The organism is Mesorhizobium sp. WSM4815, from assembly GCF_055811575.1.
The window spans coordinates 1-56,153 of the sequence record NZ_JBVVQS010000071.1; the positions used below are offsets into that span (position 1 = coordinate 1).

Consider the following 56,153-nt stretch of genomic DNA (forward strand, 5'->3'; position numbering starts at 1 on the left):
GGCCGCCTGAGACGCGGCCGCCATGTCCGCCGCTCCGCTAAACACGGGGGCTGCGCGGCGGACACGCCAACGTCACCGCTGAATGCCACGCCATTTTTGCAGAACTTGACGCACACAACTTCGCCATTTCTGGACCTTCCGACGCGCTTCTCTCAACCTGTACTTCACGCTACGACGTAAGTGACGTGCATGGCGCGAACGGCTTCCCATCTGGACGTCGACAGAACCCGCTACGCTTGAAAGCATCGACCTGCAGCGGCTCGGACTATACAAAGTCCAACGAAGTTGCAGCTATAGTCACCTTTTCGACCGGCGCCAACCATCCGCGCGCGCCTCATCTTCTGAACAGAACATTCGCTCACCCTTGGCAGGGCTGATCACTGTCTCGTCATAGAAACGCTGGCCGGGGAGGTGGTAGATGCGAACGCCCTTGTTGCTGATGTTGCCCTTGATGTCGCATGAGCCGGAGAGCAGTCGAACTGGATTCGTGGTTTCAGGCTTAGGGGCCTGCTGTGCGGCACGCCATTCCCAAGGAGGCTGAAACTCGCCTTGCCAGATCCCGCGCCTGGCCAGCCGAGCTTCGTCCTGGTGCCCCGCGTAGGCGCCGCCCGAATGCTGCGGCCAGTCCATTGCGTGGCCGGCTGTGACCAGCCATCCTGCCACCGCCGTGCCGTCGGAACGATAGCAGTCGCCGACGAAGCGGCCGTAGCGATCCCAATCTATGAATGTGCAGGTTACGGGCCGGGATTTCGCCAGCCAGGCATCAAGCGCTTTCGCAGAAGACTGGCCGCAGCGGTAGTTCTTGCCCTTTGAATTCCGGCAGAGCTGAGCACTCTCAGGCGCATCGATGCTATTGAGACGCACGCGCGTGCCGGCAATGTCGATCGTGTCTCCGTCGATGATGGTCGCGCGGCCTGAGATTGTGTTGCTGTCAGAGGCCGGCTGTTCGCTTGAAACCAGCGGTGCTACCGGCGAAGAAGTTGCCGCTGGTTCAGTGCCAGGCTCCGCGAGATAATCGCCTAAAATCCAGCCCGAATAGTTCCCGTATGAAACGTGATGCCAAGAGCCTTCGCGCTTCGATGACAACACTGCAGATCCAACTGGGACGGTGAGTACAATCTGGGACTCAGCCGATGGGGATGTCCGTAGGCGAACATTTGCGGTGCTATAAAGTGTCTTTTGAACGGAAGGGGCGGGCCCGGCATAAGCGTCTGTACCCTGGGAGGCCCGGGGGTCCGGTTCTACTGTCGCGGGCTTTAGATTCGGCTGCACGAATCCGGTGGTTAATAACCGTTCTCCGGTAATCTTGGTTTCATTATACGGCGTGCTGCACCAAACCAGTCCAGCGCCAATGGCGAGTAGCACAAGGGCGAGCGGGCCCTTCGAAGACGGCTTAATTTGAGAAGCAACTAATTGCGACGGCGCGCGAGGCACGGGCTGTCGCTTCGACGAAACAACCTCTGAATAAGAAAGTCCGGTGCCCGGGATGCTCGTGCTGAGGCGCTTTTTGCCTGTTGTGCTAACTGTATATCCAAGCCCTTTCGGTCCAACCCGCACGCTGGCACTTTTCGCGTTGAGATTTATCCGGACTCCCGGCGCAATCCTTACAGATTTTCGAAATCGGAATACCATCCCCAAGCGCCCCCCGTGAACATGATGTGGCGAAAGCCACAGCGAGTCGAGTCGGTTGGACCCTCTGTGCCCTTTATCGCCGACGATCTAATTGAATCCTTCGATCACGTCCTATCCGAGGAGGTCTTCAAGCTGTTTGGGGAGATAGGATGTGCCGGTCGTGCGATATCGCCAAGGCAGTTATTCCCAGCGTGACGATCCATGAGCTCGGATAGTTGTGCTCGTTTTCCGTTGGTGCAAATGACCGCCTTGGGGATCAATCCACGGTCCAACGCCCATGTCATGGGCGGTCGCAACAGTAGATGTTCTCTATCTGTGCTGCGAAAGTCGCATAAGATTGCAGCCTGGAACTCAATCGTAGGACGGTGGCGCTCAGGCAGCACTAGCCTTTTAGCTCGGACTACCGGCCGATACAAAATAAGTCCGCTTCTTCCAGCGATGCCCAACCTCTTCACAGACGTCGTTGCCCTAATAAAGCCGAGCTCATCACGAGCGCCATTGTAACCTTCATAGTGTTTGTTCGGGGGCAACATGTACATTGCGCGCCTAAAAGGGTCGCTTGGGCACGGAATGAGGTCGCGGACCAGATTTTCGATACCCGACTACCCGTTCGAGGAACAAAGGGCACGCGATGAAACGCTGGACCATCGTCGTCGAAGGCCCTCTCGCCTTTCGAATGCGTAGAATCGCTGCCGCGCGCCACGGCGAAACCGGCGTTCAAATCCTTACTATGCCGCAGCTTGCCGCCCGCTTGGCCGGCGGCTTTACGCAACCTGCGCTCAGAGAAACGGCTTGATCGCAACCTCTCCCGTTTTCATAAGGATCCCTCCTTCAGGGTCCACGAAGAACTCGTTGGCCGATCTGGGCGGTTGCTTTCTCGGCATCGTTCCGGAGCTCGAGCCTAGGCACGACCACGCAAGCTATCTTGCGAACTGGCTCGAAATTCTCAGCAACGAGAACCGCTTCATCTTCGCCGCGGCAGCGCATGCCCAGCGGGCGGCTCAATCACCTGCATGAGCTTCAGCGGAGGGCGACACAGGTCGCGGAGTAAACGAGGGCGAGCCTGCGGCTTCGGAGGAGCAACATGATTTGGCGGCAAGTGATTGCGCCTTATATGGCTACGGGGACGGCGGTTTTTCTACTGCTCGGCAACAGAAACTCTTGAATTCGATCCAGCTTTCACCAACTTTTTTGCTGGGCGCGTCACCCGGCGGTACAGACGGCGGGACAGATACAGCCCTCCTTCGTGCACTTCGGAGGATCTGGCTTTGAGCGCGGGATTCTGTAACAGATAGATGTATTGTCAGGGACGCCTGAGATGCGCCGGGATTATCGCAACTGGGATACTGTGATGCTTTTGGTCGGGTATCGGGTTCATACTGATCCTATGGTCCACGCCGATTATCAAGGCGCTAGCCGAGTGATTCAGAAAGGGGGCTCCTAGGCCGCCCTCCTATGTCGAATTTGTATTTTCAGAAGCAGCCGCACTTCGACGATCCGCATCCCGCCCCGGATGGCACCGAAACTGCGAGCGCTTCCGCGCGTGACTCCACGTTCGCCGCGTAGACGGAATCGTCGATAAACTGCTCGCAATCTTTGCCTGCCATCTCGCATCCTCTTCCTTGCGCGTTAGCTTAACCAGGGCCGGGTGGTACTCGCCTTACTGTCGGTCTGTTGGCATCCGCATTCCGATCGGAGGGGCAATGGTGTGCCGAGCTTTATACTGTGTCCAAAGCTCGATCTGAAAACGAGCGCTGTGAAATCGCAGCAAAAGAGGTGAAGAGTGGGCCAGCGCCGAAAACAAACTCCCGGTCCTACAGTGTACCTGCTTGACAGCGAAGCCTTGAGGCAGCAGCGCGCGCTAAACAGGCTTCATTCGGTCATCATTCTCATCGGCCTTATGGCACTCGCCGCATGGACAGGGTACGTGATCAGCGGGTCCGACGGCATCGTTCTCGGCCTCATCCTGTCCGGTATCGCCCTCCTGGTCGGCTCCACCTCCGGCGGCGCCCTGTTCCGGCAGGCCTATGGGGCCATCGTCGTGGACCGGCACAGCGATCCTGGACTCGTCATACTGATCGCAGAGCTCGCGCGCCGCGCCGGCCTGCCTCGCGCGCCGACTCTCCACCTGCTGCCGTCGCCCGTCCTGCAGGCCATGGCTGCCGGCGATCGGCAAGATCCCGCCATCGCCGTCACCAGCGGTCTCCTTCAGACGCTGCCGCCGCGTGAACTCGCTGCTGTTCTGGCGCATGAGATCGCCCATATCCGCCACGGCGACATCTTCATCATGCGGCTCGCGGCGACGGCTGGAGCCATGACGCAGGTGATGTCAAGCGTCGGCTTATTCCTGCTTTTCGCGCTGCTGCCGGTGCTCTGGGCGACGGGCGAGTTTCTGTCGCCCTTCGGCATTCTGCTCCTGACCTTTTCGCCCACTGTTAGCGATCTTCTCCAGCTCTCGCTTTCAAGGCGGCGGGAGTTCCTGGCCGACGCAGGGGCCGTGGAGCTCACGGGCGATCCGCAGGCATTGGCCCTTGCTCTGCGACGGATCGAAGCCATACAGGGAGATGATTGGGAGCGTTTCGACTCGCGCGGGGCACGGTGGCTGCACTGGTTCCGGACGCATCCGAGCACAAGCGAGCGCATTGCGCGCCTGGCGGAACTCGTCTCGCCCGTTCGGCCTGATCTTCCGCTTGCGAACCGGACGGCCTATCTCGACTCGCTCGCCGGACGCGGCGATCGGTCCTGGCGGCAGAATCTCATGCGCCCGTTCGTGTAGGAGGGCAAAGCGTTGGCTCCCGCTAAACGACGCCTAGAGAGATCGAATCGCGAAGAGAAGACAGATCGTGCGTGGAACTTCGCTTAGGCGGGTGCTCGGCTCGGACGTGTTTGTATGCCGGACGACCAGCAGCGAGGGGGCCAGCATGGCCACCCCGCTACATCCCTTTTCATGGTCCGAAGAGTCCCATGCCGCGTCTTTGGCCGTGTCACTTAGCCTCATCCAGTTGCTGAGCGTGCTCGAAATGCCTCTGGACAATGGGAGCGGTCTTTTGCGCGTGTACCTTTAACGCCGCGGCGTCTCCGCTTTCGGCATAGGAGCTCATCAGCGCAAGCGCTTCCCGATGAGCAGCCACCTGAGCGTCAACATAAGCTTCATCGAAAGCTTCGTTGTCAGCGGTCTTTAGTGCCTCGACCTTGCTGGCGTGCTTCTTTGTCATTTCAGCCGGGACGGTGACGCCGTCTTTCTGCGCGGCAGCCATCAGGTCCTTGGACGCTTTCGTATGATCGTTGATCATCATCTGCGCGAACTCCTGGATGGCGGCTGTTTGCGACTTTTGCATCGCCAGCTCGCTTGAACGGATTTCCAACAAATCGGAGCTGGCCGCCATCGTCGCGAACTCCTGCGGCGATATCTTTGCCGTCTGAGCAAGTGCGATCGAGCCCATCAGTCCGACCGCAGCGGCCGCAATGGCCGTTCTCATGATGTTCATCTCGTCCTCCTTCATGTTTTCGCCAACGGGCCCTCCAACCCGCTCGATTGACGATTGTTCCTGCGAAATCTGATGACGTTCCTGCCATCCCTCGGTGACAACGTGGTCAGCATGCTCGCTGTCATCAACCGGTGCCTTTCTGGCATTCCTAGACCAACGCGCTGTCAGTCGCTCCCCATCTGCCCGCCATGAAGCGCCCTTGAGAGATGTCCATAGGCGTCAGCCGTACAACCTTCCCCGGGAGGCAAAGTAGTCATGACCGGCCCTCCCCAGGCGCGCCGGCGCAACGAAAGTCACTTGCCAGCGTTGCCGTTGATCGAAGCCGCAGGAGGACGAAATGGCCGATGACAAGACGAAGCGTGATTTCCGCGACCGTAACCGCGTAGCCGTCGACGAGGATTATGAGGTGGAACATTTCGCCCGCGAGAACGGCATCACGCCAGAGCAGGTCCGCGAGCTAATAAAAGCCACCGGGAATGACCGCGACGCTTTGACAGCCGCTGCAAAGCAATTGAAAACCGTTCTGCAAGGAGGTCCGCTGACCGGCTGATAGAGACATCACCGTGGTTGACGTGGCTGTGGGTGGCACAAGGCGTCTGCAAGGAGGCGGGTACGAAACGGTCTTGGGTCATCTGGGGAAATTGTCACTCACCACAGCCTCCCTACGGGACCTGACCTCACCGACGTTTATCTAGACCTGCTGCGCCGCTGGTTGATGTTGGTGTGGTAGGCCGCGCTGAATGCCCACCCCCGGGAAAACAGTCGACGGGGAAATTCGAGCCTGTGTGGGCACCATTCGGCACCTACGTGCGAGCATACAGGCTGCGGCAAGAATCGACAGGGCTCGCGTTGAGAGCGCTGGGGCAGGTCGTTTCGGATGCCTTCAATCTCAGACCCGGAGCTTGAGAACCGCTAGGGGCCATTGCAGGTTGTGCTTTGACCATTCGGTCTCGCGTTCAGCTCACGTGCCGAATGTGCCGAGCGAATGGAACCGATCACGCTTCGTAAAACCTCGAGTTTTGCGATGCCTGGTTTGTTTGACGGCCTACAGATCAAGCGGCCTTGTCGAAATTCGAACCCGTCCAGCCTTAAAATGTTCTGCCGGACCGAGGCGGAGGGCTTTGTGCGGAAGGTGATCGCAATCGCTTCGGGTCCTGTGTCGATCTGGCTCAGGCCTAACGCTGCCGCATCCATTCGCAATCGAGTTACCTCCAGCAGCGTAGCCACTTCGCTCGGCATGGCTCCAAAGCGGTCCTCCACTTCGTCGGCAAATGCGTTGATGTCCAAATGCGTGCTCATGCGGAACAACCGCGAATACAGGCTGAGGCGTATGGCTGGCTCCGGCACATAGCTTTCTGGGAATGACCCTCCGGCCTGCAAGTTGATGTCTGGGAGGTGCGTGTCAGCGCCGGGCCAGCCTCGAGCAACCAATGAGGCACGCTCGAGCAGTCGATGATAGAGCCCGACTCCGATCAACTTTACGTGGCCCGCCTGTTCTTCGCCGAAAAGATCGCCGGCGCCGCGCAGGTCGAGGTCCCTTTGGCTGATGGCCAGGCCAGAGCCAAGCCGGTCGAGAGCTACAAGAGCCGAAAGTCGGGACCTTGTGCCTTCAGCCAATTCCTTGCCGGGCTCGGTCAAGAGAAGTGCAATGCCTTGCGCCCTTCCTCTGCCTACACGACCCCGAAGCTGGTGGAGCTGTGCAAGTCCGAAATGGTCGGCCCGCCAAACGAGAATGGTGTTTGCCCGCGGTATATCAAGTCCGCTTTCGATGATGTCAGTGGCCAACAAAATGTCGCCTTCGCCTGCGGCGAACCGGACAACTATCTCGTCCAGCTTGCGCCCTTTCATTTCGCCATGCGCGATCTTCACCGATAGCTGCGGAACCAGCCTGCCCAGTTGTTCAACGACATTCTCGATGTCATCTATGCGTGGTACGACAAAGAAGCTTTGTCCTCCGCGGCGGTATTCGCGCAATAGAGCAGCTTTGGCCGAACCGGCATCGAAAGGAGCCAAGATGGTGCGAACCGGACGCCGCTTGGCAGGTGGTGTGTTCAGGACGCTGACTTCCTGCACGCCCGCCATCGCCAATTGAAGCGTGCGGGGTATCGGCGTGGCGCTCATGGTCAGAGTGTGGAGGCATGGCGCCAACCCTCGCAGTGATTGCTTCAGCTTGGCCCCGAACCGATGCTCTTCGTCGATTACGAGCAGCCCGAGATCGCTAAAGGCCACTCCTTTGGCCGCAACAGCATGGGTCCCGACGACGACTGCGATGTTACCGCTTCTCAGACCATCCTTCACTTTCCTTGTCTCTGTCGATCCGACCACCCTGGACAGGTGAGAAACTTGGATGTTGAACTCTGCGAAACGCCGGCAGAACGTTTCGTAATGCTGACGCGCGAGCACCGTGGTGGGCGCAACGATAGCAACCTGCTTGCCGCAGAATGCGGCCGCAGCACACGCCCGAAGCGCCACCTCCGTCTTTCCAAACCCGACGTCGCCGCAGACCAGCCGGTTCATCGTTTTACCCGACGACAGGTCATCCATCACGGCTCGGATTGCGGCGGCTTGGTCGGGGGTCGCGGTATAGGGGAATCGCGCCGCGAAGCGAGCAAGATCAGCACGCGGCGGCTTGATCATTTCGGCGGACTGGCAGGACCTGGCCTTCGCAATGGCGACAAGCCGCTTGGCTACCTTCTCGATATCGCGGACTACAGACTGGCGCCGCTTCTTCCAGCCTTCGCTTTCTAGTCGGTCCAAGGCTATCGCTTCTGGCTCGGATCCATAGCGCCATATACGGCCAAACTCCTCCACTGGGGCCAGCAAGAAAGCGCCGCCATGATATTCAAGCTTTACGACATCCTGTTGCAGGCCAGCCACTTCAATTTGTTCGATCGCGGCAAGCACGCCTATGCCATGGTCTTCGTGGACCACCAGATCACCGAGCTGCAGGTCGGGTTCGACAATGCCGCTGCCGGGCCTCGCGTTTCCATTCATTGAGGGGCCGAATATATCCGCTGCCGCAATGACCGCAATTCGGGATGGTTCGTCGACAAAGCCCTCTGTGAGATCAAATTCCGCCTTGAGAAGGGAGCCTCTTTCGACAGAGAGGATTTGCGGCCAATCGGCGACTGGGTCCATTTTGCGACCGAACTTACGGTCGCACAGCCGCTCTGCTCGGCGCAGTTCCGAAGCTTCGCCTGTGACCACCACACTAAACCCCGAGCTTGCGCGCGCCTGGGCGAACTCGGCGAATTCGTGCCCGGCTCGCGGCAGGTGGAAGAATTTGGGAATTCGGCCAACCGGGACCATAAGACGCAAGCAATGGCGACCCCGTAGCGAGTCGTCCCATTCCTCACGCGACAAATAAAACTGTTTCGCCGCGGACCGCCCCTTCGCGGATATTTGCCGCCTGCCGCGCCACGCCTCCTCTATGAGGTCCAAGACGCGTGCGAGCGAAATTTCTTCCAATCCATCCAGGAAGCAGATGTTAGCTGTTGATGCGACATCGAAGAGCGCCGGCAAGTCGGAGTAGTGCGAGACCAGGCGTTCCTCCATCGGGATGGTGCGCATCGCTGCAGGGTCGAACTCGTTGCCGGATTCCAACATAAGCTCAGACGCCGGGCCGACTACGACTCTGTGCAGCGATCGCTCGCTTCGTTGAGTGATTTGGTCGTATGCCTTAAGTTCGGAGATGGTGCCGCCAGGGCCCAGTACAACACGAATAGGGTGGTCACGGTCGGCAGGAAAAATGTCGATAAGATCGCCGCGGACGGCCATCTCGCCTGGTTCGTCGACCCGATCGTCGACAACATAGCCAGTTCTCTCAGCCAATACACGAAGTGCCCTCGGGTCCACCTCCTGTCCGATCTGCAGGGTCGCGAAACCCTGGCCGATTGCGGAGGGAGGCGGTACCCGCTGCAGGGCAGATTCGACCGAAGTAACCGTGATGCGGGGTCTTTTCGTAGCGGCCGCAACAGCATGAACAACGCTGACCCGCCGCCCCATAGTGGCGCGAGTGGGCCACACCCTGTCGTATGGCAGGCAATCCCACGGCGGCATGTACAGGATATCAGCTTTTGGGAGGAAGTGGCGCAATGCCTTTGTGATGTCAGCGGCACTGCGTTCGGAACTCGCGATATGGAGCATGTCCCCATTTCGAGTGGTTTCCAACGCGCTGACCAATGCCGCAGCTACTGCGGCAGCTGGCGGTGTGTCGCCTTCTCCTCCTGATGCAAGTTCGCACTGCTCAGCCTTTCCGGCATTGGTCTCTCTATCCACGTCTCACCTTCCGATCCTGGGACAAAACGGCCGCGAGGCGCCCGGTGTTCCGTTGGGCGGCACAGTTGCCGACGCTCGGCCTTCAGCAACGTCGCAAAGCGGCAACCGTTGCCTTGCCCAGCGTGTGATCGGATCGTGCGCCATGAGAATAGAGTGCCGCACTGTCTAGCAATGCGTGCATTGCGAGGTTTCCTGAGCAAGTCGCGAATCCGGGGGCGCTACGGCTTTGTGGATTCTTTCTGGGACGAAACGGCAGCGGCTGGTCGATAGCGGCTTAGGCATCTGTGGTCGGCATTCCAATTGCCCGTTGCTAGACTTGGCCAAATGACTCGCTATCAGATGGACCCAAGTTCTCAGGCTCAGCAATCATTCGACGGTTGCTGTCCAAAAGCTCATGCACACCGTCGGCGTGCTAGACTCCAAGCATCCCGTCACAAAATCGGCAATCAACAGGTTGGCGCTACCATTGGCGATATGCATCCGCATCGAGTCTTCGCACCGATCCGGACGTGCCTGGTAACCCTCGCCCGCCATAGACCCCCAAGGACTTGCCCAGGGCTTCACTCTATCGCTCGAACCCTGCGTCGGTCGGCAGCCACAGCGACAGCGGAAAGCCCCAGATCAGCACGAGCCGACCGATCAGCCGCGGCACGACGATCTGCTTGCGCTGGACCGAGATCCTCGAGCTCGCTGCCCGCCGCCGGACGCAGGCCGGAGCGAGGAACGAAGACTCGCCGATGGTGGCGTCGCCCGATACGTAGTCGAGATTGGGGCGGAAGCGGTCCCAGGCCTTGCCGACCGAGGTGGCCCAGTCGAAGCTGTGGTCCTTCGTCATGCGATGGCGGCCACCGTGGCCGAGATCGCCTTCGACACCGAGGAGACCTGGAAGATGGTGGTGCTGCTGACCTTAGAGGGCGTCATCCCGGTTGCTGCGAAGGCCATAGCCTTGGTCAAGGATCATCTGCCGCCATGCACCACCGCAACGGCGAAGCCGCGAAACGTAGATGCTTCCTTGACCTTCTTATGATGTCCGGCAGGGCGGCCACCGCCTTCTCGACGCTCCGACACGCCATCAGCCCCACCTTTCAAGAGCCTGCCTGAGTTTTTTAACGGAGGCGGGGAACATGGATGCTGCCTCGCGGTTGGACCTCGGAAAGCTAATTCGCAGCCTGAAGGAAAGCGGCCGAGCTCGCTCTCGCGACGCCGCGAACAGCTCCTATAGGAGATTACGCATGCGAGCGCTGGTTTGGCATGGAAAAGAAGACATACGTTGCGACGAGGTTACCGACCCCGAAATCGAAGACCCGCGCGACGTCATCGTCAAGGTGACGAGCTGCGCGATCTGCGGCTCGGATCTGCACCTCTATCACAACCTCATTCCGGCAATTCTGCCCGGCGACATTATGGGCCACGAAATGATGGGTGAGGTGGTGGAAGTTGGATCCGAGATAAACGGCGCGCTTAGGAAGGGAGACCGCATCGTCGTTCCCTTCACCATAATTTGCGGGGAATGTGACCAGTGCAAGCGCAAGAACTTTTCGGTCTGCGAACGTACCAACCGCAACAAGAACATCGCCGACAAGGCGTTCGGTCACACGACGGCTGGGCTGTTTGGGTATACCCATCTGACCGGCGGTTACCCGGGCGGACAAGCCGAGTATGTTCGCGTACCATTTGCCGATGCAACGCACATCAAGGTACCGGTCGGGCTCTCCGATGAGCAGGTCCTCTTCCTTGGCGACATATTGCCAACTGGCTGGCAGGCTGCTGTTCAGTGCGAGATCGAGCCCTCCGATACCGTCGCGATCTGGGGCTGTGGCCCGGTGGGGCAGATGGCAATCCGCAGCGCCATTCTTCTCGGTGCCAAGCAGGTCGTGGGCATAGATTGCCTGCCCGAACGCCTTTCCATGGCCGGAGCGGGCGGCGCGATCACCATCAACTTCCTGGAGGAGAGCGTTGTTGAAAGGCTGAACGAGCTTACAGGCGGCAAGGGGCCAGATAAATGCATCGACGCCATCGGGATGGAAAGTCACGTGTCTTTTCGTCAACCAGACACCGTTTATGACCGCGCGAAGCAGATGATGCTGATGGAGAGCGATCGGCCCCACGTGCTGCGTGAAATGATCTATGTCTGCAGGCCAGCCGGCGTCATCTCAATCGCGGGCGTGTATAGCGGGTTCGTCGACAAGATCCCGATTGGCCAAGCCATGAACAAGGGCCTGACCTTCAGGATGGGCCAGACGCATGTGAACCGCTGGACCGACGACCTACTGCGTCGCATCGAAGAAGGTCAGGTCGACCCGTCGTTTGTCATCACCCACACTGCCGGGCTCGAACAAGGACCCGAGATGTACCAGATCTTTCGCGACAAGCAGGACAGTTGCGTCAAAGTCGTACTGAAGCCATAGGACCAGTGTCATGAACATGCTTAGCAAATTCGGCAATCTCAGCAGATGGCCAAGCGACCCAAGGGTCGTAAAATCTGGCCCAAAGGCGCTTGCGCCCTCCGATATGGTAGCGCGCAAACTTGGATGGTTTAGCATCGCGCTTGGCATGGCCGAACTTATAAGCTCCGAGCGCATCGCCCGCGCACTCGGCATGCCTGGTAAGGAAGGCTTGATCCGTGCCTACGGAGCGCGGGAAATCAGCAGCGGCATTCTGTCCTTGTCGGCAGACAAAAAGCCGGGGCTTTGGAGCCGTGTGGCCGGTGATGGGCTCGACATCGCAACGCTCCTATGGGCGCTCCGGCACGACAACCCAAAGCGTGACAACGTCGGACTTGCATTGGTGCTCGTTGCCGGTGTGACACTCATCGATTTATTGACCGTGCAAAACGTAAGCGCCCGGCACGCTCGCGGCCGCCGCCAACCGCAGGATTTCGGTGACCGCAGCGGCTTCCCGCGGGGTCTCGAAGCTGTGCGGGGCCTTGCGCGTAAAGACATGTCACCCGCCAGCCAGAATTGAGCGGTGGCTGACCTCAGGAGACGGTCTTTCCGCATGCCCGTGCCTGCCGCCGGGCACAGTCCCGATGGCAAGCTCCGGCTCCTGCACAGCCAAGCTTCGAACCGGGGCTTCGGCTGCCTTCCAGTCGGGCGTGAAGAAGCCGTGGTCCATGCGCCAGCGACCCAGGACTAGCCGGGCATGATACCGATCCGTCCCAAGCTGCGATGCCGTACCCCGCGTGCAGCCCGGTCAGCCGCTAGCACTCTGATCTGGTCGACCAAGTCCTTTCTTTGTAGCGAGATTTTGTTTTTCTTTCAGCAGCCGAACGATCGCGTCGACGGGCGGTGCAAGCTCGGGCGGCGACTTGCTGTTCGAGCGCCACAAGTGTTCAAACAATGTTCTCAGTATGCGCATTGTCGTAACCTCCTGGACCACCAAACTTGGCTTGGGCGTTGTTGTTCCTGAACGGCACGCCAAGCCCGCTGGGGGTGACACGGAGGCTCAATCTGGAGAAACGACCTGAAGTGCTCGCGTCTCGGATTGTTGCAAATTATACCGGCGGGAGGACGGACGAGTAGAACTTCGTTGGGCTTCGAGATGATCTAGTGGCTCGTCAGCAGGCGGTTTGTCTTCCTTCCGGAACCCTGGCCGAGCCAAAGGCGTTCGGGTCGTGCAGCACTTGCCCTAGGGCTGAAAGATCGGACTCCCCCCTTCCGATCAGCCCACGTCCTTCCCATCCCCTCGGGGTGCGGGCCCCTATTTTGTTTGGCGTGCTGGAGCGGCGCGGCTGAAGGCGTAGCGGGCCTTTTTTGTTTCCGTGTGGAACTTCGGCGCGGGCTGAAAGTTTGATTCGTGCAGCTGCGACATGGATGACTCCCGACGGCCCGCGTCCTTTTTTCCCGAAGGGCGCGGGCTTTCTTTCTGCACGGAACACCGGGGCGGTGCACATTTCGCCGGCTTGCAGCGAAATGGCCGCTTGCGCGCTGCCTCAATCCCTCGCCTTCAGGCCCTGTTGTCTGCCGTCATATAGTGTGATCCTTGCTATCAACAATATTTTGGAATCCCATCACCAGCCGTCACTGGGCGCCGCGAGTGGAGATGCTTGACAGTGATTACCGGCTCGGGTTTTTGGAACTTATTCAGGCTTTTCAGCGTTCTATGACATGCCTCACGATCGAGCCAACCGTCTGCTGGGCGTCGCCACCACTGCGAAAATCGGCGGTCATCCGATCCATCCCATGTTGATTCCTTTTCCGATCGCATTGTTTGTGTCGGTGTTCCTCTCAGACCTGGTGTTTTGGTCGACCGAGAATGCTTTCTGGGCCGAGGCTTCTTTTTGGCTGCTCGGGTTTGCCTTGCTTATGAGCGCCGCAGCGGCGCTGGCCGGCTTTGCCGATTTCCTTGGAAATGCAGTCGTACGCTCTTTCGGCGCCGCGTGGCACCACATGATAGGCAATGTCATCGCAGTGGTACTCGCCTTGGCTAATTTCGTTTTGCGGCTCAGTACAGGCGCAGTCGAGGCGACTCTGCCTTGGGGATTGGCCCTGTCTACGCTTGTTGTCCTGCTTCTTGTTTACACTGGCTGGAAGGGCGGAACGCTCGTCTACGAGCACAGGGTAGGAGTGCATCCTGAGGAGGGTGAGGGCACCAGTTCTCGTGCGGGACGATTTTGATGAGGTCTTGGCATGGCCGACCTGCGGGGACGCGTTGTCGTGGTCACCGGCGCTTCGAGCGGCCTCGGCAGAGCGGCTGCTCTTGGGTTCTCGCGACAAGGGGCGCGGCTGGTACTGGTTTCTAGAAACGACGACGCGCTCGACAACATCGCTAAGGAATGCGTCGACTCAGGCGGTGAGGCACTGACCTTTCCCGCCGATGTGGCAGACTACAGCGCGGTCGAGGAAATCCGTGGTTTTGCAGTATCGCATTTCGGCCGGATTGACGTCTGGGTGAATTGCGCCGCAGTGCTGATTTTCGGGCGTTTTGAGGAAGTTCCGCCTCCGCTGTTCCACCGTCTGGTCGACACGAATGTGTTTGGCTACATCAACGGATCTCAGGTCGCCCTCAAGCAATTCCGCTCTCAAGGAGACCGTGGAGTGCTGATCAACGTCAGTTCAATGCTCGGTGTCGCTCCAGAGCCTTTTGTCAGTATATATGTCGCGAGCAAGTTTTTCATACGCGGGCTCACAGCGTCCATCCGGCAGGAGTTGCGCACCACGCCAGACATTCATGTGTGTGCTATCCTTCCTGCAGCCATGGACACCCCTATCTACCAGAAAGCGGCGAATCTGTTCGGCCGCAAGGCGCGATCCATTGTCCCTGTTTACTCCGCCGAGCGGGCCGCCTCTGCAATTGTCGGCGCAGCGAGCCATCCTCGACGCGAGATCAGGGTTGGCGGCTTTGCATTCGTGTTGGAATTTGGCTGCCGGGTTGCGCCATCACTGGTGGAATGGATAGTCGCTGTTGTGGGGCCACGTCTACAGTTTCAGGAAAACGCCGAACAACCGCACGATGGCAACTTGATGGCAAGTGTGTCCCCTCACGAAGTTTGCCGGCCGCTGGCGCCAGTACTGGACGAAGGCTGTTGGGCGTCACTCCCCTTGATCGTCGCGTGCCCTTTGAGCACGTGCCCAGCCACCGCTTCCAACCTCTAGTGAATGGATTGGAACACAATCTTGCTGTTGCGGATGACGAAGCTGTCTGCACCGTCGGTAGCGTTGAAACTGCGCGAAGTAGCGGACCAGATCAGAATGGCGTAGGGACCCCGAACCTGCTTTGCCAAGAATTCGAATTTAGCCTCAGGCAACTGCTCATGAAGGCCTGTTCCTTTACGCCGCGAGGGAACGCAGCCGCTCTCGGATTCGTTGCAATGCATGAGCAATGTTGGACATAGGTCGGGCCAAGCTTCGAACGATCAGGGCCGCGTTTTGGACTTGCCCAATGAAAGCGAAAGGATCAGCTCTCGAAATCGCTGCATCATCGTTGTCGGAGCCTCGGCCGGCGGCGTCGAGGCACTGAAGCGGCTCGCGACCTATCTACCGCCCGATCTTGCCGCTGCTGTCTTCGTGGTGCTCCACGTGGGCCAGACGAGCTATCTCCCGGAGATCCTGGATCGGGCTGGCCCTCTCAGGGCGACCAAGGCGAAGAGTGGGGAGCAGTTCGAGCGGGGGCGCGTCTATGTGGCTTCACCCGGTTTCCATCTGCTGCTGCACCACGATCACATGCTGCTCCGGCGCGGCCCTCGCGAGAACCTTGCCCGGCCGGCGATCGATCCTCTCTTCCGATCGGCCGCGTGTAGCTATGGAGCTCGGGTCATTGGCGTCCTCCTCTCCGGCAGCTTGTCCGACGGCACCTCGGGTCTCCGGGCAATCAAGACCGTCGGGGGAGTAACAGTGATCCAGGACCCGCAAGACGCGGCCGTACCAGACATGGTTCGGAGCGCCCAGCGCCATGTCGAAATCGACCATTGCGTGCCGATCGTCGGACTGGGCGATCTGTTGGCCCGGTTGGCCTCCGAGCCCGCCGGCGAGACGCTTCCTGTTCCACCGGGAGTCCGGCTGGAGGCGGCAGTCGCAGCTCAGGAGCACTCCGCTATGTCGAATGAAGATCGTCTCGGCGAACTTTCGTTGTTTGTTTGTCCGGAGTGCCACGGTCCTCTCTGGGAGATCGAGGACGGCGACATGCTTCGCTACCGATGCCACACTGGGCATGCCTTCACCTCGGACGCGATGCTCGAGGCTCAGTCGGCCGAGACTGACCAGATATTGTGGAGCTTGCTGCGCGCGCATCAGCAGCGGGCGGCATTCACCCGGCGAATGGCCGACCGGGAAAGTGAGTTGGCTCGCGTTGACATGGCGGCAAAGCTGCAGGAACGGTCGAGAGAATATGAAGCGGACGCCGAAGTGATCGAACGAATTCTCGAAAGCAGGCGGGGTACAGTGGCAGAGGATGGCCCGATCGCGAAACAAAACTGATCCGGCCTCGCCGGATGCTTCGAAAGACCGCGATGAAACCGAACCAGATCTATGTGATGACCGTGGATCCGATCGGGCCAAAGGAACAAACAGCACCCACTTTGGTTAATGCTGCGCGTGCCACCAGACACGCGTTTCTCACATTCGGAGACGACGATGGCTACGAAAAAGGAATCGCAAAGCAAGGCCAAGGGCCTCGAAGATCTTTTCCACGACGGACTGAAGGACGTCTACTACGCTGAGCGCAAAATCCTGGTTGCGCTGAAGAAGATGGCGAGGGGTGCCGAATCCGACCAACTGACCGCCGCATTCGAAAAGCACCGCGACGAGACGGAGGCTCAGATCGAACGGCTGCAGCAGGTCTTCGAGATGTTCGGCAAACGGCCACAAGGAAAGACATGTCCCGCGATCGATGGCATCATTGAGGAAGGGCAGGAGATACTTGAGGAATTCAAGCAAGCTCCGGCTCTGGACGCTGGTCTTGTGGCGGCGGCGCAAGAGGTTGAACACTATGAGATCGCCCGCTACGGCACCCTGGTCACCTGGGCCGGATTGCTCGGCCTAAAGGATGCCGTGCCGCTGCTCGAGGAGACGCTCGAAGAGGAAAAGGCGACTGACGAGGCGCTGACGCAGCTTGGAGAGACCAGCGTCAACGAGAGAGCGATGCAGGAAGCTGCCTAGGTAATCGGCGCTTCGACGGAATCAATGAGCACGTCATGAACAATAGAGAGACCGCGCCTCCGGACGACGGTGGCGCGCCTTTGTCGCCGGTGCCGGCCGGCCAGGCGCCAAGCCTGCGGCAACTCCTGTTCGAGCCTAACATCTCGGTCAACGGTCTGATCGACGACGGCACTGTCGTCTTCTTTCTTGGTCGCCTGGAAGCCGTACGCCAGAGCGGCGACGACCTCATCATGGAGCTCAACACCAACGGCGGGGATGCCGATGCGGCCCCGCGGATTGCCCTCGAAATTCGGCTGTTTGGGCAGCATTCAGGCCGGAATGCGTACTGCGTCGGCAAGACGAAAGTGTATTCGGCGGGGGTGACTATCTTCGCGGCTTCCCGAAGCCGTTCCGCTTCCTCACCACGGACGCGGTTCTCCTGGTGCATGAGCGGTGTATGCAGACGAGTGTCGAACTGAATGGCCCGATGAAATCTTCCATTCAGATCGTGCGCGAGCAGCTTGCGCTACTTGAGACAGCGGAGCGACTGGAAATGGAGGGTTTTAAGGAACTCGTTGAGGGCAGTTCGCTTAGCATTGACGAACTCTACCGCCGAGCGACAACGAATTCCTACATCCACTCTGAAGAGGCCCTCGACCTGGGGATAGTCGCAGATCTGCTGCGCTAGCATAGCCGTTCAGGCGAGATATCCGCGGCGATATCCGGAGTATCGGATTGACAATGCAAATCCCGCGCTTCTTGGGAGAGAGCACGGGCCACGAGTATCGACTGCACTTGGCGGGCGATCGGAACCAACGGTGGGTGGCGACGTTGCGATGGCAGTAAAACTAATGCTGACCCAACGGAGACCAACATGACAGAGCCCAAGGAACGTCTGGTGCAGTGGCTTCGCGACGCTCACGCCATGGAAGAACAGGCCGAGACCATTTTGAGCGGCCAAATCGAGCGTCTGGAAAACTATCCCGAGATTCGTGACCGGATGAACACGCATCTCGAAGAAACGAGGCAACAGGCGAAACGTCTCGAACAATGCCTCGACCGGATTGGCGATGGATCTTCGACCCTGAAGGATGCCGGGGGTAAGATAATCGCCTTCGGACAGAATATCAGCGGCATTTTTGCAGGCGACGAGGTGATGAAAGGATCGCTAGCCAGCTACACGTTCGAGCATATGGAAATCGCCAGCTACAAGATGCTCATTGCCGCAGCCGACGAGGTCGGCGACCTCGAGACCCAAAGCGCGTGCAAAGCAAATTTGCGCGAAGAAGAGGCGATGGCCGACTGGTTGGAAAACAGGCTCGGCACAGTCACCAGCGAGTTTCTCAGACGCGACGAGCGGGACTCTGACACCGCGAAACGGTGACGTGCAGAGGCGCCGCTCTATTTGCGCTTAAGGGCGAGCTGTCGCGACCCATACGCGGGGGAATGGCGAGCCCTTCACCTGCTACGAGCCTATTGCTCCGGAACCGCGGAGGTCTGCGGATGATTTCGCGCGGCCTCGGCAATCTCGGGGATGTATTTGGTCGCGGTGCAGCTTCGGTTCGTGTTCGAGCGCGCATCGAACACCTCTTTTTCGCAGACCCGCTCAGCGAGCTCGATGGGAACATGTACAGCCAGAGGCACCTCAGTCTCAGAGATTCCGAGCTTGGCTGCGATTTTCTGTTTCACCTCTTGCCTACCGAGCGAAACGTCAACGCCGACGTCTTGCGGGTCCTGAGAATCTTCCGTCGTCGGCGATGCGCCTTGCCCGGGTAGATCGTCTTGCTGCCCAGTCTGAGCAAATGTCTGAACGGTAAAGAGCAGCCATGTAATCACAGCCGGCAGCAATAATCGGTGGGGGAGTGTTTTCATGCCCAGCCTCCTGCAGGTGCCTTGAACAACGGGCAAAGTGGTCGAAGCGTTCCAGAGGAGCGGCGTGCGCTTTGGGGAGCCGATGCAGCCCGCCGTGCCGAAGAATGTGGCAATTTTTGTGCTGTGCTGTTGGAACCTGATTTGGCGACAATTTCAGTGCGGCGACACGCGCTGTGCTGTCGGATCGGGGAGAACAATGCGGCAAAAGGCAAGCATTCACCGACAAAGAAAAACAAGACAGAAAGGAGCGCACGTCGGATGCTGCGCGGGAATTGATCGAGGTCGAGCGCGCGGCACGAAATGCAAAGACGGCTCGGCTCCGGCAAAAACCGCTCTTGCTGGGGCACCGGCACCGCAACCGAAGAGGGATTGGAAGGTGAAGAGGTGGTAGTAGTTACGCTGCACGTGGCGCTCTCCAATCATCCGCGGCGGTGCCGGAAGGCGCCGGCTTCCTGCGCCGCTTGGCCGGCGGCGAGATTCGGCGTGCGCAAAAAGAAGGGCTTGGTGCAGCTCACGCAAGCTTTGCCGCCTCAGACCTCAGCATAGGAATTAATGTACGGGAATTACCAAGCCGTAGCCGCCTTGGAACGAATAATCCGGCTCAAGCTTACTTGGGCGATCCAGGTCCCTCACTCGGATCACCGGTCACTCGATCGGATTGGGCCCGCCCTCGCACAGGGGCGGGCCATTGTTTCGGGGCGACCTGACTGACAGGAGTGAACAACAATGTTTGCAGATGAGATTGCGGCAAGGCGTCTGAAATCCCTGGTCGACCACTATATGGAGACCAGGAAAAGGCGGCACGATGTGGTTTCAACATCGAGAGCTGAAACCGCCATACGGGAAGTCCTCCCCAATTGCCCTGTGTCCGGCAAAGCCCTTGATGACATGATCGCCGCCTGTGCCGTCGAGCATGGCCTCGGCGTGCTGTTCGACAGGTCAGAAATCACCGACAGCGTCAGCTGATCCGCTGGCCTGCGAAGGCGCTCAAGCAGTCCGACACGTCGAGTGTCCGGTTCATATATCCCCCGGTTGGTACGTTTCCGACACTATCCATGAGCCTCCATGCATCTAGATAGCCATGGAGGTGGAGTGAGCATGCCGAGATATTTTTTCCATATCCGGAGCGAGGACGGGCACCTCGTGGAGGACCTCGAGGGGCAGGAATTCGCGGATATGGCGCAGGCTGAGGAGAACGCGATGGCCTCCGCCAAGGAGATCCTGGCGGAAGGACTGCTCAGCGGGAAGCCAGTGCTGACAGGCGCAGTCTTTGAGATATGCAACGAAAAACACGCATTGGTGTTGCGATTTCCTTTCTCGGATGCCGCTACAAAGCCCGGTGCCCGCCCTTAATGCCTAAGTGACTGGCTTTCGGACTTTAGCACCCCATATGTAGTTTCATCGTTCGCACGTTGTCACGGGCGCGAACGGCTGGGAGATCAGAAAGCTCTTGCCCTACCGAGGGTGGAGCTATGTTTAACCAGCCCAGTATTCCCTATCAGAATGCTTTATTACGGCGACTTTCCCCTGGCGATCTGGCATCGCTCGAACCCAACATGGAACGGGTAGCGCTGCAGATGCGGACCCAGCTTGAGTCGACGAAGTCCGTTATCGAAAAACGTGTATTTCCTGGAAGACGGCATCGCGTCGGTCGTCGCCAAACTACCTAAGGGCCGGGATACCGAGGTCGGCCTGATCGGCATGGAAGGCATGACCGGAGCGTTAGTGGCCCTAGGCGGCGATCGCGCCGCACATGACACCTATATGCAACTGGCGGGAAGCGGCTTGCGAATTCCAGCCTCGGCACTGTCGTCTGCTCTGTCTGAGAGCACTACGCTGAAGGCCCTTCTGCTTCTCTATGTCCAGACCCTCTATATTCAGACCAGCTACACCGCCCTGGTAAACGCACGGTCGAAGTTGGACGAACGTTTGGCTCGCTGGCTTTTGATGTGCCACGATCGCGTCCGCAACGACCGGCTTGCAATCACCCACGAATTCATGTCCGTCATGCTGGGTGTGCGGCGACCGGGTGTCACGGTTGCTATCCAGGAGCTTGAGGGCAGGGGCCTAATCAAAGCCACGCGGGGTGAGATCGTCATCAGGGATCGTGATGGTCTGTTCCAGTTGGCCGATGGCACCTACAGCGAGCCGGAGCGGGAATATGATCGGTTGCTGGGGACAATCGACAAGCCGCTATGATCGGGGGCTTCGGCGAAAGTCACGTTAGCGACGAGCGCCACCATTGTCGGCAATTCAAACGACGCCTCGCGCTGGCGCTCCCCACCGCCTAACCCTTTCGCCATCCATATTCTTCACGGCATAAATCGCTTTCGCGAACCGGCACTTGCATGATCTGGGACTTCGCTACCCAGCGGCAGTTTGCGTGTGCACTTCGCCGAAGTTGGACCCGAGAAGGTGCCCATCCGGCGTCCAGGCAGCCTTGTGTTCTCAAGTTACATTCTTATCAATATTGTGGGAGCGCTCAGAGACCGGCGGCTCGTTGTTTCCGCTCGAAAGTTCTCATGGCCCGATGGATGTTCCGGAGAGCTTGGCTGGAATCGTGCCACCCTTCGAATTCGATCTGCTTGTCGGTGCCGGACACCGACGCCAGGAAAAACTGCTCGATCTCGGATCGCAAACGATCCGGAATATTCTCGCCAAGGAGAGACTCGCTATGCGCATCTTGCTTGTGCGGGCAAAATACATAGCGATCGTTTCTCACGGTCTCGCCGTTCTCCGTTTGCATGACACGAAGGGCCGCCAGCAGATCGCACTTGATGACAACACCGGGAGCGCTGGCTGCCTCATGGATGACTAGACCGTCGAGGGCGTCGCCATCGTCGCCGAGCGTAGAAGGCAGAAAGCCCCAGTCGTAGGGGTAGGCTAGGCCTGCTGGAAGCGGCCGCGTAAATTCGAAAAGCTTCTTCTTGGGTTTGTAAGTCAACTTTGCTTCGGTGCCACGCGGTGTTTCCACGACTACCCTGATCCGACCCTTCGATGTAGTCGTAGGCAGTGTCAGATAATTCGCCACGTTTGGTCCTCGCCAGTCCATCCCAATGGCCCTAGACTTCTCTAAGCGGCGGATGGCGGATTTGTTCCGAACGTGCCTATCCGCGTCTTCACAAAAAACCGGTGCGGATTGGACGCGCAAATACACTGGGCTCATCGAAGCCGCCAGAGAGCTTGAGGTCGAGAATGCGATCATCGACGGCAAGGCTTCAGGAACACGCCGGTCCACTGCCCAAAGAGTTGAGGAAACGGCCGGCGAAGCAGTCGGCCAGAGGCGGTGAAGCTGCATATCGAGCACCTCCGCGGCGAGCAGGGTTATATCCGACACGGTTCCGTGCTGGGAATCAGCGACGAATGGGAACCGAGGTAGTTGGGAGCATTGGCTGGCTGAAAAGGTGCGGCAGCTCTACATACGTCCTTGGCCCATAGCTTCACGTATTCGGCGGCTGCTGCCGATGGCGCTCAGCTTCGGCTGCATGCCATTCTCGGTCGATGGAGCCTTCCTCAGCCTTGTGGAAGTACTGCGAGCAAACTAGCCAGCCTTTGAGCGGCCTTAGCAATGCAACACACGCTCCAACGGTGAGGGGTAAGGTTGTGAGCGCATGCATCCAGTAGGACGGCTCATACGTGAGCTGAAACCATAGTGCGAAAGCCAGCGCCGGGAATGCCACAATCGACATGGAAAAGAAGGCCGGGCCGTCAGCCGGATCGGCGAACGAGAAATCCAAACCGCATACATCGCAATGGTGCGCCAGCTTGAGATAGCTGCTGAACAGATGCTCCTGTTGTCAGCGGGGGCAACGCCCCTTAATACCGGTTAGGACGGGGTTGGTCGTTTTCGCTAGGCATTCTACAAAACCACATCGCCCCGGCATTAGTTCCGAGGCAGGCTGCGTCCTTGTTGGGGTTTCGGCGACGAGGAGTAACTGGTTTTGCTCGCGCCAATGTCGCGTAGATAGCGCAGCTTAAGGAATCTAGCAAAACCCCTAGCTCCGCTCGCCGAACTCTGTCCCGTTCCAGGCGTCCAGCGACGATCGTCGGGTGGAATCTGGATGCCTGGTGCGGCCGAACTCACGGCCAATTTGAAATCCCGCGTAAATGAACAGCCGCTGGGTTCGAACAGCGCGTAATAACCGATGATGGCAGGCGTCGAACGTGCGAACATTTTGGCGCGGCAAGCTTCCGTTCCTATAGGCGGGAAATTCAATCAATTGCAGGAATCGAGCGCTAGCTGTTCGCCCACCTCAGTGGACGCAGACAGTGGCCAACAGCACTGCAGGATCCATGTTGAAACACTCTCCAGATCGCTGCCGAATAGCTGGAGCCAAGCGTCCTGCGCGCGGTAGGCGAGAACTTCGCGCTGAGCTCGGCCGCTGAAATGCGAACGATGAACTCTGACGCCGATGCAGTGCGCCAAGCACGATCTGGGTGCTTTTGGTCTCAACGAGATTGCGATAGGCGGCAATACATGGGATCGCGGTTCTGGCGTCATTGCCTCATAGCGGTAGCAGCTCGTACATGAGCGCGGATGGCAGTGGCGTCTCTGATCTCCATTCGGAGTAGGGCGATCTCACCGCGCAAGACGACCATTCGCACCCGATGATGCGTAAGGCTGGCACGCAGAACCCGCGCTAGCTCGATCTCGTTAAATGGGTAAATTTCGCCCATGTAGCACGGCTTGTCGGGTATCTGCTAATTGGGTCTGTCAAAGGCGGCGCTCGTCAGCTTTGTTTTCATCGCGTCGCCTTCCGCCAGCGGCCGATCGCGCCCCGGCCTCGCTGCAAAACCACCGTTCACCTTTGCTCGAGGTAATCAGCGTCTCATTGTAATATTCTTGGCCTGGTACACGGTAGATATGCTCACCAGAGTTCACGCCGATGTTGCCTTTAAAGTTGCAACCTGAGCCGAGAAGGCTGACGCCCGTCGATGACTCGCGGACCGTCTGCAGGAAAGCCTTAAAGCTTCGGCCCTAGATCACGGCGCATGAGACGCGCTTCTCTCAGGATCGAGGCACGATCAAGTCCGATCAGCGATACAATGTCGCGTATTTGCTGCTCGGTGGCACCTGTTTCCTGCGCAAGTGAGCGTACATAGTCGTCTGTCAGGCGGGCCCGCCCTGCTTCTTCTGCCATCGGACAATGCCTTACGTTTGGGGCAGGAGTCCGATGGTCGCTCCCAAGCGTCAGCGCCCATTGTGTGTGGCTGGCGATCTCACACTGTACCGACTTGCCTAGATTTTATCCAGATGGAAGCGTGCTCGCCAGCCGCGGATGCCCTGGCCATCGAACTCGCCAAAGCTACGAGCACGGAATCGTCGGCAGGTTTCTCGACAAAAGTTCCGGCCTTGAAGGCCTCACCTCGGCCCTCGATGTCCGTGGCACTATAAATCACAAAGGGGATGTTGCGGGCCACCAGTTCTTCAGCAACCGAAGAGCTGACGCCGTCCTGCAAGAGCACGTCCAGTATAACGACGTCCGGCTCAACCAGGGCCAAAATTTGTCTTGCACGAACGCAACTCGGCTCTGAGGCTACCGCAAATCCGGCCTGTTTAAGGGACGCCTCAATGTCAACGACGATCATCGGCTCGTCCTCAACAATAAGTGCTAGAGGCTTTCTCATGTGCTCCTCCTTGCTGGGCAGGAGCACGATGTGCGCTGACACCACGGCAATCAGTTCATAAGCCTGTCCGGACCAGAGTGCATGCTCATTTGTTAAAGCGAGCGAAAACACATCGCGCCAAGAGACGTGGAGCCAGGCTGTCATGCGATCGTCGACTGCATGCTGGATGCCGGACGGGTACGTCGGGAGATCATGCGCTCGCTCCGGCCGATCGCCGCCGACAACACGCCAAGGTCGAGGAGTGCAATGATCACTGCCGGGCCGGCCTATTTGAGTCACGACCGGTCTCAAAAGGCGTACACTTCACAGGTCGCCCACACTTCCGCGGCAAAGGGGCCGGAGATCGGGAACCCGACTATTCGTCTTTCTTCAACTCTTCAGCTTCGTGCTTCAGCCGCTGCCAGTCCGCGCCGTGCTTGCGAAGCAATGCCCGCGCCTGTTTGGGCGTCACATCTGTCACCTCCGCCAGGTGCTCAACTTCGAGTTCTGCACCCTTCTTAACTCGGCTCGTGTCGCTCGTCCTCTTGTGCGCCATCTGTTGCGTCCTCCTGACCCACGGTCAGTGCAACGGATGTTCAACGTTGTGGTTCCGCCCCTGTGGAACTAACTGCCGGCCGTGTAGTTTTACCGCCGAATGAGATCCCAAATGCTTCGGTTCTTAATCGGTCTTGGCGCGCTGTATGCGGCATTTCAAATCGGCCGGGAGTTTGGCCGCACAGACGCGGAGGTCATCCAGACTCCACCCGACGATCGTCGCACGACGCCTGGAAACGGGCAGAGTTCGGCGAGCGGAAATAGGGGTCTGGTAACTCCTCAAGCTTGCGCTATCTACGCGACATTGGCGCGATTACGCACTTATTCGGTTCTCGGCGATCGGCTTACATTAGCCAGAGTGAACGGAACGGGTTCCGCTGGGCCGCGGCAACGAAAGTTGGTCGTCGGCGTTGCGCTTGTTCGCCCGAGGAGGAAATAACTTGTGCCAAGCCTGGATGCGAAGCCCCGCCAGTTTCCCACGCTCGCAGGCATTCTGTTTGGCCTTGGTTTGGGCGGCTTTTTCGACGGCATCGTCTTTCATCAGCTGCTCCAGTGGCACCACATGCTAACCAGCGCCGGCTATCCCGCCGACAGCGTCGAAAACCTACGATTCAACACGCTCCTCGATGGCCTGTTCCACGCCGCCACCTATCTGTTCGTTGTGCTTGGGCTGCTCCTGCTCTGGCGCGCCGCGCATCAATCGCACCTTTGGTGGTCGGGAAAGATGCTGGTCGGCACAATGCTCATCGGATTTGGCTTGTTCAACCTCGTCGAAGGGCTGGTGGATCACCAGATCCTGGCCATCCACCATGTCAACGAGACCGTCCCGCGGGAGCAATGGATCTACTGGGATTTGGGTTTCCTGCTTTGGGGTGCGCTTATGTTGGTCGGCGGGTGGAGGCTGTGGAGGCAGGGCAGGCGTGCCTCGCGAGGCTAGTTGCGTTGAGGTGCCTGCCTAGTAGCGCGATCGCCGCGCAGATGCCAGATGCGCAGCTTCATCTCGGGCGTGTCCACCTCTTATCCGCATCAGCAGCGTGGAACATCTGAGGCGAATGCAAGTTCGGCCGGTAACACCCACGGAGGTAACCAAGTCCTTGTGTCCAGCTTTCTCCTCGGACGTGCTCATCCGCAAGCTGCGTGGCATCGCTGAGATCAGCGATGATGACGCCGCAGCCTTAGGAGGCCTCACGATTCAGGAGAAGGATGTTCCGGCTAACAGGGATATCCTCATAGAAGGCGATCGGCCAACCAACTCATTTGTCGTCTTGGACGGCGTAGTATGTTCATACAAGCACACAGGTGAGGGAAAGCGGCAGATCACCAGCTTCTTTGTCGCCGGCGATCTCCCGGATCTGCACGGCATCCATCTGGCAGTCATGGATTGCAGCTTCTCCAGCATGACGCCGGGCAGATTGGGGTTAATCCGCCACAGCGCTCTTCGCTCGATTTGCGAACAGCGCCCGCGCGTTGCAGCCGCGTTCTGGCGATCGACCCTGATTGACGCTGCAATCTACCGGGAATGGGTCACCAACGTCGGGAGACGGGACGCCTACGCTCGTATGGCCCACATGTTATGCGAACTCATTGTGCGGTTAAGGTTTGCTGGACGCATTGAGGACCACGTCGCGGATCTGCCGATCACCCAGGCAGCATTTGGTGATGCGGTGGGTTTGTCCGTGGTTCACGTGAACCGCACGCTTCAGGCGCTACGAGGCGACGGGCTGATCGCGATGTCAGGTACAAAGTTCCGTGCCGTCGATTGGCCGGGTTTGGTTCAGGCAGGGGACTTTGATCCGACTTACCTGCACCAGAAGGACCCGGACGTGGCATTCTAATGACGGAAGCCAATATGCCAAGGTATTTCTTTGATAGCGGCGATCGCCAGCATCTCGTGGAAGACAATACGGGTCTGGAATGCGAGGGGATTGAGGCAGCGCGCAATGCAGCCGTCGAAGGATTGACCGAGCTGGCAAAGGACGAACTGAAAGGTCTCGATGGGCAGCAACTCATCATGGATATCAGGGACGAGAGTGGCAGAAAGGTTCTGAGGCTTAGCCTGTCGCTGGTGATCGAACCGCTTGAGTAAATGCCGTCTCGCCGACATCCAACAAAGATGAACCTCGACGTCGCGGTTGAACATGCGGCGCACCAGCCGCTCGTAGCTGTGCAGTGAACGAGGACCGGGCTTTTAGCCGACCTCGCGGATCAAGGCGGTGCGGGCTTTGCCGAGCGATACGAACAGCCGATCTAAAAGGCCTTCGTCCACTTCGGAAGCCAGGCCGAACCGCCGGTCGTGCTCAACGATCCTGTCTTGGATCGACACGAGGATTTCATACCGAGCGACAAGGCTCGTCAGGACTTCCTGATGTTGGGAGGTCAACGCTTTTCTTTCCGCGCTACAATCGGGCATAGAGTCGAAGGCGTTCATAAAGAACTGCCGTCTCGTCAAATTCGCCATCTGAGAAGAGTTCCATTGCGCTAACGCTCAGGCGCTCCGCCTGCTCGCTACCGACGGGAATACCTTCCTCAACGCAAACACGATCAAAGACCTGCTTCAACAAAGTCAGGTCACTAGGAAAGGCAATGCCACTCTTTGCAGACTTAAGGCCGACCATATGCCTTTCCTCTCATTGGGGCGGAATCGCGTTAGTCGCTAACCGCGGGCGGTACCCGAGAGTGATTAGCGCCGATCGGAAGAGGGTAAGGCAATGGGCGCATAGAGTCTTGAAAAACGTTTGTACGTTTTTATCAAATGCCGTGGCTCTTAGAAACCAAGTGCGACCTTCCGATGTCTCGGCATACAGGAGACGGCCGCCGTGACCGTTGCCCTGAGATCATGTGGATGCCGGATCACCGATCAAGCGGGCATACTCTGCCTCCGGCTGCCCATATGAGCCGTCTGCCAAGGCGATGAGCCCATCTCGGTCGCGGACAATAACCTCTCCACGATTTGACCTGATCAGGCCGCGGCCCTCCAGCAACTGAAGTGCCACGGTGACGCCCGGCCGTCGTACTCCCAACATGACTGACAGGAACTCATGGGTAACCGGCAGCCGGTCGCCTTCGATGCGGTCGTCGCACATGACCAGCCAACGTGCCAGCCGTTCTTCTATTTTCAAGCGCGCATTGACCAGGGCGGTGTAGCTCGCCTGGATATGCGCGTAATGCACATAGCGCAGCAGAAACAGCCGCAGCGTCGGGCTGTCGGAAAGCGCTTCATTGAATGGCTCGGCGTCCATGCTGAGAACCTCGGCCTCCACCTGAATGTAGCAGTCGTGCGGGGATCGATCGCTACCCATGATCAGCGCCGAGCCGGTCATGCCCTCGAAGCCGATGAGGCGAACCTCGGCATCAATCACCGGACGAAGCTTCGCCACCACCGAGCCGATTCCCGCCTCAAAGAAGTGGACGGCCTCGATCGCGGCGTTTGCGGTTTCGAGCTGAGTTCTCAGAGGCAGAAAGCTGCTTTGAAGGTGAGGCCTCAGCAATCGCAGGTCGGCCGGAGCCATGCGTCGCAGCAAATGATTTCTATATGCAGTTTCTGGGCGGCGAGTTGGCTGCGGGCGGGCGCGGTCCTTTGAAAGGACGAGGCCAATTTTTGAGGTGTTGGGGCTGCTCATAGCTCCCTCCCGAATTGGGGCGGAAGCACGATGCTCGCTCACAGCCAGCGATGCCCGTGAAATCTATCGCCGATAAGAGAAACCTACGCCGATCGGCGCGGAGAGTCGATGCTGTCTGACTGGTCGACACCGATGGCTTTCGTGGATGCCTCATGCTGCCGGGAAACGGCACGATAAACCTTTAACTGTCCAGGCAAGCAGTGCGACGCCGATGGCTAGGAAACCAGAACAACCGCCAACCCGGCCCAAGGCCTGTGTCTGCCAAAGCGGCCACTCGCTGAGAAGTCGCTTCATGCCGGCGAACGCACACGCCTGGTGTTCCGTGCGGGCAATAAAGCCCGCGCCCCTGGAGGGAGAGGACGCGGGCCGATCGGTGCATCGGGCCGATCTGCAGCCGTTCATTGGGAGGGAACAATAGCTGCACGTGCCGAACTTTCGTGTCGAGCATGTGTTCCTGAAGTAGGGCAAAAAACTTGCGAAAAATTAGGATCGCAACGTACAATACTCGCGAGGCCGGCACACACCGCGTCCGCAAAAGTAAGGAACCGTTACAGGGATTGCGCATTACAACCGTAGCGGTCGATCCCTCTCCAGGATATAGCCGCGAAGGTGCTCCTCAAAGGCCCGCTGCGGTCCCCTCCCGCGGCGGGCTTTCTTGTTGCCGATCGGGTGCCTCTTCGGTTTGCCACTATTGCAGCAGGACGATCGGATTTAGCCTTAAGTCGTTGCTCTCGCAACCGAGTCGCCTTCGCATCTCTTGCGCCGCGCTCAACCTGTGAATGCCCGTGCAGCATCCGTGGTGCGCTCCTGTCTGTCGTGTTTTTCTTTTTCCGTTACGCCTCTTCTTTCCCGCTGGTTTGTCCTCCGATCTGTCGGTACAGGCGCCTTTTGGCGAGCGGTTAGGCCGCACTTGCTGAGCCGGCGGATGGCGCATGTCGGAGGCCCTCGCTCTTGACAGCGCCTCCTGAAGCCGAGCTACCTGTTCGGGTGTGAGTGAGGAGCGGATGATGCGCCCTTTGAACCGGAGAGCCGGCGCACCGGAACTGCGCCCGCACCAAGCGCCGTGACCACGGCGGACAATCCGGGAAATCCGATTTGGTAGCCCCTTATCGAGGCTCTTCCCGCTGCATAGAACGGATGTCGGCCGCAAGATCGTTGCACTCTGCGCTCGCAGCATGCGAAGCAGCCTGCGCCAGGGCTTCGTTCCAGACTGCCCGTGCGACGCGATCCGTTTTGAGCAACTCCTGAACATCGACTGCACCGATCCGAAGCGGCACCCATCCGGGCGGATCCGCTCGCCGGAAAGGACTCCAGGCTTGCCTCGTAGACGGGATCGTCGACAAACTGCTCGCTATCTTTTCCTGCCATCTCGCATCCTCTTCTTGTGCGTTAGCTCAACAAGAGCCGGAGATTCCTCGCCTTATCTACGGGTGCGTTGCATCTGCTCGGATCGGCAATGGTGCGACCCGATTTCTATGCTGCGCGGTCATGGTTGGGATCCCTTTCGGTGCCAAACGTCTTAACCTGCGTCCCACTCAAAGTTCCCCTTTGAAAGCTCAGACGAGCGGAAAAACCAGCTGAACCTCTTCAGGGGGAACAACTGACGATCAGGTGGGTTAGGCTGCCGCCGAGAAATCGGAGCTATTCAATCGGAGAGCAAAGATGCACTTGGTAAGCGGCGCGCCGACATGCGCGGCAGTTCGGCAACAGCAAGGCATGTCGAGAGTGGTAACGTCTGTTCACATTGCGCGCGGTGGCCGCTAGTGGTCCGCGGCACTAATAAGGCAACAGCAGCCGCCATGCTGCTTGGCGCCGGGTTGGCTGGCCTTGCGTTGTACAACGGCGCGCGCGCCAAACGCGCGCTTTTCTCGCATCTGTCGGGGCGCTTCGTCGAGGCGGCAGGAGTACGCCTGCACGTCCTTGAGCAGGGCAGCGGGATGCCGTTGATCCTGCTGCACGGAAACGGCTCGTCGGCGGAGGATTTCAAGACCAGCGGCATCTTCGACGCGGCGGCTAGGAAATACCGGGTACTCGCCTTTGACCGGCCGGGCTTCGGCAGGAGCGCGCGGCCGCGAGGCAAATGGTGGACGGCGGCCGCGCAAGCCGATCTCATTCATGCCGCCGTCGCACAGCTTGGGATCGAAAGATATCTCGTTCTAGGACATTCCTGGGGTGCGTCGGTGGCTATCCAGCTGGCGCGCCTTCGTCCCGCCTCGGTCGCCGGCATCGTGCTTGTTTCCGGCTACTATCATCCACCGCCGCGCCTGGGCCTCGCACTGGCGGCGCTGCCGGCCTTGCCTGTCGCCGGTGGTGTTGTCCGCCACACTTTGCTGCCGCTGCTTGTGCGGCTTACCTGGCCGCTGGCCATGGCCAAGATATTCCGCCCCGGCATAATCTCTGCAGAGTATGCTTCATCGGCAAAGGACGTCGCCAGCCGGCCCTCGCAACTGCGCTCGATCGCTGCGGAGTCGGCATTGATGCTGGTCGCAGCACTGGCCGGCGGCCGCTCCGCCCGGTACAATGAGCTGTCGCTGCCCACCGGTATTGTTGCCGGCGCTGGCGACCGGCTGTTCGACGCCCAGGCCGAGGCTGTTCGACTGCAAGCCGAGATTCACGGTTCCTTTGCCGATATCATCCCGCAGGCCGGCCACATGGTCCACCACGCTGCACCGCAAGCTATTCTCGCCATGATTGACAAGGTCGCCGCTGCGGGCGGCGGGGACCCTGCATGATCTACTTCACCGCCGACACGCATTTCAGCCACCCGCGCGCGGACCACGCCGGCAAGATGCGCAGGAGGTTTTCGGCGAAGTTCAGGCTGGCGTCGGGGAAGAAGCGAGCGTGGAGCATAACATCGCCGTTGATGAGATCGCGTGGCCCGGGCTGTCCAATCACGCCGCAATAATCCCAGACGGCAGACCAGAAAGTGCCGCGTTCATCGATTGACCATTGATGAAACGCATCATGGTCGGGTAGATCAGCCTTGTAGGTACAGGTGCAGAATTCGCGAAACCTCGTGATTGCGCTCGTGCGAATCTCGTCTGTGCTGGGCTGAAATAAGGGTGAGTCGATCATCGACGAGTTCCTTTGAACCAAATGTTATGCGGCCGCGGTGTAGATAACAGGCCGATGCGTCGCAGGCGCCCAACACCACCAGATTTCGCCTTAGTGCCACTAGGTGCCTTCTCGGCGTTTAACCGAACAGATTAACGCCCGCGTCCCGCGGCTCGCCGCTTCCCACAGCTGATGCGCGACCATCTCCCTTGCAATCCTTCGGCCGATAATCCGCTTTGTCGGCTACCTCGAGGCGGCGCCCGGCGCGAACGGGGGTGCTGAAGGCGGCCGGACACCACCGCACTGAGCTGGGCCAGCTCTCATCGACCTCATGCTGATCGAGTAGCCTGCTCATCCATCGGGGCGCGCATCGCTTCGGCGAGTTCAAAACCCGCCGCGAACAATCTCATACTCCTGAATGATTCTTCCAATTTTTATTGGTTTTCTGCGCGATCAGAACATTCTTACGGCTCTATTAGCTCAATTCATAATATCCAGCAGTAAACAATGAAAGTACATTTCAGCCGCTGTTCGTTAATATCCATGCCATCCTGCGCCTTCGCGGCGGCAGGAGAGACGTCCGTGTGGTCAGATCGACGGGCTCAGTCGATGAAGGAGAAATGAAATGGACAAAGATGAAACCTCGAAGAAAGCTGCAATGACCCGACGCGAGGCGATGCTGGCCGGAGTAACTGCCTCCGCCGCGGTGCTGACCGCCAGCATAGCTGCGAACGCACAAGAAAAAGCCGCTGCGCCCAAGCTGGTTGGCAAATATCTGGCGGTCGAACCTGGTGTCGATCTCTACTACGAAGAGGCAGGCGAAGGCCCTGCGATCGTCTTCGTGCCGGGCTGGACGTTAACCACCAGGGTCTTCGAGCATCAGTTCGCACATTTCGCCGCGACCAACCGGGTGATCTCATTCGACCCGCGCAGCCACGGCCGTTCGACCGTAACGCTGCAAGGCAACAACTATGCGACCCACGCACAGGATCTGGCTGCGCTGCTCGGTCAGTTGAAAGTTGAGAAACCCGTCCTCGTCGGCTGGTCCGCCGGCGCGCTGGCTGCATGGCACTATGTGAGAAACAACGGCACCGACAAGCTCGCCGGCTCGTCAACATCGACATGCCGCCGGTCGGCACGACGACCGAACCCGGCGTCTGGATCGAAGGCGGCTTCAAGGATCTCGCTGGCTTCTTTGGTGGCGTTCAATCTCAGAAGGGATTGCGTGACGTCATCGTGTGGTATGCCGACAACGTAATGATCCAGAAGGATCTCACGCCGGAAGTCACGGCATGGCTGCTCGAGCAGTCAAATGCAGTGCCGGCTCTGATCGCGGCGAACCTCATCGCCGATGTGTCCTTCGCCAACTACCTGGCCGAGGCCAACCTGGTGGACAGCAAGATCCCCTCGCTGCATGTCGCCGCTGAGCACTGGTCGGCGGTCGCCAAGCCGTTCATCGCCGCGAACTGCCCGAAGTCAACGTTCGAGTCATTCGGCGGCCACATGATGTTCTGGGAGTATCCCGAGAAATTCAACGCAATCCTGTCGAAGTTTGTGAAAAAGACCTGATCGGTCTCATCGTACCTCCTGGTCAAGTCAGAACGAAAGGCGGGCGTTCTCCTTGACCTCCTTCATGACGAAGAAGGTGCGCGTCTGCCGGACGCCCGGCAGCGCGATCAGCTTCTGGCCGTGCAGCTTGTTGAAGTCCGCCATGTCGCGGACTCTGATCTTCAGGAGGTAGTCAAAATCGCCAGCGACGAGGTTGCAGTCCAGTACGTCCTTCATCTCGAGCACGGCGCCTTCGAAGGCGGCGAAACTCTCCGGCGTCGAGCGATCGAGCACCACGCCGACCATGACCAGAGCGCCGAGACCGACCGCCGCGGGCGCGATATCGGCGCGCACACCGGTGATGTAGCCGTCTTCGAAAAGTCGCTGCGTGCGCCGGTGGCAGGTGGCCGCGCTGACGTTGACGCGCGTCGCGAGCTCAGCATTCGTCAGACGGCCATCATTGTGCAGCGCGCGCAGGATTTTGACGTCGATACGGTCCAAAGCGCCTGAGAAAGAATCTTCCACTTTCAGGCCCATCGCTAAGGTGAACTTTCGGACAATCTATCATAGCGCTGGTAAATATGGAATACAGAAGCCAAATTTCGAGAGCACCTTCCGCGAAGAAATGTCTACAGTTTGCTCACAAATTCACGGAGACGAGCCGATGTCCCTTCTCGACAGATTCGATCGCTATCCTCTGACTTTCGGCGCCACGCCGATCGAGCATCTACCACGCTTGACAGCGGCGCTGGGCGGCAAGGTCGAGATATATGCCAAGCGCGAAGACTGCAACTCCGGTCTCGCCATGGGCGGCAACAAGTTGCGCAAGCTGGAATACATCGTGCCGGATGCCATCGAAACGGGAGCCGACACACTCGTGTCCATCGGCGGCGTGCAGTCGAATCATACCCGTATGGTGGCCGCGACCGCGGCGAAGATCGGCATGAAGTGCGTCGTTATCCAGGAGAAGTGGGTGCCCCACTACGACGCCGTCTACGACCGCGTCGGCAACATTCTGATGACCCGCCTGATGGGCGCTGACAGCCGCCTCGTCGACGACGGCTTTGACATCGGCATCCGCAAGAGCTGGGAAGACGCCATCCAGTCGGTGAAGGATGCCGGCGGCAAGCCCTATCCTATCCCGGCCGGCGCCTCTGTGCACAAATACGGCGCGCTGGGCTATGTCGGTTTCGCCGAGGAAGTGGCCGAGCAGGAAAAGGAACTCGGCATCAAGTTCGACTACATCGTCGTATGCGTCGTCACCGGCTCGACCCAGGGCGGCATGATTGTCGGCTTCGCCGCGCAGGACAGGGCCGACCGCGTCATCGGCATCGATGCGTCGGGCACGCTTGATCAGACCCGCGCGCAGGTTCGCTCGATCGTCGACAAAACGGCTGACCTGATCAGTCTCGGCCGCAAGGTCCGGGAAGACGAGATCGTCATCAACCCCGACTATGCCTATCCGGCCTATGGCGTGCCGTCCGAAGAGACTAACGAGGCGATCCGGCTTGCCGCGCGCACCGAGGCGATGATCACCGACCCGGTCTATGAGGGCAAATCGATGCAGGGCATGATCGATCTCACCCGCAAGGGCTTCTTCCCGGAGGGCTCGAAGGTGCTCTACGCGCATCTCGGCGGCGCCCCGGCGATCAACGGTTACAGCTATTATTACAAGGAAGGCTGACCCCCGCCCTGGGAATCGCCCAACCGGTATCGCAGTTGGCATCGGAGTACAGATGACATTTTCTCATCGACAGCACCTCAAGACCATCGAGCAGCGGCTTCTGTGGCTGTCGCATTGGATGATCCACAACGCCAATCATATCCGCCCCAAGGTGGATGGCATCAAGATCGGCGGCCATCAGGCGAGTTCGGCCTCGATGGTGTCGATCATGACGGCGCTCTACTTCTCAGCACTCAAGCCTGATGACCGCGTCGCGGTGAAGCCGCATGCATCGCCGATCTTCCATGCGATCCACTATCTGATGGGCAACCAGACGCGGGAGAAGATGGAGAACTTCCGCGGCTATGGCGGCGTTCAGAGCTATCCGAGCCGGACCAAGGACATTGACGATGTCGATTTCTCCACCGGCTCGGTCGGGCTCGGGGTCGGCATCACGGCGCTGGCCTCCATCGTGCAGGACTTCGTGAAGGCGAAAGAGTGGGGCGCGGACTTAAAGCTCGGCCGCATGGTCTCGCTGATGGGCGATGCCGAACTGGACGAAGGCAACATCTACGAGACGCTGCAGGAAGGCTGGAAGAACGACCTGCGTAATTGCTGGTGGATCATCGACTATAACCGCCAGTCACTCGACGGCATTGTGCGCGAAGGCCTGTTCGAGCGCATCGAGAAGATTTTCGACGCCTTCGGCTGGGATGTCGTGAGGGTAAAATACGGTGCCTTGCAAAGCGCGGCGTTCGACGAGCCGGGCGGAAACAAACTGCGCGACTGGATCGACCGCTGTCCCAACCAGGAATACGCAGCGCTGACCTTCATGGGTGGCGCCATCTGGCGCAAGCGCCTAATGGACGACCTCGGCGACCAGGGCGACGTGTCGGCGCTCATCGATCACCGCAGCGACGCCGAACTCGCCGCGCTGATGGAAAACCTCGGCGGAAACTGCGTGGAGAGCATGGCCGACGTGTTCGCCTCAATCGACCACGACCGGCCGACCTGTTTCCTGGCCTACACCATCAAGGGCTGGGGTACGCCTATCGCCGGTCACAAGGACAATCACGGCGGTCTAATGAACAACAAGCAGTTCGCTGACTGGCAAGCCCATATGGGCATCGCCCCGGGCCAGGAATGGGAGCCATTCGCCGGCGTCAAGGATGTCGCCGGGCTGAAATCCTTCCTGGCCGACGTTCCGTTCTTCTCGAAACGACGCCGCCGCTATGACGACGCCCGTCTCGACGTGCCGTTGATCGAAGTCGACACGTCGCGCGAAGTGTCCACTCAGACCGCCTTTGGCAAGATCCTCGACGACCTCGCCAAGGGAAAGAGCGTGCTGGCCGAACGCATTATGACGACGTCGCCAGACGTGACCGGCACGACGAGCCTCGGGCCATGGGTCAATCGGCGCAAGCTGTTCGCACGCCAAGCAATGGCCGACGCCTTCATCGAGCATCGCATTCCTTCGACCGCAAAATGGGAATTCAAGCCGACGGGCCAGCATGTCGAGCTCGGCATCGCCGAGATGAACTTGTTCCTGCTGCTCGGCGCCGCCGGCCTCAGCCATTCCCTCTTCGGCAAACGACTGATCCCCATCGGCACGGTTTACGACCCGTTCGTGTGCCGTGGTCTAGATGCTCTCAACTATGCCTGCTACCAGGATGCGCGTTTCATTATCGTTGGGACGCCTTCCGGCGTGACGCTGGCACCAGAAGGCGGCGCGCACCAATCCATCGGCACGCCGCTTATCGGCATGAGCCAGGACGGCCTTGCCGCCTTCGAGCCGGCCTTCGCCGACGAGCTTGCCGTCATCATGGAATGGGCCTTTGACTATCTGCAGCGCGACGGTGAAGGCAACCGCGATGAGCGCACCTGGTTGCGCGACGAGACCGGCGGCTCCGTCTATCTGCGGCTGACCACCAAGCCGTTGGAGCAGCCGGTGAAACGCGTCGACGATGCGTTCCGTCAGGGTGCAGTCGATGGCGCTTACTGGCTGCGCAAGCCAGGGCCGAACTGCTCAGTCGTCATCGCCTACCAGGGTGCGGTTGCCGATGAGGCCATCGCCGCCGCCGGCATGATCGGCGAGACGAGGCGCGACATCGGGGTGCTGGCGGTGACATCGGCTGACCGGCTCAACGCCGGCTGGACCGCTGCGCAGCGCGAGCGGGCGCGCGGCAATGCCAATGCGAAGAGCCATATCGAGACGCTGCTCGACCCGCTCCCAGGCAATTGCGCAATCGTCACCGTCATTGACGGCCACCCGGCGACACTGTCATGGCTTGGCGCTGTCGTCGGCCGCAAGACGATCCCACATGGCGTGGAGCATTTTGGCCAGACAGGCACGATCGGCGACCTCTATAGCCACTTTCGCATCGATCGCAACGCGATCATCGCATCGGTCAATGCACTCACTGAGGGGCGACCAGCGAAATTTGATCCGTTGGTGCTGTCTTTTCCATAAAACTTTACAATGTCGAAAACGGCCTAGAGCTGCCGGTGCGGGGCTATCTGCTGTCCAGCATCATCGGCGTATCCAGCCAGATAATAAGGCAGGATCGGTGATGCGAGAAGCGGAACCACAGCGATTGCCGGTATGTTTGCCGGCCGTTGCCAACGAGCTTCTGTCGTCCTGGATCGGCCGGCACGCTGCCTTTCACGCGGTTCCACCACTCGTGATGCTTCGACATTGCTTGCCGGAGGTCTCCTCATTGCAAGCAACCGATCTCCATCTGAACGGTGATCAGGAAATCCGCCTCGCCAACATGTTCGCCACCGAGCCGGCCGTGGTGCGTCGAATGACCTCCACAAATGTCGCGCAATCATCGCATCGGCTCATCAAGCACGGTCCCCAAGACGCGCTGATCTTCCGTGGTGGTGAGGACAAGATGAGCTATCGCTGGAGCTGGGATCAGCTCCATTCCACCGTATCCAAGCTACAGCAAGCCTTCCGCGCGATGGGCATAGGCAAGGGCGACCGTATCTCGGCCATGATGCCGAACATGCCGGAGACAATCGCCTGCATGCTGGCCGCCGCCTCCGATTGGTGCCATCTGGTCGTCCTGCTCGCCCGATTTCGGCGAGCAGGGCGTGCTCGACCGCTTCGGCCAGATCGAGCCGGGGCTATTCATCACCTGCGATGCCTACTGGTACAACGGCAAGCTGCAGGACGTCTCCGACAAGGTCCGGAACGTCGCGCCCAAGCTCGGCTGCCCCGTCATGGTCGTGGGTTACGCCGGCGACGCCGAATCGCTGGCCGCATCGCTCGCCGATGGCCGCATGATGGATGCCGCGACCATTCCCTTCACCGCGAGGCCCGTGGAATACGAGCCGCTGACATTCGCCCACCCGCTTTATATCCTGTTCTCCTCGGGCACGACCGGAGTGCCGAAATGCATCGTTCATTCTGCTGGCGGCACGCTGCTGCAACACCTCAAGGAACACCGCTTCCATTCCGGCGTCGGCGATGGTGATCGCTTCTTCTAGTTCACGACCTGCGGCTGGATGATGAGGAATTGGCTGGCCTCGGGTCTGGCGAGCGGCGCCACGCTCGGCTCGCCCTTCGCGCCCTCGGGCAATATCCTGTGGGACTATGCAGCCGAGGAACGCTTCGCCATCTTCGGCACCTCGGCCAAGTATATCGATGCGGTGCGCAAGGGCGGCATCGAGCCGCTCAAGACACACGATCTCTCCGACTTGCGCCTGATCACCTCCACTGGCTCGCCGCTTTCGCCGGAAGGTTTTTCATTCGTCTATGAAGGCATCAAGCCGGACGTCCAGCTCGCCTCCATCTCCGGCGGCACCGACATCGTCTCCTGCTTCGTGCTCGGCAATCCGATCAAGCCGGTCTGGAAGGGCGAGATCCAGGGGCCGGGCCTCGGCCTCGCAGTCGACATCTGGGACGATGAAGCAAACCGGTCCGTGGCGAGAGGGGCGAACTGGTCTGCACCAAAGCCTTCCCCTCCATGCCAGTGGGTTTCTGGAACGACCCTGATGGCGCCAAATACCGCGGCTTATTTCGAGCGCTTCGACAATATCTGGTGCCAGGGCGATTTCGCCGAATGGACCGAACACGGCGGCCTGATCATCCCGGCCGCTCGGATGCGACCCTCAATCCCGGCGGCGTGCGCATCGGTACCGCCGAGATCTACAACCAGGTCGAACAGCCCGATGAAGTCGCCGAGGCCATCTGCATCGGCCAGGACTGGGACGACGACGTCCGGGTTATCCTCTTCGTCCGTTTGGAACCGGGCCTGACGCTCGACGCCGATCTCGCAAACAAGATCAAGACCAAGATCCGTATCGGTGCGTCACCGGGTCATGTACCGGCCAAAGTGATCCAGGTCGCCGACATTCCGCGCACCAAGTACGGCAAGATCGTCGAGCTCGCCGTGCGCGAAGTCGTCCACGGCCGGTCGGTGAAGACCAAGGAGGCGCTGGCCAACCCGGAAGCGCTGGAGCTCTATTCCGGGCTGGAAGCACTCTGCAGTGATTAATAAGCGGTCTGGCGCAAACATCATGGCCACTCGAATGTATTTCGGCATCACGAAGCAAGTAACGACGGGGTTGTAGCAGCGGAGTGGCGCCCGCCTACGAATTCCGTTTCCTTATCAGAAGCAATCTCACTTTGCAGATTGCAAAGCCTATGCCCGCGTCTCGACCATCGGCCAGACGGTTTGACAACCAGATCTTGGAATCCCAGTCGGCGGGGCTTCCATGTCGAATCCCGTCGCATCGTCTCCGAAACCATCTCCGGCAGCACTGCCATTGCCCAGCGGTCAGGCTTCCGCCGCCTGATTGATCGTTTGGAGCATGGCGATGTTCTGGTCGTCACCAAGCTTGATCGTCTCGGTCGCAACGCGATTGAAGTCAGCACCACCGTCGCTCAGCTCGAGGAGATGGGCGTGAAGGTTCACTGCCTCGCACTTGGCCGCGTCGATCTGACAAGCTCAGCCGGTAAGATGACGATGAACGTCCTCAACGCTGTCGCCCAGTTCGAGCGGGATCTTCTCGTCGAACGCACCCAGACCGGCCTCGATCGCGCCAAGGCTGAAGAAAAAACACTCGGGCCGTCCCGTCCGCCTCAACGCAAAACAACGCGCCGCAGTGTTCGACGGACTTGCCAACGGAAAAGGCGTGTCAGCCCTTTGCCAGGGAATCCAAACTAGCAGGCAAACGATCATGCGGGTCAGGGACCTGTGCTTGTCGTTTCGCCCTCCCACAAACGACCCCAGGATCCGGAACTGCTGCTCGAGGTTTGGGAGCAGTTCAGAACGACGATCGTCTTCGTTACGCATGATATCGACGAAGCCTTGCTGCTTTCGGATCGAATGTCGTCATGCAGGCACAGCCAGGTCGCATCCACGAAGAAATCACTGTGGCCTTCGAGAGGCCGAGGACCACGGACATCATCGCGTTCCGCGAGTTCTTGCGTTTGAAGCAACGTTTCCTACAGCTGCTTCGTAGCGACAGGCGGGGGGATACCCTGGCCAGGCTGTCGCCGCTTGGTGATTTGAGCTGTGCTTCGCGGATTCCCCTTCTCGGCTAAATTTCCAACTGCGAGTGCGCCGCCGCTGATCCGGCGTGCGTTTGGCGCCGCATCCCGCTCCTAAACCGTCAACCCTTTGCCATGCGGCTAACGCGCCGTTTTTCCCACTGACGTGAAAACATCAGAATAAAGTACCTTATCTCTACAGATTTTATAGAATATCGTTTGCCTTGATTTGGTGCTGGCCTAGCGCGCATGCAAAGTGTGGGAGATTGATGACTTGGCACGATTATCGGTTCTCGGAATATCGGGCGGCGTAAGCACGCCTTCCCGCACTACGGCGGTGGTGAATGCGCTGGTCAAGGCGGTCGCGTTGCGTGTGCCTGCAGACACCGGTCTGATCGAGATCACGGAGGCAGCACCCTCGCTATTCGCCGGGCTATCGCGCGGCGCACTTGGCGCATCCGGCGAAGCGATCATCCAGCGCGTCGAGAAGGCCGATTTGCTCGTGGTCGGAACGCCTGTTTATAGGGCTTCCTACACCGGCGCCCTAAAGCATCTGTTCGACCTCGTCGACTATCGTGCGCTGACCGGCAAGACCGTGCTTCTCGCGGCGACCGGCGGCAGCCCATATCATGGCCTGGTGCTCGAACATCAGCTCCGGCCATTGTTCGGCTTTTTCGGTGCCGTCACCGTCCCGACCGGCGTCTACGGCGCGCCCGACGATTTCATCCATGCCGAAATCGTCGGCGCCGCGATCACCGAGCGCATTTCACGCGCCGCTACTGAAGCGGTTTCCTTGCTCAATTCCAGTCATGCAAACGCTGCCGTCGCCACGCGCGTCGGCTGAGCCAATCAAAGGGGAAACGACGACATGACCTCGCATTCCGACAGCCTCAAATTCGCCTACTGGGTGCCGAATGTCTCCGGCGGACTGGTCATCTCCAATATCGAGCAGCGGACAGGCTGGGATATCGATTACAACCGCAAGCTTGCCCAAATCGCCGAGGCCAACGGCTTCGATTACGCGCTGAGCCAGATCCGCTTCACGGCCGGCTATGGGGCCGACAACCAGCACGAATCGGTGTCGTTCAGCCACGCCTTGCTCGCCGCCACCACAACGCTGAAGGTCATCGCAGCGATCCTGCCCGGCCCGTGGAACCCTGCGCTGGCGGCCAAGCAGATCGCTACCATCAACCACCTGACCAATGGCCGCGTCTCCGTCAATGTGGTGAGCGGCTGGTTCCGTGGCGAGTTCGCCGCGATTGGCGAACTCTGGCTCGACCATGACGAGCGCTATCGCCGGTCAGAAGAATTTATCCGAGCGCTGCGTGGCATCTGGACGGAGGACAGTTTCACTCTGAAGGGGGATTTCTACCGCTTCACCAACTATTCGATGAAGCCCAAGCCGATCGAGCCCTTGCCCGAGATCTTCCAGGGCGGCTCGTCGCGCGCCGCGCGCGACATGGCTTCGCGGGTCTCCGACTGGTATTTCACCAACGGCAACACGCCGGAGGAGATCCGGAAGCAGGTCGACGACATCCGCGCCAAGGCGAAAGCAAATGGCCACAAGGTCAAGATCGGCGTCAATGCCTTCGCCATCGCGCGAGACAGCGAGCAGAGAGCGCGCGCAGTGCTCGACGAGATCATCGCCAAGGCCAATCCTGAGGCAGTCCAGGGTTTTGCCGGTCAGGTCAAGAATGCCGGCAAGGCCTCGCCGGAAGGCGAAGGCAATTGGGCGAAATCCTCCTTCGAGGATCTGGTGCAATACAATGACGGTTTCCGCAGCGATCTCATCGGCACGCCGGAACAGATCGCTGAACGCATCCTCAAGCTCAAAGACGCCGGCGCCGACCTGATCCTGCTCGGCTTCCTGCATTTCCAGGAAGAGGTCGAGTTCTTCGGCAAGCGCGTCATTCCGCTGGTGCGCGAACTGGAAGCGGCTCGCGACAGGGAGCTTGTCGCCGCGGAATAGGTCAGGCGCGGCCCTTGGGCCGCTGCCAGCTCTCCTTCAAATCAGGGACGTTTCATGATTGGTGCTTCGCTGGGAGCCGCCGCATACGAGCGCGCCCCCGAAATTTCCGCCATCCTCGCGGTGACAAACCCCGTCGGCGACAGGCGTCCGGCATGCCTCTCGTCACGGCCGGATGCGGTTCTCGCACTGAGCGGGATCGGCATATCCTTTGGCGGCGTCAAGGCGCTGAGCGACATTGATCTCCAGGTCAAAGGCGGTGAGATCCGTGCCATGATCGGCCCCAACGGCGCCGGCAAGTCGTCGCTGATCAACATCATCAGCGGCCTCTATCACGCCGACCACGGCACGATCGCGATTGACGGCCAGTCCATCTCCCGGGTGCCGGCGAGCCGCCTGGCACGCCTCGGTGTCGCCCGCACCTTCCAGAACCTGGCGCTGTTTTCCGGTCTTTCGGTTCGCGACAACATCGCTTCGGGCCGCGTCCACACCAGACGCGCCAACTTCGTCGAGCATATTGCCGGTCTGCCACGCGCCCGGCTTGAAGATGCGGGAATCGCCGAAAAGGTCGATCAGACAATCGCGTTCCTGCATCTCGAGGCCGTTGCCGATCGTCTGGTCGCGACGCTGCCCTACGGCCTGCAGAAGCGGGTCGAGCTGGCACGAGCGCTGGTCGCCGAGCCCAAGATCCTGCTGCTTGACGAGCCGATGGCCGGCATGACGGCGACAGAGAAGGCCGAGATGGCCGGGTTTGTGCGCGCCGCGCGCGACCGACACGGCGTCACCATCATCCTGATCGAGCACGATATCGGCGTGGTCATGGGGCTCTCCGACCGGGTCGCCGTGCTCGACTACGGCCGCAAGATCGCAGACGGGACGCCAGCCGAGGTCAGGGCCGATCCGGCAGTGATCCGGGCCTATATCGGCACCGCCGAGGGCGGGAATGGCGAGGACATCTAATGAGCTACCATGATTTCCTCTTCGTCATCGAAGTGCTGGTCGGCGGCCTGCTCTCTGGCGTCATGTATTCGCTTGTCGCCATCGGTTTCGTGCTGATCTACAAGACGTCGGGCGTGCTGAACTTCGCGCACGGGTCGATGGTGCTGTTCGCAGCGCTCACCTTTGTCAGCCTCGTCGAACGCGGCATCCCCTTCGCGCTTTCGCTGCTCATCACCTTCGCGGTCATGGTCGCGCTGGGCTTCACCATCGAGCGGACTGTGCTCAGGCCGCTGGTCAATCGCTCGCCGATGACGCTGTTCATGGCTACGCTTGGGCTGTCCTACATCATTGAGGGCGCTGCTCAGCTGATGTGGGGCACGCAGGTGCACGGGCTCGATCTCGGCATAGACGACACACCCTTTGAGGTCGGCGGCATCCTGATCTCGTCGTTTGACGTTCTCGCCGCGGGCATTGCCGCGGCGATGGTGGCGGGCTTGAGCGCATTTTTCTATTGGACCCGGATCGGGCTGGCGTTTCGCGCCGTCGCCGACGACCAGTTTGCGGCGCTCGCCGTCGGGCTGCGGCTGCCCCGGATATGGGGAACGGTGTGGACGGCCGCGGGGTTCGTGGCGCTGGTCGCGGGGCTGCTGTGGGGCGCTCGTCTCGGTGTCCAGTTCTCTCTGTCGCTGATCGTTTTGAAGGCGCTGCCGGTGCTGGTGCTTGGCGGCTTCGATTCCATTCTCGGCGCCATTGTCGGCGGCCTCATCATCGGCGCCAGCGAAAAGCTCGCAGAGGTCTATCTCGGTGCCTTCGTCGGCGGCGGCATCGAAGGCTGGTTCGCCTATGCGCTGGCGCTGGTGGTCCTGCTGGTGCGCCCCTCCGGCCTGTTCGGCCAGAAAACCGTCGAAAGGGTCTGACCGATGGCCGTGCAAGCGCTCGATGCCGCAAGGCTTCCAATCGACTGGCAGAGGTTAGCTCTGCCGGCCGTGCTGGTCGTCGTCGCCTACGGCCTGATCCCCGCCTATGCGTCGAGCTATCTCGTCGAGGCAATCCTGCTGCCTTTTCTGGCGCTCAGCCTGGCGGCGGTCGGCCTCAACCTTTTGACCGGCTACTGCGGCCAGCTTTCGCTCGGCTCTTCCGCCTTCATGGCGGTCGGCGCTTTCGCCGCCTACAATTTCAACCTGCGGATCGAAGGACTGCCGCTGCCAGCGACCATGATCCTGGCCGGGATTTCGGCCGCCGGGATCGGGGTCGTGTTCGGCCTGCCGAGCCTGCGGCTGCGCGGCTTCTATCTCGCCGTCTCGACGCTCGCCGCCCAATTCTTCGTGCAATGGGCGCTGACCAAGTTCGGCTGGTTCTCCAACGACAACCCATCGGGCGTGATTTCGGCACCGCATCTCATCGTCGCTGGGTTCCCGCTCGACGGCGCCACCGGCCGCTACCTGCTTTCGGTCACTACGGTCACCGTGCTGACCGCCGTCGTCTGGCGTCTCGTCAACAGCGCGACCGGCCGCAACTTTATTGCCGTGCGCGACAACGAAACCGCGGCGCGCGTCATCGGCGTGCCGGTGCTGCGAACCAAGCTGCTGGCCTTCGCCATCTCGTCCTTCATCATCGGTGTCGCCGGTGTGCTGTGGGCCTTCACCTATCTGCGCACCGTCGAGCCGGCCGGCTTCAATCTCGACCGCTCGTTCCAGATCCTGTGCATCATCATCATCGGCGGGCTGGCCTCGATGCGCGGCGCGTTTCTGGGCGCGGCCTTCATCGTCGTCTTCCCGCTCGTTCTGTCCCGCATCGGCGCCTTCGCGTTTGGCGGCCTGTTCGATTCGGGCGTGCTCGACATGAGCCAGCGCATCGTGCTCGGCGCCCTCATCATCATCTTCCTCATCGCGGAACCGAACGGCCTGTCGGCCCTCCTGGACCGCCTCAAACGACGGATCGGCTCAAGGTCCAGCTGGAGTGCCGCTCGACATTCTCCCCTCACGGACCACAACCTTAGGAGACGCAACCCATGACCTTCTTCAGTCACCTACGGAAGGCGGCGATCGCCACGGTCTTCGTGCTCGGCGCGACGGCTGTCCACGCCGACGAACAGTATTTCCCCCTGCAGAGCTATCGCGTCGGCCCCTATGCCGCCGGCGGCACCGGCTTCTTCGGCGGCTTCATCGACTACCTCAACCTGATCAACATCCGTGACGGTGGCGTCAACGGCGTCAAGCTGACCTGGAGCGAAGGCGAGACCCAGTATGAGGTCGAGAAGGGCGTCGAGGTCTATGAACGATTGAAGAACAATCCGGGTATCGCCGCCTGGAACCCGCTTTCGGTCGGCATCGCCTACGCCATGATCGACCGCATCACTGACGACAAGGTGCCGCTGATCACCATCAACCACGGCCGCACCGACACCACGGACGGGCGCGTGTTCCCTTACGTCTTCCCGCTGCTGCTCAATCCCTACAGCGAGACTTCCGGCATCGTGAACTACATCGCTTCCAAGGAAGGCAGTCTGGACAAGCTCAAGGGCAAGAAGATCGTGGTGCTCTATCACGGCTCGCCCTACGGCAAGGAGACGATCCCGATCTACGAGCTGCTGGCGCAGAAATACGGCTTCGAACTGTCGCAGATCGAGGTTCCGCATCCGGGCAACGAGCAGCAGGCACAATGGCTGACGATCCGTCGCGAGCGTCCCGACTATGTGGTGCTGCGCGGCTGGGGCGTGATGAACCCCGTAGCGTTGAAGACTGCGCAGAAGACCGGGTTCCCAGCCGATCACATTGTCGGCAATGTCTGGTCGAATTCCGAAGAGGACGTCATCCCCGCGGGCGATGCCGCCAAGGGCTATACGGCCATCACCACCCAGGCCTCGGGCGAGCAGTATCCGGTGGTCCAGGAGATCGTGAAAACGGTCTACGGCGACGGCAAAGGCAATCTCGAGGACAAGAGCCGCATCGGCTCGGTCTACCACAATCTCGGCATCGTCAATGGCATCCTTAATGTCGAGGCGGTCCGCCTCGCGCAGGCCAAGTTCGGCAACCGCACACTGACCGGCGACGAAGTGCGCTGGGGCTTCGAGCATCTCAAGCTCGATCCGGCGCGCGTCGAGGCGCTCGGCGCCGAGGATCTGTTCCACTCGATCAATGTCTCCTGGGACAATCACGAGGGTGACGGCTACGTGACCTTCCAGCAGTGGGACGGCACGAAGTGGAACGTCGTGTCCGACTGGATCGCGCCCGACTGGAAGCTGCTGCGCCCGATCATCGAGAAGTCGTCCGAGGCTTATGCCAAGGACAAGGGCATCAAGATTCGCACGGTCGAGGACGCCGACGCAGTGGTCAGCAACTGAGTTTGCAATGGCGTGGCCGACAAACTGGCCAGTCGCGCTATCCAGCTTCCCAACGGAGTCATCGATGTCCAGCCCGCAATATCCGATACTGTCAGTCAGCAGCGTGGAAGCTGTCTACAACGGCTTCATTGCCGCCCTGCACGGCGTCGACCTGTCGGTTGGGAGGGGCGAGATCGTCGCGCTGCTCGGCTCCAACGGCGCCGGCAAGACCACCCTGCTGCGCGCCGTATCCAATCTCCTCCCGGCCGAGCGCGGCGCTGTTACCGCCGGTCGGATCACCTTCGATGGTGAGGATGTTTCAAGAGCAAGCCCCTCGCAGCTCGTCCGCAGCGGCCTCGTTCAGGTCCTCGAGGGCCGGCATTGCTTCCGTTCGCTGACGGTCGAAGAGAACCTCTTCACCGGCGCGCTCGGACGCTCGTCCTCTCGCACCGGCGTCAAGGCCGACCTCGATCGTGTCTATTCACTTTTCCCAAAGCTCGCCGAGAAGCGGCGAACCCGGTCCGGCCTCACTTCCGGGGGCGAGCAGCAGATGACGGCAATCGGCCGCGGTCTGATGTCGCGGCCGAAACTCTTTGTTCTGGACGAGCCGTCGATGGGGCTCGCGCCGCTGATCGTCGACGAGATCTTCAACGCCCTGAAACGGCTAAACCGCGACGAAAGCCTTTCGATCCTGGTTGCCGAACAGAATTCGGCGGTCGCGCTGAAATACGCCGACCGCGCCACCGTGCTCGAGAACGGCGTCAGCGTCCTCGAAGGATCGGCTGCCGACCTGCGCCAGCGCGCTGACATCAAAACCTACTATCTCGGCGGCTCGCCGCTTCCATCCGACCATTTCCCCAAGGAGACCGCAGCATGACAATCCAATCGAAGCAGCCGTCCGAAATCCGCAGCGCCGTGCCACCGGTCGAGCGTCCGTCAGCCAAAGCGCATGTTATCGGGACCGACGCCGAGGCGATCGCTGTCGCGGAAAAACTGGCCGCCGAATTCGCCAAGGATGCCTCCAAGCGGGACCGTGAACGCATCTGGCCGACGGAAGAGCTCGATGCGTTTTCGCAGAGCGGCCTGTGGTCGATCAACGTGCCGAAAGCCTATGGCGGGCCGGAGCTCTCCTATGTGACGCTGTCGAAAGTGATCACCATCATCTCGGCGGCCGATCCGTCGCTGGGCCAGATTCCGCAGAACCATCTTGGCGTTGTTGCCGCCATCCGCACCGTCTCCGACGAGGCGCAGAAGAAGCTGCTGTTCGCCGAGGTGTTGTCCGGCACGCGCTTCGGCAACGCGTTCTCCGAATTCGGCTCCAAGCGGGCGGCCGACTTCGAAACCAAGTTCGTCGACGCCGGTGACCATGTCGTCGTCAACGGCCAGAAATTCTATTCGAGCGGCGCGCTACTCGCGCATCTGGTCCCGATTGTGGCGCTCGATGACGAGGGCCGCGCCTGGTATGCCATCGCCGATCGCGGCGCGCCCGGACTGACGGTCATCGACGACTGGTCGAGCTTCGGCCAGAAGACGACGTTGTCCGGCACGGTCCTGCTCGACAATGTGAAGGTGCCGAAGACGCATCTGGTTCCCGGCTATAAGGGCTACGACCGACCGACGGCCGATGGAGCCATCTTCCAGATTATCCAGGCCGCGGTCGATCTTGGCATCGCCAAGGCGGCGATTGACGAGACGGTCGATTTCGTGCGCACCAAATCGCGCGCCTGGATCGACAGCGGCGTCGATCATGCCTGGCAGGATCCTTATACGATCCAGTCGATCGGCGACCTTCGTCTGCGCGCCAATGCGGCAGAGGCGGTTCTGGAAAAGGCCGGGCTTGCCGTCGATCGCGCCGTCGCCGACCCGAACGAGAAGACCGTTGCTGAAGCGCAGATCGCTGTGGCGGAATCCAAGATCCTCACCACCGAGATCGCCATCAATGCCACCAACAAGCTGTTTGAGCTCGCCGGCACGCGCTCGACGCTGGCCGAGCACAATCTCGACCGGCATTGGCGCAACGCCCGCACCCACACGCTGCACGATCCGGTGCGCTGGAAATACGCGATCCTCGGCAACTACTACCTCAACGATGTCAATCCGCCGCTCCATGCCTGGAGCTGAGCGAGGCGCGTCAAGTCACAGAGGACCATTTATGAGCACTGCCACCCCCGACAGGATCAAGGTCCTGTGGTTTCTTCCGACCCATGGCGACAGCCGCTATCTCGGCACCTCCGAGGGGGGCAGGGCGGTCGACTTGCCCTACCTCACCCAGGTCGCCAAGGCGGCCGATGCGATCGGTTACTATGGCGCGCTGCTGCCGACCGGACGCAGTTGCGAGGACAGCTGGGTCGTGGCTTCGGCGCTGGCGCCGCTGACCCAGCGGCTTCGCTTCCTTGTCGCCGTCCGGCCGGGCCTGCAATCGCCGACGCTCGCCGCGCGCATGACCTCGACGCTCGACCGCATTTCCGGCGGACGCCTGCTGATCAATGTTGTCACGGGCGGCGACCCGGTCGAGAACAAGGGCGACGGCATCTTCCTCAGCCATGACGAGCGCTATGAGGTGACGCGGGAATTCCTCGACATCTACAAGGCCGTGCTGCGCGGCGAAACCGTCGCTTTCGAAGGCAAGCATTTCCGCATCGCGGACGGCCGCCTGCTGTTTCCACCTATTCAGTCGCCACACCCGCCGCTCTATTTCGGCGGCTCGTCAGAGGCAGCCAATGCGGTTGCCGCCGAGCAGATCGAGAAATATTTGACCTGGGGCGAACCACCTGGAGACGTCGCCGCCAAGCTCGACCATGTGCGCGGCCTTGCTGAGAAAGCTGGACGCCAGGTGAGCTTCGGCATCCGGCTGCATGTCATCGTTCGTGAAACCAACGACGAAGCCTGGGCCGATGCCGACCGGCTGATCAGCCGGCTGAACGACAAAACGATCGCCGAGGCGCAGGAGGTGTTCGCGCGCATGGATTCTGTTGGCCAGTCGCGCATGAGTCGCCTGCATGGCGGTCGTCGCGACAAGCTCGAAATCAGTCCCAACCTGTGGGCGGGCGTCGGCCTGGTTCGCGGCGGCGCCGGCACCGCCCTGGTCGGCGATGCGGCCACGGTGGCGGAACGGATCGACGAATACCGGCGTATCGGCATCGATACCTTCATCCTCTCCGGTTATCCGCATCTGGAGGAGGCCTATCGCTTCGGCGAACTGGTGTTGCCGTTGCTGCCGCTCGATCACGAAATCTCGACGCGACCGACGGCCGTGAACATGGGGCCCTTCGGCGAAACGGTGGCCGGAGACCATCGACCGTCGGCACTGCAAGCGAGTCAATCTTGAGCGCCAGAGAATCGGGCAGAGGGCCGGTCGTAGTCATCATCGGCGGCGGCTTTTCCGGTGCGGCGACTGCGTTTCATCTTGCGCGGCTTCTGCCCGCCGGAGCTGCCGATATCGTGGTCGTCGAGCCCCGCGAGGGGCTCGGCTATGGTCTGGCCTATTCGACGCCCGATCCTTCACACCGCATCAATGTGCCGGCGTCGAGGATGACGCTGATCTCCGGCCAGGACAGCCACTTTGCCGACTGGCTGGAGCAAACTGGCGCCACTGCGGACGACCCCGAAGCCATTGCCGCCAATGGAGCGCTCTACCCGCAGCGTCGCGTTTTCGGGCGCTACGTGCAATCCCATCTTCAGCCCTTTCTATTCGGCAAAACGATCCGCCATGTCAGATCCGCGGTCGCGTCAGCCGAACTCAGGGGCGAGGGCTACCACCTGATCCTCGCTGATGGAGGAACGCTCGCAGCGGACGCCCTGGTGATTGCGACGACGCATCCGCCACCGACCTTGCCATTGCCCCTGCAGTCCGTAGCTGGTGCAGCCGGGCTGGTAGCCAATCCCTATGATCTCGAAAAGCTGGAAGCGATAGGACGCTACGACCATGTGCTTGTCGTCGGCACTGGACTAACGTCGGCGGATGTCATCGCAACGCTCGACCGCAATGGCCATCGCGGTCGCATCACAGCACTTTCGCGCCATGGCTACCGGTCGCGAGGCCATGCGGCTACGCATGCCGATCCGATCGGCGACTTCACCGGCCTGCCTTCACGCAGCGCCACCGTGCTGCTCAGGCGTATCAGGTCGACCATCGCAACCGCCGCGCAGCAGGGCGAAGGCTGGCACCCGGTGCTCGACGCAGTCCGGCGACAAGGGCAAATCATCTGGCAGGCCCTGCCGCTCGCTGAGCAACGCCGCGTCGTGCGCCATTTGCGCGCGCTGTGGGATGTGCATCGCTTCCGCATAGCGCCGCAGGTCGCAGTCGTGCTCGATCGCCGGCTTGCTGAAGGCACGCTCGCCTATCGCGCTGCATCGATGACTGGCGCCGAGCGGGTCCACGGGCGCGTTGGTGTCACGCTGCGGCCAAGGCGCCAACACACCCAGACGATCGAGACGTTCGACGGAGTGATCGTCACAACCGGGCCGGCGCATGCCGATATTTTCCGGACCAACGCGGCAATAGCCGCTCTCGGGCGAATGGGACTGGTCCGGCTAGACCCGATTGGTCTTGGCTTGGCGACCGACAGCCAAGGCCGTGCGGTCGGGACATCCGGCCGACCGTCCGACAGCATTTTCGTCAGCGGGCCTCTGGCGCGCGGCAGCGTCGGTGAATTGATGGGAATTCCCGAGGTCACCGCGCACGCCGAGCGCATCGCCGAAGAAATTCACCAATGGCTAGGATACAGACTGCGTTGCCTCGCAAGGCGTCGTGAAGCTGCAGACACGATGAGCCTGTTCAGATGGCAGTGACGGAACGCATTGCGAAGATGGAAAGCGCTTTCGAGTTGATAAATAGGCCACTGGTCGCGTGGCGCTCCTGGCGCTGTTGGGTTTCTCGCGGATAGGACTTGACGTTGCGAGGTCTGGGGCGGGTCCGTTTGACACTCCCGTCCAGATCCGCTCGACCTCCGAGGTGCCGATCTCCTTCCCAGACTTCGTATCGGCCGCCTGCTTGGCGGCAACCGCAATGATGACGACGACCAGAGACGATCAGCCCATCGCGGCGGGTCGAGAAAGCACTGGGCGGGAAGACGCCTACATCGAGGCCGCCCGTCTTGTGACCGCAGCAAGGGAAAGAATCTGCCGCCGGACATCGACGTCAGTGGTTTAGAGAAGGCGGCTCGGCAGCGAGCTCTGCGTAAACCCAGACGCCTTGAAAATTTGCCGATACACGTGCGTCCGGATTTTGGCGGTGATCTTCACGATGAGCTACAATTTCTAGCGACGGCCGCGCTAGGGGCGAGCCTCCAGCACCATGTTGAACGGCGTCTCCGCGGCGCGACGGAATCGCTTGAAGCCGCCGGCGGTCACCACCTTGCGCAACCTCGCCTCGCCGGCCTGGGCGCCAAGCCCAAGTCCGACTTCCTGCGACAGCGAAGCGGGCGTGCACACGAATGTGGAAGCGGCATAATAGACGCGTCCGACGGAATTGAGGTTCGCCGCTAGATGGTCATGCGCCAACGGCTCGACGATCATCCAGGTGCCATTCGGCTTGAGCGACCCGCGGACATGGGCGGCGGCGCCCTCTGGATCGCCCATGTCGTGAAGGCAATCAAAGAAAGCGACGAGGTCATAAGTGCCGGGATAGGTCTTGGCGGCCGCGACCTCGAAGCGCGTGTTGGCGCCGACGCCGGCTTCCTCGGCCGCCTTTCGGGCACGCTCGATCGAAGCGGAGTGATAATCGAAGCCGACGAACCGCGAATTGGGGAAAGCACGCGCCATGAGCACGGTCGATGCGCCGTGACCGCATCCGACATCCCCGACCTCCGCGCCGCGTTCGAGCTTCTCGACTACGCCCTCCAGCGTTGAGATAGAACTCGTCATTGGCTTCATCGTAGTCGACGTAGCCCGCCGCTGCCTGCCCGGAAAGCCATTCCCTTACAAGGCGTTCCTGGGTGCCGGTCCGTGCCGAAAGTTCTGCGGCCGTCATCTTGCCGCCTTCGCGCAATGCCTTGAACAGGCCGAGCCTGTCCCCCAGCACGACTCCCGCGCCCGTAGCAATCGCGCCGAGATCGCCGACCAATTTCCCCAAGAAGGCGTCCAACTTTTCCTGACTCGCTTCGGGCATCGGAATCTCTCCTTGTGGGCGCGATGTTGCCGACCTTGCACCCCATCATATGGGCAACGATCAGCGCGGGTGATCGCGGATGACGACCACCTCCATGCCGTCGTCGAGCAGGAAATCCGTCACTTTTCCTCGTCGGGAACGGGCGGAGCCGGAGCGGTCGAAGGGCAAACGAGATCGCAGCAGGTATCCTGGGCAGCCCGTCAGACATCGATGGCTCCGGTTGTGGTGACGGGCGATAAGCAAGTTCGCGGCGAAGTGATTGTTCCGCGGCGGCTATATGTTTCGGTGAGGTGATCATGCGTCTTCTTGTTGGTCGGTCGTGCTTGCGGACGACGTGCATGTACTGTGCCAAACGAGGAAACGATTTAAACGCAATCCAGTAGATCTGACTTTGTATCCGACATTGTCGGAAATTGGACACCGCCGAACGCGAAGCGCTCGGGGCTTGTGACGATACTTGCGCGTGCTCCTTCGGAGGAGGATATGATGCGCCTCGAACCGGCCGCGAGGCCTTCCTGCCCTTTAGGGCGCCAGATCAAGTTGAGCGCCCATACCAGTGAGCCGTCCCGTCGCTTAGTCCAACACGTTTTTAGCTTAGCGTCGCGGTCCACCTCACCGCGCTCTCGCCATCCACCTTCTGCGCGACCCCAGCTAAACACGCTCTGCGATGATTAGGATACCAACCTGGTCCGGCCGGCCTTGCTTGCCCGCGAAACTTGAGGCGTTCGTCGATCGGATAGAGGCTTCGATTCAGGAGACCTGCTTCGTGATGCGGCCATGATAGGCCGGTCCCTCACCGACTACCGCGCGCTCGGAAGAGATCGTCAGCATGCCTCGCGGCTTCATGAAGAGGGCAGCGGCGACTACCGGCGAGATAATATGGCCGGTCGCCGGAGCCCGTATCGGGACAGCATCGCCGGCTGGTTGGTGGCGTATGATCGGAGGGCGACCGATGTCCCTGACCTTTCGACGCGGCTCCAGCTTTGCGAGCAGTCGCTCGAGATTCGAGAAACTACCCGTGTAGCCGCGCTGTTTGATACCGTGGAACAGCTGCTCCAGCACTGGCTGAGAAACGCCTCGAAATGTAAAGTGGTGTTCAACGCCGTCCTGCGTCAGTCGGGTGGCGTGTCGAAGAGTCAGCCATTTAGCGATGCTGCGCCAACCATAGCCGGTATGACCGGCGTCGGCACGGGACAAGCTCATCCTTCCGGAGGGCATGAACATTTCGAACACCATCTGCCGCGATTGTCGATGAGCGTGGCGCACCTGGCGCCTGTGCCTTACCTCAATATGCGGACCATCCTGAAATCAGATTGACTTGGCGGGCTCCCGATGTCGGGCGAATTGAGAAACTGCACCCCTATTGCCTCATCGACGAATGTTACCAAACGATTTGGCTGGTGGAAGAGCCGGCGTCGTCCAGTCGCCAGGGCCGACCTGCCGCCAGGCTTTTACCGCCATCTGCACCGTCCGCAGGCTTTTGTTCGTGAACCGTGTCTGATCGACCGCGCATGAAAACGTGCGAACTTTCATGGTGGCGCACCACGAAACGCTACTGCAGAGCCATCCGAGCCCGGCCGGCGACGTCAGCAAGGGGCTCTCGTATAAGACAAGCCGGGGTCCGGATTTCTCCCAGATCATCCACGATTTAAATCAAATTCGCCTTTGGATATTGACGATTGCGCGACCCTCACCTCGTAGATGGCCAGCGCGGGCGGCAACTGAGAGGTCATATGACAAGCGATTTTTCCGCCGCGCGAGTGCATCTAGATCGAGCGTATCATTACCTGCGAGGCGATGACCCGATGAGCCAGAGGGGGCGCGAAGCCTTGGATTTGCTGATCGAGGCGGTTGCTGTCGAAGAGTTCAAGCAGCCGCGCCAAAACGCGGAGGTGCTAACGTTTCCGATTAAGCGCCGCTTCTGAGGCGATCTCCATTGTGGCAACCCATCAACATGGTGTGCAAACACCCTCAGAACACTGCCCGTCCGGCTGGAGCCGAGCCTGTCCTCACAACCATCCGAATTGAGCTGCCGTTAGTGTAGGTTCCATCATCGATGTCGGCGGCAGCTATTCCGGAATGGCCGCCGCCCTGCAGTTCCGCCGCGCCGGCGCCAGGTTCCAGTGATCGACGCCGGGCTGCGGCGGACGCTTTTTGCCAGTCATTCGCCTGCTTCCTGCCCCAGGACGACGTCGATCCGGCCAAAATCGCGAACGGTCGCCGAACGGGTGAGGGGAGCCGCGACTCTTTCGGCTTCCGACTCGCCGACGGGCCTCGGCGGAGGGCCGTTGTAATGGACGCCCATGTTTGCCCGCTGCAAGGCTGCAAAGAACTCTGCCCTGGAGCAGGCGGATCCTTCGCGGACTGTCCCGGCGCGGCGCTGCATTCCATAAGCTTGTTCGTTGGTGGCGACACGCTCCGGGTTGGCCTTGAAGCGCTCCCAGTCGATATAACCCGGATGCAGGTCGGCATCCGCCACTCGGCCATATTATTCACCTTGATCTGCTAGAGGCCGCCGCCCGGCCGGGGACGACCACGCGTTCGACCGTAGAAGAAGGCGCCGGCATATCTCGGTTATGCAGGACCCGGATGCGGCCGTGCTGTGGCGGCCCCACATGCGTTCGCTGCGGTTCCTGCGCAGTCGTCGCGGGAACAGGATGCCGTTGTCGAGTGTCACCTGCCGCTGACGAGCCTCTCGCCGCTCGGTGTCACCCAGCACTCCCAGCGACAGCGCATCACCCCGGCCGACAAAACCAGATCGCGCACAAGGATCGTCTTGTATCCCTTGAAGCGTGAGTCCGCAGGAGCGCTCTCCGCAACCGTCACCTCGCGGCTCACGCGACCGGCCGTCGCGCTTGGCGCCGCGACGGCGTCGCTTCCCCTCCGGCTGCGTTGCCCATTCCGACGGCTTGGTCGGCTTGTCCGGAGGGCGATCCTTGAGGGTCTGGATCTCGGCGCGCAGCGCCTGGTTCTCGATCTCAAGGCTCTCGACTCGGCCTTGAAGACCGCGCACTAAGCCGATCAGCGCAGCGAACGGCCCGCGGAGCTGAGCAAGCGACAGGCCTTCAAGCGGATTAGTCGGTGGTGGCGTCCGCAAAGTCACGAACGCGCTCGCCGCAAACCCCCTCCGCCATCTGATCCGGTTACGGCTCTCGACGTGACCCAGAGAGCTGGAAGAAGCCTCTGCGAGACTACAAGTGTAACACCATATTGGTTTAGCAGATCAAGCTTCGGTGGTAACCTACGTGGGGTAGAGAAACGACTTTGGAAGCTGAGCAACGGATCGCGATAGCAAACGGACACGTGCAGCTGAAGTTCATCCCGCGACTGGAGGAGCGCTGGCCGAGGAACCCCGTAACCACCTTGACCTTCCAGACGGGCCATTGACCAATGTTGCAGAACGGTTAGTAACCGCTAACCCGCGCG

General features: G+C 60.3%; 51 protein-coding genes and 5 pseudogenes. 37 read left to right on the forward strand and 19 right to left on the reverse strand.

The genetic code is table 11. The features are described from left to right. Positions 1-297: 297 nt before the first annotated feature. Positions 298-1,632 (reverse strand): DUF4236 domain-containing protein, encoded by a 1,335-nt coding sequence (locus tag AC0L2B_RS02480; protein ID WP_473513962.1) that lies wholly within the window; start codon positions 1,630-1,632, stop codon positions 298-300. A gap of 779 nt (positions 1,633-2,411) precedes the next feature. On the opposite strand from AC0L2B_RS02480, the pseudogene AC0L2B_RS02485 reads away from it, so the two are divergent. Further along, positions 2,412-2,683 (forward strand): annotated as a pseudogene (locus AC0L2B_RS02485) (zincin-like metallopeptidase domain-containing protein); the annotation flags it as partial. A gap of 768 nt (positions 2,684-3,451) precedes the next feature. Beyond that, complete coding sequence (locus AC0L2B_RS02490) at positions 3,452-4,408, forward strand: zinc metalloprotease HtpX (RefSeq protein ID WP_473513964.1); 957 nt, start codon at positions 3,452-3,454, stop codon at positions 4,406-4,408. Between the two features lie 208 nt (positions 4,409-4,616). On the opposite strand, the gene AC0L2B_RS02495 is transcribed toward AC0L2B_RS02490, so the two are convergent. Beyond that, a complete protein-coding gene (locus AC0L2B_RS02495) occupies positions 4,617-5,120 on the reverse strand; it encodes a DUF4142 domain-containing protein (protein WP_473513966.1) in 504 nt (167 codons plus the stop codon). A 337-nt stretch (positions 5,121-5,457) separates the two neighbouring features. On the opposite strand from AC0L2B_RS02495, the gene AC0L2B_RS02500 reads away from it, so the two are divergent. Next, positions 5,458-5,670, forward strand: coding sequence for a DUF3606 domain-containing protein (locus AC0L2B_RS02500; protein WP_065008854.1), 213 nt, complete (start codon positions 5,458-5,460; stop codon positions 5,668-5,670). 362 nt (positions 5,671-6,032) lie between these two features. Here the strand turns inward: AC0L2B_RS02500 and AC0L2B_RS02505 are convergent, their stop codons facing one another. Beyond that, on the reverse strand, positions 6,033-9,398 hold the full coding sequence (locus AC0L2B_RS02505; RefSeq protein ID WP_473744044.1) for a DEAD/DEAH box helicase: 3,366 nt from the start codon (positions 9,396-9,398) through the stop codon (positions 6,033-6,035). Between the two features lie 565 nt (positions 9,399-9,963). After that, positions 9,964-10,233, reverse strand: a complete 270-nt coding sequence (locus AC0L2B_RS02510; RefSeq protein ID WP_473513970.1) for a hypothetical protein — start codon at positions 10,231-10,233, stop codon at positions 9,964-9,966. A gap of 15 nt (positions 10,234-10,248) precedes the next feature. Between AC0L2B_RS02510 and AC0L2B_RS02515 the strand changes: the two genes are divergently transcribed. The 7 genes from AC0L2B_RS02515 (at position 10,249) to AC0L2B_RS02545 (ending at position 16,993) form a co-directional block, all read left to right on the forward strand. Next, positions 10,249-10,425, forward strand: a complete 177-nt coding sequence (locus AC0L2B_RS02515; RefSeq protein WP_473513972.1) for a hypothetical protein — start codon at positions 10,249-10,251, stop codon at positions 10,423-10,425. Between the two features lie 205 nt (positions 10,426-10,630). After that, positions 10,631-11,806 carry a zinc-dependent alcohol dehydrogenase gene (locus AC0L2B_RS02520; RefSeq protein ID WP_473744046.1) on the forward strand — a complete coding sequence of 392 codons (1,176 nt, stop codon included), beginning with the start codon at positions 10,631-10,633 and terminating at the stop codon, positions 11,804-11,806. A gap of 10 nt (positions 11,807-11,816) precedes the next feature. Continuing rightward, positions 11,817-12,362 carry a hypothetical protein gene (locus tag AC0L2B_RS02525; RefSeq protein WP_473513976.1) on the forward strand — a complete coding sequence of 182 codons (546 nt, stop codon included), beginning with the start codon at positions 11,817-11,819 and terminating at the stop codon, positions 12,360-12,362. 1,142 nt (positions 12,363-13,504) lie between these two features. Beyond that, the gene (locus tag AC0L2B_RS02530; protein ID WP_473514081.1) at positions 13,505-14,014 is read left to right on the forward strand and encodes a DUF2231 domain-containing protein; all 510 of its coding nucleotides are present in this window, start codon (positions 13,505-13,507) and stop codon (positions 14,012-14,014) included. 12 nt (positions 14,015-14,026) lie between these two features. Beyond that, on the forward strand, positions 14,027-14,992 hold the full coding sequence (locus AC0L2B_RS02535; RefSeq protein WP_473514080.1) for an SDR family oxidoreductase: 966 nt from the start codon (positions 14,027-14,029) through the stop codon (positions 14,990-14,992). Between the two features lie 219 nt (positions 14,993-15,211). Then, positions 15,212-16,312, forward strand: a complete 1,101-nt coding sequence (locus tag AC0L2B_RS02540; RefSeq protein WP_473744048.1) for a chemotaxis protein CheB — start codon at positions 15,212-15,214, stop codon at positions 16,310-16,312. Between the two features lie 156 nt (positions 16,313-16,468). Continuing rightward, a complete protein-coding gene (locus AC0L2B_RS02545; protein ID WP_473744049.1) occupies positions 16,469-16,993 on the forward strand; it encodes a YciE/YciF ferroxidase family protein in 525 nt (174 codons plus the stop codon). On the opposite strand, the gene AC0L2B_RS02550 is transcribed toward AC0L2B_RS02545, so the two are convergent. Next, positions 16,990-17,301: a hypothetical protein gene (locus AC0L2B_RS02550; RefSeq protein WP_473513639.1), complete on the reverse strand. Its 312-nt coding sequence runs from the start codon at positions 17,299-17,301 to the stop codon at positions 16,990-16,992. The two genes, AC0L2B_RS02545 and AC0L2B_RS02550, sit on opposite strands and share 4 nt — an antisense overlap. Positions 17,302-17,429: 128 nt before the next feature. Between AC0L2B_RS02550 and AC0L2B_RS02555 the strand changes: the two genes are divergently transcribed. Beyond that, on the forward strand, positions 17,430-17,660 hold the full coding sequence (locus AC0L2B_RS02555; RefSeq protein WP_473513637.1) for a hypothetical protein: 231 nt from the start codon (positions 17,430-17,432) through the stop codon (positions 17,658-17,660). Between the two features lie 186 nt (positions 17,661-17,846). After that, positions 17,847-18,356, forward strand: coding sequence for a ferritin-like domain-containing protein (locus tag AC0L2B_RS02560; RefSeq protein ID WP_065008846.1), 510 nt, complete (start codon positions 17,847-17,849; stop codon positions 18,354-18,356). A gap of 89 nt (positions 18,357-18,445) precedes the next feature. Here the strand turns inward: AC0L2B_RS02560 and AC0L2B_RS02565 are convergent, their stop codons facing one another. After that, on the reverse strand, positions 18,446-18,844 hold the full coding sequence (locus tag AC0L2B_RS02565) for a YdbL family probable chaperone protein (RefSeq protein WP_473513635.1): 399 nt from the start codon (positions 18,842-18,844) through the stop codon (positions 18,446-18,448). A gap of 726 nt (positions 18,845-19,570) precedes the next feature. Here AC0L2B_RS02565 and AC0L2B_RS02570 point away from each other — a divergent pair. The 3 genes from AC0L2B_RS02570 to AC0L2B_RS02580 all read left to right on the forward strand — a co-directional run bounded on the left by AC0L2B_RS02570 (position 19,571) and on the right by AC0L2B_RS02580 (position 21,043). Next, a complete protein-coding gene (locus AC0L2B_RS02570; protein ID WP_473513634.1) occupies positions 19,571-19,810 on the forward strand; it encodes a hypothetical protein in 240 nt (79 codons plus the stop codon). 132 nt (positions 19,811-19,942) lie between these two features. After that, positions 19,943-20,197, forward strand: a complete 255-nt coding sequence (locus AC0L2B_RS02575) for a DUF6894 family protein (RefSeq protein WP_473744069.1) — start codon at positions 19,943-19,945, stop codon at positions 20,195-20,197. Positions 20,198-20,464: 267 nt separating this feature from the next. After that, positions 20,465-21,043, forward strand: coding sequence for a Crp/Fnr family transcriptional regulator (locus AC0L2B_RS02580; RefSeq protein ID WP_473513631.1), 579 nt, complete (start codon positions 20,465-20,467; stop codon positions 21,041-21,043). Between the two features lie 283 nt (positions 21,044-21,326). Here AC0L2B_RS02580 and AC0L2B_RS02585 read toward each other — a convergent pair whose 3' ends face one another. The 5 genes and pseudogenes from AC0L2B_RS02585 to AC0L2B_RS02605 all read right to left on the reverse strand — a co-directional run bounded on the left by AC0L2B_RS02585 (position 21,327) and on the right by AC0L2B_RS02605 (position 25,007). Then, on the reverse strand, positions 21,327-22,181 hold the full coding sequence (locus tag AC0L2B_RS02585; RefSeq protein WP_473513629.1) for an inorganic diphosphatase: 855 nt from the start codon (positions 22,179-22,181) through the stop codon (positions 21,327-21,329). A gap of 103 nt (positions 22,182-22,284) precedes the next feature. Then, positions 22,285-22,728 (reverse strand): annotated as a pseudogene (locus tag AC0L2B_RS02590) (DUF983 domain-containing protein). A 1,080-nt stretch (positions 22,729-23,808) separates the two neighbouring features. Further along, a complete protein-coding gene (locus AC0L2B_RS02595; RefSeq protein ID WP_352966219.1) occupies positions 23,809-23,985 on the reverse strand; it encodes a hypothetical protein in 177 nt (58 codons plus the stop codon). Positions 23,986-24,064: 79 nt separating this feature from the next. Beyond that, positions 24,065-24,616: a response regulator gene (locus AC0L2B_RS02600; protein WP_473513627.1), complete on the reverse strand. Its 552-nt coding sequence runs from the start codon at positions 24,614-24,616 to the stop codon at positions 24,065-24,067. 211 nt (positions 24,617-24,827) lie between these two features. Further along, the gene (locus AC0L2B_RS02605; protein WP_473513626.1) at positions 24,828-25,007 is read right to left on the reverse strand and encodes a DUF3606 domain-containing protein; all 180 of its coding nucleotides are present in this window, start codon (positions 25,005-25,007) and stop codon (positions 24,828-24,830) included. A 441-nt stretch (positions 25,008-25,448) separates the two neighbouring features. Between AC0L2B_RS02605 and AC0L2B_RS02610 the strand changes: the two genes are divergently transcribed. The 3 genes from AC0L2B_RS02610 to AC0L2B_RS02620 all read left to right on the forward strand — a co-directional run bounded on the left by AC0L2B_RS02610 (position 25,449) and on the right by AC0L2B_RS02620 (position 27,092). Next, positions 25,449-25,943, forward strand: coding sequence for a DUF2243 domain-containing protein (locus AC0L2B_RS02610; protein WP_473513624.1), 495 nt, complete (start codon positions 25,449-25,451; stop codon positions 25,941-25,943). A gap of 181 nt (positions 25,944-26,124) precedes the next feature. After that, on the forward strand, positions 26,125-26,841 hold the full coding sequence (locus AC0L2B_RS02615; RefSeq protein WP_473744052.1) for a Crp/Fnr family transcriptional regulator: 717 nt from the start codon (positions 26,125-26,127) through the stop codon (positions 26,839-26,841). Next, positions 26,841-27,092, forward strand: a complete 252-nt coding sequence (locus AC0L2B_RS02620; RefSeq protein WP_473513621.1) for a DUF6894 family protein — start codon at positions 26,841-26,843, stop codon at positions 27,090-27,092. Before AC0L2B_RS02615 ends, AC0L2B_RS02620 begins: the two co-directional genes overlap by 1 nt. A 102-nt stretch (positions 27,093-27,194) precedes the next feature. Here AC0L2B_RS02620 and AC0L2B_RS02625 read toward each other — a convergent pair whose 3' ends face one another. From AC0L2B_RS02625 to AC0L2B_RS02635, 3 genes are all read right to left on the reverse strand, one after another. After that, the gene (locus AC0L2B_RS02625) at positions 27,195-27,434 is read right to left on the reverse strand and encodes a hypothetical protein (protein ID WP_473494795.1); all 240 of its coding nucleotides are present in this window, start codon (positions 27,432-27,434) and stop codon (positions 27,195-27,197) included. Beyond that, a complete protein-coding gene (locus AC0L2B_RS02630; protein ID WP_065008840.1) occupies positions 27,403-27,621 on the reverse strand; it encodes a hypothetical protein in 219 nt (72 codons plus the stop codon). Before AC0L2B_RS02630 ends, AC0L2B_RS02625 begins: the two co-directional genes overlap by 32 nt. A gap of 219 nt (positions 27,622-27,840) precedes the next feature. Further along, positions 27,841-28,515, reverse strand: a complete 675-nt coding sequence (locus AC0L2B_RS02635; RefSeq protein WP_473513645.1) for a Crp/Fnr family transcriptional regulator — start codon at positions 28,513-28,515, stop codon at positions 27,841-27,843. Positions 28,516-30,425: 1,910 nt separating this feature from the next. On the opposite strand from AC0L2B_RS02635, the gene AC0L2B_RS02640 reads away from it, so the two are divergent. Then, on the forward strand, positions 30,426-31,358 hold the full coding sequence (locus AC0L2B_RS02640; RefSeq protein ID WP_473513620.1) for an alpha/beta fold hydrolase: 933 nt from the start codon (positions 30,426-30,428) through the stop codon (positions 31,356-31,358). 1 nt (position 31,359) lies between these two features. Here AC0L2B_RS02640 and AC0L2B_RS02645 read toward each other — a convergent pair whose 3' ends face one another. Beyond that, positions 31,360-31,701, reverse strand: coding sequence for an acetyl-coenzyme A synthetase N-terminal domain-containing protein (locus AC0L2B_RS02645; protein WP_065008838.1), 342 nt, complete (start codon positions 31,699-31,701; stop codon positions 31,360-31,362). Positions 31,702-32,305: 604 nt separating this feature from the next. On the opposite strand from AC0L2B_RS02645, the gene AC0L2B_RS02650 reads away from it, so the two are divergent. Together AC0L2B_RS02650 and AC0L2B_RS02655 are read left to right on the forward strand one after the other, a co-directional pair. Beyond that, positions 32,306-32,938: an alpha/beta fold hydrolase gene (locus AC0L2B_RS02650; protein ID WP_473513618.1), complete on the forward strand. Its 633-nt coding sequence runs from the start codon at positions 32,306-32,308 to the stop codon at positions 32,936-32,938. Further along, on the forward strand, positions 32,938-33,249 hold the full coding sequence (locus tag AC0L2B_RS02655; protein WP_473513616.1) for an alpha/beta fold hydrolase: 312 nt from the start codon (positions 32,938-32,940) through the stop codon (positions 33,247-33,249). The genes AC0L2B_RS02650 and AC0L2B_RS02655 overlap by 1 nt, the downstream gene beginning before the upstream one ends. A gap of 27 nt (positions 33,250-33,276) precedes the next feature. Here the strand turns inward: AC0L2B_RS02655 and AC0L2B_RS02660 are convergent, their stop codons facing one another. Continuing rightward, positions 33,277-33,753 carry an Lrp/AsnC family transcriptional regulator gene (locus tag AC0L2B_RS02660; RefSeq protein ID WP_065008894.1) on the reverse strand — a complete coding sequence of 159 codons (477 nt, stop codon included), beginning with the start codon at positions 33,751-33,753 and terminating at the stop codon, positions 33,277-33,279. 139 nt (positions 33,754-33,892) lie between these two features. On the opposite strand from AC0L2B_RS02660, the gene AC0L2B_RS02665 reads away from it, so the two are divergent. After that, positions 33,893-34,912, forward strand: coding sequence for a 1-aminocyclopropane-1-carboxylate deaminase (locus AC0L2B_RS02665; RefSeq protein ID WP_473513614.1), 1,020 nt, complete (start codon positions 33,893-33,895; stop codon positions 34,910-34,912). A 52-nt stretch (positions 34,913-34,964) separates the two neighbouring features. Further along, on the forward strand, positions 34,965-37,361 hold the full coding sequence (locus AC0L2B_RS02670) for a transketolase (RefSeq protein ID WP_473513612.1): 2,397 nt from the start codon (positions 34,965-34,967) through the stop codon (positions 37,359-37,361). Between the two features lie 43 nt (positions 37,362-37,404). Here the strand turns inward: AC0L2B_RS02670 and AC0L2B_RS02675 are convergent, their stop codons facing one another. After that, on the reverse strand, positions 37,405-37,587 hold the full coding sequence (locus AC0L2B_RS02675) for a hypothetical protein (RefSeq protein ID WP_141246630.1): 183 nt from the start codon (positions 37,585-37,587) through the stop codon (positions 37,405-37,407). A 156-nt stretch (positions 37,588-37,743) separates the two neighbouring features. On the opposite strand from AC0L2B_RS02675, the pseudogene AC0L2B_RS02680 reads away from it, so the two are divergent. The 12 genes and pseudogenes from AC0L2B_RS02680 to AC0L2B_RS02735 form a co-directional block, all read left to right on the forward strand. Further along, a pseudogene (locus tag AC0L2B_RS02680) lies at positions 37,744-39,393 on the forward strand (acetoacetate--CoA ligase); the annotation flags it as partial. A gap of 100 nt (positions 39,394-39,493) precedes the next feature. After that, positions 39,494-40,093: pseudogene (locus tag AC0L2B_RS02685) on the forward strand (recombinase family protein); the annotation flags it as partial. A gap of 572 nt (positions 40,094-40,665) precedes the next feature. Then, positions 40,666-41,235, forward strand: a complete 570-nt coding sequence (gene msuE, locus AC0L2B_RS02690; RefSeq protein ID WP_473513610.1) for an FMN reductase — start codon at positions 40,666-40,668, stop codon at positions 41,233-41,235. A 24-nt stretch (positions 41,236-41,259) separates the two neighbouring features. Next, positions 41,260-42,360 (forward strand): dimethylsulfone monooxygenase SfnG, encoded by a 1,101-nt coding sequence (gene sfnG, locus AC0L2B_RS02695; protein WP_473744054.1) that lies wholly within the window; start codon positions 41,260-41,262, stop codon positions 42,358-42,360. A 54-nt stretch (positions 42,361-42,414) separates the two neighbouring features. Continuing rightward, entirely contained in the window at positions 42,415-43,317 is a 903-nt protein-coding gene (locus AC0L2B_RS02700; RefSeq protein ID WP_473513606.1) for an ABC transporter ATP-binding protein, read from the forward strand. Beyond that, positions 43,317-44,213 (forward strand): branched-chain amino acid ABC transporter permease, encoded by an 897-nt coding sequence (locus AC0L2B_RS02705; protein ID WP_473744056.1) that lies wholly within the window; start codon positions 43,317-43,319, stop codon positions 44,211-44,213. Before AC0L2B_RS02700 ends, AC0L2B_RS02705 begins: the two co-directional genes overlap by 1 nt. A gap of 3 nt (positions 44,214-44,216) precedes the next feature. Continuing rightward, the gene (locus AC0L2B_RS02710; RefSeq protein ID WP_473513602.1) at positions 44,217-45,311 is read left to right on the forward strand and encodes a branched-chain amino acid ABC transporter permease; all 1,095 of its coding nucleotides are present in this window, start codon (positions 44,217-44,219) and stop codon (positions 45,309-45,311) included. Beyond that, positions 45,308-46,639: an ABC transporter substrate-binding protein gene (locus AC0L2B_RS02715; protein ID WP_473744057.1), complete on the forward strand. Its 1,332-nt coding sequence runs from the start codon at positions 45,308-45,310 to the stop codon at positions 46,637-46,639. The genes AC0L2B_RS02710 and AC0L2B_RS02715 overlap by 4 nt, the downstream gene beginning before the upstream one ends. A gap of 64 nt (positions 46,640-46,703) precedes the next feature. After that, the gene (locus tag AC0L2B_RS02720; protein WP_473513601.1) at positions 46,704-47,495 is read left to right on the forward strand and encodes an ABC transporter ATP-binding protein; all 792 of its coding nucleotides are present in this window, start codon (positions 46,704-46,706) and stop codon (positions 47,493-47,495) included. Next, entirely contained in the window at positions 47,492-48,739 is a 1,248-nt protein-coding gene (locus AC0L2B_RS02725) for an SfnB family sulfur acquisition oxidoreductase (RefSeq protein WP_473744059.1), read from the forward strand. The genes AC0L2B_RS02720 and AC0L2B_RS02725 overlap by 4 nt, the downstream gene beginning before the upstream one ends. Positions 48,740-48,770: 31 nt before the next feature. Further along, on the forward strand, positions 48,771-49,946 hold the full coding sequence (gene ssuD / locus AC0L2B_RS02730) for an FMNH2-dependent alkanesulfonate monooxygenase (RefSeq protein ID WP_473744061.1): 1,176 nt from the start codon (positions 48,771-48,773) through the stop codon (positions 49,944-49,946). After that, a complete protein-coding gene (locus AC0L2B_RS02735) occupies positions 49,943-51,409 on the forward strand; it encodes an FAD/NAD(P)-binding protein (RefSeq protein WP_473744062.1) in 1,467 nt (488 codons plus the stop codon). Before ssuD ends, AC0L2B_RS02735 begins: the two co-directional genes overlap by 4 nt. Positions 51,410-51,892: 483 nt before the next feature. On the opposite strand, the pseudogene AC0L2B_RS02740 reads toward AC0L2B_RS02735, so the two are convergent. Continuing rightward, a pseudogene (locus AC0L2B_RS02740) lies at positions 51,893-52,727 on the reverse strand (class I SAM-dependent methyltransferase). 777 nt (positions 52,728-53,504) lie between these two features. Between AC0L2B_RS02740 and AC0L2B_RS02745 the strand changes: the two are divergent. Continuing rightward, positions 53,505-54,044, forward strand: coding sequence for a hypothetical protein (locus tag AC0L2B_RS02745; protein WP_473744064.1), 540 nt, complete (start codon positions 53,505-53,507; stop codon positions 54,042-54,044). 416 nt (positions 54,045-54,460) lie between these two features. Beyond that, entirely contained in the window at positions 54,461-54,652 is a 192-nt protein-coding gene (locus AC0L2B_RS02750) for a hypothetical protein (RefSeq protein WP_473513595.1), read from the forward strand. A gap of 236 nt (positions 54,653-54,888) precedes the next feature. Here the strand turns inward: AC0L2B_RS02750 and AC0L2B_RS02755 are convergent, their stop codons facing one another. Beyond that, positions 54,889-55,206, reverse strand: a complete 318-nt coding sequence (locus AC0L2B_RS02755) for a hypothetical protein (protein WP_473744065.1) — start codon at positions 55,204-55,206, stop codon at positions 54,889-54,891. Between the last annotated feature and the right edge of the window lie 947 nt (positions 55,207-56,153).

What these genes read in the sequence shown, in the direction of transcription:
- AC0L2B_RS02480 (WP_473513962.1), bottom strand. Translation starts at nt 1,632, where the DNA reads ATGGTATTCCGATTTCGAAAATCTGTAAGGATTGCGCCGGGAGTCCGG.
- AC0L2B_RS02495 (WP_473513966.1), bottom strand. Translation starts at nt 5,120, where the DNA reads ATGAACATCATGAGAACGGCCATTGCGGCCGCTGCGGTCGGACTGATG.
- AC0L2B_RS02500 (WP_065008854.1), top strand. Translation starts at nt 5,458, where the DNA reads ATGGCCGATGACAAGACGAAGCGTGATTTCCGCGACCGTAACCGCGTA.
- AC0L2B_RS02510 (WP_473513970.1), bottom strand. Translation starts at nt 10,233, where the DNA reads ATGACGAAGGACCACAGCTTCGACTGGGCCACCTCGGTCGGCAAGGCC.
- AC0L2B_RS02520 (WP_473744046.1), top strand. Translation starts at nt 10,631, where the DNA reads ATGCGAGCGCTGGTTTGGCATGGAAAAGAAGACATACGTTGCGACGAG.
- AC0L2B_RS02525 (WP_473513976.1), top strand. Translation starts at nt 11,817, where the DNA reads ATGAACATGCTTAGCAAATTCGGCAATCTCAGCAGATGGCCAAGCGAC.
- AC0L2B_RS02530 (WP_473514081.1), top strand. Translation starts at nt 13,505, where the DNA reads ATGCCTCACGATCGAGCCAACCGTCTGCTGGGCGTCGCCACCACTGCG.
- AC0L2B_RS02535 (WP_473514080.1), top strand. Translation starts at nt 14,027, where the DNA reads ATGGCCGACCTGCGGGGACGCGTTGTCGTGGTCACCGGCGCTTCGAGC.
- AC0L2B_RS02540 (WP_473744048.1), top strand. Translation starts at nt 15,212, where the DNA reads ATGAGCAATGTTGGACATAGGTCGGGCCAAGCTTCGAACGATCAGGGC.
- AC0L2B_RS02545 (WP_473744049.1), top strand. Translation starts at nt 16,469, where the DNA reads ATGGCTACGAAAAAGGAATCGCAAAGCAAGGCCAAGGGCCTCGAAGAT.
- AC0L2B_RS02550 (WP_473513639.1), bottom strand. Translation starts at nt 17,301, where the DNA reads ATGCTGCCCAAACAGCCGAATTTCGAGGGCAATCCGCGGGGCCGCATC.
- AC0L2B_RS02555 (WP_473513637.1), top strand. Translation starts at nt 17,430, where the DNA reads ATGCAGACGAGTGTCGAACTGAATGGCCCGATGAAATCTTCCATTCAG.
- AC0L2B_RS02560 (WP_065008846.1), top strand. Translation starts at nt 17,847, where the DNA reads ATGACAGAGCCCAAGGAACGTCTGGTGCAGTGGCTTCGCGACGCTCAC.
- AC0L2B_RS02565 (WP_473513635.1), bottom strand. Translation starts at nt 18,844, where the DNA reads ATGAAAACACTCCCCCACCGATTATTGCTGCCGGCTGTGATTACATGG.
- AC0L2B_RS02570 (WP_473513634.1), top strand. Translation starts at nt 19,571, where the DNA reads ATGTTTGCAGATGAGATTGCGGCAAGGCGTCTGAAATCCCTGGTCGAC.
- AC0L2B_RS02575 (WP_473744069.1), top strand. Translation starts at nt 19,943, where the DNA reads ATGCCGAGATATTTTTTCCATATCCGGAGCGAGGACGGGCACCTCGTG.
- AC0L2B_RS02595 (WP_352966219.1), bottom strand. Translation starts at nt 23,985, where the DNA reads ATGGCAGAAGAAGCAGGGCGGGCCCGCCTGACAGACGACTATGTACGC.
- AC0L2B_RS02600 (WP_473513627.1), bottom strand. Translation starts at nt 24,616, where the DNA reads ATGACAGCCTGGCTCCACGTCTCTTGGCGCGATGTGTTTTCGCTCGCT.
- AC0L2B_RS02605 (WP_473513626.1), bottom strand. Translation starts at nt 25,007, where the DNA reads ATGGCGCACAAGAGGACGAGCGACACGAGCCGAGTTAAGAAGGGTGCA.
- AC0L2B_RS02620 (WP_473513621.1), top strand. Translation starts at nt 26,841, where the DNA reads ATGACGGAAGCCAATATGCCAAGGTATTTCTTTGATAGCGGCGATCGC.
- AC0L2B_RS02625 (WP_473494795.1), bottom strand. Translation starts at nt 27,434, where the DNA reads ATGAACGCCTTCGACTCTATGCCCGATTGTAGCGCGGAAAGAAAAGCG.
- AC0L2B_RS02630 (WP_065008840.1), bottom strand. Translation starts at nt 27,621, where the DNA reads ATGGTCGGCCTTAAGTCTGCAAAGAGTGGCATTGCCTTTCCTAGTGAC.
- AC0L2B_RS02635 (WP_473513645.1), bottom strand. Translation starts at nt 28,515, where the DNA reads ATGGCTCCGGCCGACCTGCGATTGCTGAGGCCTCACCTTCAAAGCAGC.
- AC0L2B_RS02640 (WP_473513620.1), top strand. Translation starts at nt 30,426, where the DNA reads ATGCTGCTTGGCGCCGGGTTGGCTGGCCTTGCGTTGTACAACGGCGCG.
- AC0L2B_RS02645 (WP_065008838.1), bottom strand. Translation starts at nt 31,701, where the DNA reads ATGATCGACTCACCCTTATTTCAGCCCAGCACAGACGAGATTCGCACG.
- AC0L2B_RS02650 (WP_473513618.1), top strand. Translation starts at nt 32,306, where the DNA reads ATGGACAAAGATGAAACCTCGAAGAAAGCTGCAATGACCCGACGCGAG.
- AC0L2B_RS02655 (WP_473513616.1), top strand. Translation starts at nt 32,938, where the DNA reads ATGATCCAGAAGGATCTCACGCCGGAAGTCACGGCATGGCTGCTCGAG.
- AC0L2B_RS02665 (WP_473513614.1), top strand. Translation starts at nt 33,893, where the DNA reads ATGTCCCTTCTCGACAGATTCGATCGCTATCCTCTGACTTTCGGCGCC.
- AC0L2B_RS02670 (WP_473513612.1), top strand. Translation starts at nt 34,965, where the DNA reads ATGACATTTTCTCATCGACAGCACCTCAAGACCATCGAGCAGCGGCTT.
- AC0L2B_RS02675 (WP_141246630.1), bottom strand. Translation starts at nt 37,587, where the DNA reads ATGTCGAAGCATCACGAGTGGTGGAACCGCGTGAAAGGCAGCGTGCCG.
- sfnG (WP_473744054.1), top strand. Translation starts at nt 41,260, where the DNA reads ATGACCTCGCATTCCGACAGCCTCAAATTCGCCTACTGGGTGCCGAAT.
- AC0L2B_RS02700 (WP_473513606.1), top strand. Translation starts at nt 42,415, where the DNA reads ATGATTGGTGCTTCGCTGGGAGCCGCCGCATACGAGCGCGCCCCCGAA.
- AC0L2B_RS02705 (WP_473744056.1), top strand. Translation starts at nt 43,317, where the DNA reads ATGAGCTACCATGATTTCCTCTTCGTCATCGAAGTGCTGGTCGGCGGC.
- AC0L2B_RS02710 (WP_473513602.1), top strand. Translation starts at nt 44,217, where the DNA reads ATGGCCGTGCAAGCGCTCGATGCCGCAAGGCTTCCAATCGACTGGCAG.
- AC0L2B_RS02715 (WP_473744057.1), top strand. Translation starts at nt 45,308, where the DNA reads ATGACCTTCTTCAGTCACCTACGGAAGGCGGCGATCGCCACGGTCTTC.
- AC0L2B_RS02720 (WP_473513601.1), top strand. Translation starts at nt 46,704, where the DNA reads ATGTCCAGCCCGCAATATCCGATACTGTCAGTCAGCAGCGTGGAAGCT.
- AC0L2B_RS02725 (WP_473744059.1), top strand. Translation starts at nt 47,492, where the DNA reads ATGACAATCCAATCGAAGCAGCCGTCCGAAATCCGCAGCGCCGTGCCA.
- ssuD (WP_473744061.1), top strand. Translation starts at nt 48,771, where the DNA reads ATGAGCACTGCCACCCCCGACAGGATCAAGGTCCTGTGGTTTCTTCCG.
- AC0L2B_RS02745 (WP_473744064.1), top strand. Translation starts at nt 53,505, where the DNA reads ATGATAGGCCGGTCCCTCACCGACTACCGCGCGCTCGGAAGAGATCGT.
- AC0L2B_RS02750 (WP_473513595.1), top strand. Translation starts at nt 54,461, where the DNA reads ATGACAAGCGATTTTTCCGCCGCGCGAGTGCATCTAGATCGAGCGTAT.